The organism is Tautonia sociabilis, from assembly GCF_003977685.1.
GTDB lineage: Bacteria > Planctomycetota > Planctomycetia > Isosphaerales > Isosphaeraceae > Tautonia > Tautonia sociabilis.
Map to the genome: position 1 here is coordinate 57672 of NZ_RYZH01000016.1, position 57482 is coordinate 115153.

The 57482-nt window shown below is 71.5% G+C and carries 46 protein-coding genes and 2 tRNA genes (1 of these 48 only partly in view); 29 read left to right on the plus strand and 19 right to left on the minus strand.

Going from position 1 to position 57482, the window contains the following annotated elements:
• The first annotated feature begins 102 nt into the window (after window positions 1-102).
• Complete coding sequence (gene cas6 / locus TsocGM_RS10045) at window positions 103-963, plus strand: CRISPR system precrRNA processing endoribonuclease RAMP protein Cas6 (protein WP_126725182.1); 861 nt, start codon at window positions 103-105, stop codon at window positions 961-963.
• 346 nt (window positions 964-1309) lie between these two features.
• On the opposite strand, the gene TsocGM_RS10050 is transcribed toward cas6, so the two are convergent.
• Window positions 1310-1383 (minus strand) — tRNA-Arg (locus TsocGM_RS10050).
• A 318-nt stretch (window positions 1384-1701) separates the two neighbouring features.
• Between TsocGM_RS10050 and TsocGM_RS10055 the strand changes: the two genes are divergently transcribed.
• On the plus strand, window positions 1702-4239 hold the full coding sequence (locus TsocGM_RS10055; RefSeq protein WP_158633475.1) for a PSD1 and planctomycete cytochrome C domain-containing protein: 2538 nt from the start codon (window positions 1702-1704) through the stop codon (window positions 4237-4239).
• 157 nt (window positions 4240-4396) lie between these two features.
• The gene (locus tag TsocGM_RS10060) at window positions 4397-5857 is read left to right on the plus strand and encodes a DUF1501 domain-containing protein (RefSeq protein WP_126725184.1); all 1461 of its coding nucleotides are present in this window, start codon (window positions 4397-4399) and stop codon (window positions 5855-5857) included.
• Between the two features lie 155 nt (window positions 5858-6012).
• On the opposite strand, the gene TsocGM_RS10065 is transcribed toward TsocGM_RS10060, so the two are convergent.
• Entirely contained in the window at window positions 6013-7596 is a 1584-nt protein-coding gene (locus TsocGM_RS10065) for a coiled-coil domain-containing protein (protein ID WP_126725185.1), read from the minus strand.
• Window positions 7597-8047: 451 nt separating this feature from the next.
• On the opposite strand from TsocGM_RS10065, the gene TsocGM_RS10070 reads away from it, so the two are divergent.
• The 5 genes from TsocGM_RS10070 to TsocGM_RS10090 all read left to right on the plus strand — a co-directional run bounded on the left by TsocGM_RS10070 (window position 8048) and on the right by TsocGM_RS10090 (window position 16137).
• The gene (locus TsocGM_RS10070) at window positions 8048-9967 is read left to right on the plus strand and encodes a M20/M25/M40 family metallo-hydrolase (protein ID WP_126725186.1); all 1920 of its coding nucleotides are present in this window, start codon (window positions 8048-8050) and stop codon (window positions 9965-9967) included.
• 505 nt (window positions 9968-10472) lie between these two features.
• A complete protein-coding gene (locus TsocGM_RS10075; protein ID WP_126725187.1) occupies window positions 10473-11621 on the plus strand; it encodes a hypothetical protein in 1149 nt (382 codons plus the stop codon).
• Entirely contained in the window at window positions 11618-12739 is a 1122-nt protein-coding gene (locus TsocGM_RS10080; RefSeq protein ID WP_126725188.1) for an ABC transporter ATP-binding protein, read from the plus strand. Before TsocGM_RS10075 ends, TsocGM_RS10080 begins: the two co-directional genes overlap by 4 nt.
• 388 nt (window positions 12740-13127) lie before the next feature.
• Window positions 13128-14813: a hypothetical protein gene (locus TsocGM_RS10085; RefSeq protein WP_126725189.1), complete on the plus strand. Its 1686-nt coding sequence runs from the start codon at window positions 13128-13130 to the stop codon at window positions 14811-14813.
• Between the two features lie 823 nt (window positions 14814-15636).
• Window positions 15637-16137, plus strand: a complete 501-nt coding sequence (locus TsocGM_RS10090) for a hypothetical protein (protein WP_126725190.1) — start codon at window positions 15637-15639, stop codon at window positions 16135-16137.
• 67 nt (window positions 16138-16204) lie between these two features.
• Here the strand turns inward: TsocGM_RS10090 and TsocGM_RS10095 are convergent, their stop codons facing one another.
• The 7 genes from TsocGM_RS10095 to TsocGM_RS10125 all read right to left on the minus strand — a co-directional run bounded on the left by TsocGM_RS10095 (window position 16205) and on the right by TsocGM_RS10125 (window position 26629).
• Window positions 16205-17461, minus strand: a complete 1257-nt coding sequence (locus TsocGM_RS10095; RefSeq protein ID WP_126725191.1) for a hybrid sensor histidine kinase/response regulator — start codon at window positions 17459-17461, stop codon at window positions 16205-16207.
• A gap of 5 nt (window positions 17462-17466) precedes the next feature.
• Complete coding sequence (locus tag TsocGM_RS10100; protein WP_126725192.1) at window positions 17467-18327, minus strand: response regulator; 861 nt, start codon at window positions 18325-18327, stop codon at window positions 17467-17469.
• 400 nt (window positions 18328-18727) lie between these two features.
• Window positions 18728-22072, minus strand: coding sequence for a hypothetical protein (locus TsocGM_RS10105; RefSeq protein ID WP_126725193.1), 3345 nt, complete (start codon window positions 22070-22072; stop codon window positions 18728-18730).
• A 204-nt stretch (window positions 22073-22276) separates the two neighbouring features.
• The gene (locus tag TsocGM_RS10110) at window positions 22277-23164 is read right to left on the minus strand and encodes a M28 family peptidase (RefSeq protein WP_126725194.1); all 888 of its coding nucleotides are present in this window, start codon (window positions 23162-23164) and stop codon (window positions 22277-22279) included.
• A 314-nt stretch (window positions 23165-23478) separates the two neighbouring features.
• On the minus strand, window positions 23479-24063 hold the full coding sequence (locus TsocGM_RS10115; protein WP_126725195.1) for a Maf family protein: 585 nt from the start codon (window positions 24061-24063) through the stop codon (window positions 23479-23481).
• 110 nt (window positions 24064-24173) lie between these two features.
• The gene (locus TsocGM_RS10120; RefSeq protein WP_158633476.1) at window positions 24174-25247 is read right to left on the minus strand and encodes a type IV pilus twitching motility protein PilT; all 1074 of its coding nucleotides are present in this window, start codon (window positions 25245-25247) and stop codon (window positions 24174-24176) included.
• Between the two features lie 89 nt (window positions 25248-25336).
• Window positions 25337-26629: a Gfo/Idh/MocA family protein gene (locus TsocGM_RS10125; protein ID WP_126725197.1), complete on the minus strand. Its 1293-nt coding sequence runs from the start codon at window positions 26627-26629 to the stop codon at window positions 25337-25339.
• Window positions 26630-26920: 291 nt separating this feature from the next.
• On the opposite strand from TsocGM_RS10125, the gene TsocGM_RS10130 reads away from it, so the two are divergent.
• The gene (locus TsocGM_RS10130) at window positions 26921-28054 is read left to right on the plus strand and encodes an XdhC family protein (RefSeq protein ID WP_126725198.1); all 1134 of its coding nucleotides are present in this window, start codon (window positions 26921-26923) and stop codon (window positions 28052-28054) included.
• Window positions 28051-28656 (plus strand): nucleotidyltransferase family protein, encoded by a 606-nt coding sequence (locus tag TsocGM_RS10135; RefSeq protein ID WP_126725199.1) that lies wholly within the window; start codon window positions 28051-28053, stop codon window positions 28654-28656. Before TsocGM_RS10130 ends, TsocGM_RS10135 begins: the two co-directional genes overlap by 4 nt.
• Before the next feature lie 92 nt (window positions 28657-28748).
• Here the strand turns inward: TsocGM_RS10135 and TsocGM_RS10140 are convergent, their stop codons facing one another.
• The 7 genes from TsocGM_RS10140 to TsocGM_RS10170 form a co-directional block, all read right to left on the minus strand.
• Window positions 28749-29300, minus strand: a complete 552-nt coding sequence (locus tag TsocGM_RS10140; RefSeq protein WP_126725200.1) for a hypothetical protein — start codon at window positions 29298-29300, stop codon at window positions 28749-28751.
• A gap of 95 nt (window positions 29301-29395) precedes the next feature.
• Complete coding sequence (locus TsocGM_RS10145; protein ID WP_233578702.1) at window positions 29396-30304, minus strand: cobalamin-binding protein; 909 nt, start codon at window positions 30302-30304, stop codon at window positions 29396-29398.
• A gap of 143 nt (window positions 30305-30447) precedes the next feature.
• The gene (locus tag TsocGM_RS10150; RefSeq protein WP_126725202.1) at window positions 30448-31686 is read right to left on the minus strand and encodes a M16 family metallopeptidase; all 1239 of its coding nucleotides are present in this window, start codon (window positions 31684-31686) and stop codon (window positions 30448-30450) included.
• 85 nt (window positions 31687-31771) lie between these two features.
• The gene (locus tag TsocGM_RS10155; protein ID WP_126725203.1) at window positions 31772-33007 is read right to left on the minus strand and encodes a M16 family metallopeptidase; all 1236 of its coding nucleotides are present in this window, start codon (window positions 33005-33007) and stop codon (window positions 31772-31774) included.
• Between the two features lie 133 nt (window positions 33008-33140).
• The gene (locus TsocGM_RS10160) at window positions 33141-33638 is read right to left on the minus strand and encodes a GNAT family N-acetyltransferase (protein ID WP_126725229.1); all 498 of its coding nucleotides are present in this window, start codon (window positions 33636-33638) and stop codon (window positions 33141-33143) included.
• Window positions 33639-33860: 222 nt separating this feature from the next.
• Window positions 33861-34502, minus strand: coding sequence for a PIG-L family deacetylase (locus TsocGM_RS10165; protein WP_391732097.1), 642 nt, complete (start codon window positions 34500-34502; stop codon window positions 33861-33863).
• Window positions 34503-34643: 141 nt separating this feature from the next.
• On the minus strand, window positions 34644-36203 hold the full coding sequence (locus TsocGM_RS10170) for a phytoene desaturase family protein (RefSeq protein ID WP_126725205.1): 1560 nt from the start codon (window positions 36201-36203) through the stop codon (window positions 34644-34646).
• Window positions 36204-36540: 337 nt separating this feature from the next.
• Between TsocGM_RS10170 and TsocGM_RS10175 the strand changes: the two genes are divergently transcribed.
• The 7 genes from TsocGM_RS10175 to TsocGM_RS10205 all read left to right on the plus strand — a co-directional run bounded on the left by TsocGM_RS10175 (window position 36541) and on the right by TsocGM_RS10205 (window position 43602).
• Entirely contained in the window at window positions 36541-36849 is a 309-nt protein-coding gene (locus TsocGM_RS10175) for a Rieske (2Fe-2S) protein (RefSeq protein WP_126725206.1), read from the plus strand.
• Between the two features lie 56 nt (window positions 36850-36905).
• Entirely contained in the window at window positions 36906-37868 is a 963-nt protein-coding gene (locus TsocGM_RS27600; RefSeq protein ID WP_126725207.1) for a GNAT family N-acetyltransferase, read from the plus strand.
• Between the two features lie 111 nt (window positions 37869-37979).
• Window positions 37980-38306 carry a hypothetical protein gene (locus TsocGM_RS26475; RefSeq protein ID WP_199756750.1) on the plus strand — a complete coding sequence of 109 codons (327 nt, stop codon included), beginning with the start codon at window positions 37980-37982 and terminating at the stop codon, window positions 38304-38306.
• A 715-nt stretch (window positions 38307-39021) separates the two neighbouring features.
• Window positions 39022-40917, plus strand: coding sequence for a cytochrome c peroxidase (locus TsocGM_RS10190; protein WP_233578707.1), 1896 nt, complete (start codon window positions 39022-39024; stop codon window positions 40915-40917).
• Between the two features lie 316 nt (window positions 40918-41233).
• On the plus strand, window positions 41234-42166 hold the full coding sequence (locus tag TsocGM_RS10195) for a MotA/TolQ/ExbB proton channel family protein (protein WP_233578710.1): 933 nt from the start codon (window positions 41234-41236) through the stop codon (window positions 42164-42166).
• Between the two features lie 114 nt (window positions 42167-42280).
• The gene (locus tag TsocGM_RS10200; protein WP_126725208.1) at window positions 42281-42733 is read left to right on the plus strand and encodes an ExbD/TolR family protein; all 453 of its coding nucleotides are present in this window, start codon (window positions 42281-42283) and stop codon (window positions 42731-42733) included.
• A 140-nt stretch (window positions 42734-42873) separates the two neighbouring features.
• A complete protein-coding gene (locus TsocGM_RS10205) occupies window positions 42874-43602 on the plus strand; it encodes a YqaA family protein (protein ID WP_199756751.1) in 729 nt (242 codons plus the stop codon).
• A 526-nt stretch (window positions 43603-44128) separates the two neighbouring features.
• On the opposite strand, the gene TsocGM_RS10210 is transcribed toward TsocGM_RS10205, so the two are convergent.
• The gene (locus TsocGM_RS10210; RefSeq protein WP_126725209.1) at window positions 44129-44434 is read right to left on the minus strand and encodes a type II toxin-antitoxin system prevent-host-death family antitoxin; all 306 of its coding nucleotides are present in this window, start codon (window positions 44432-44434) and stop codon (window positions 44129-44131) included.
• 193 nt (window positions 44435-44627) lie between these two features.
• A tRNA-Ala gene (locus tag TsocGM_RS10215) sits at window positions 44628-44700 on the minus strand.
• Window positions 44701-44804: 104 nt separating this feature from the next.
• On the opposite strand from TsocGM_RS10215, the gene surE reads away from it, so the two are divergent.
• The 12 genes from surE to aroA all read left to right on the plus strand — a co-directional run bounded on the left by surE (window position 44805) and on the right by aroA (window position 57360).
• Window positions 44805-45590, plus strand: a complete 786-nt coding sequence (gene surE / locus TsocGM_RS10220; protein ID WP_199756752.1) for a 5'/3'-nucleotidase SurE — start codon at window positions 44805-44807, stop codon at window positions 45588-45590.
• Between the two features lie 127 nt (window positions 45591-45717).
• Window positions 45718-46320, plus strand: coding sequence for an FKBP-type peptidyl-prolyl cis-trans isomerase (locus tag TsocGM_RS10225; protein ID WP_199756753.1), 603 nt, complete (start codon window positions 45718-45720; stop codon window positions 46318-46320).
• 165 nt (window positions 46321-46485) lie between these two features.
• Window positions 46486-48339, plus strand: a complete 1854-nt coding sequence (locus TsocGM_RS10230) for a phospho-sugar mutase (RefSeq protein ID WP_126725210.1) — start codon at window positions 46486-46488, stop codon at window positions 48337-48339.
• Window positions 48340-48430: 91 nt separating this feature from the next.
• A complete protein-coding gene (locus TsocGM_RS10235) occupies window positions 48431-48667 on the plus strand; it encodes a hypothetical protein (RefSeq protein ID WP_126725211.1) in 237 nt (78 codons plus the stop codon).
• 95 nt (window positions 48668-48762) lie between these two features.
• The gene (locus TsocGM_RS10240; RefSeq protein WP_126725212.1) at window positions 48763-50154 is read left to right on the plus strand and encodes an excinuclease ABC subunit UvrC; all 1392 of its coding nucleotides are present in this window, start codon (window positions 48763-48765) and stop codon (window positions 50152-50154) included.
• 267 nt (window positions 50155-50421) lie between these two features.
• Window positions 50422-50586: a hypothetical protein gene (locus tag TsocGM_RS25970; RefSeq protein ID WP_158633477.1), complete on the plus strand. Its 165-nt coding sequence runs from the start codon at window positions 50422-50424 to the stop codon at window positions 50584-50586.
• A gap of 120 nt (window positions 50587-50706) precedes the next feature.
• Complete coding sequence (locus TsocGM_RS10245) at window positions 50707-51516, plus strand: DUF4058 family protein (protein ID WP_126725213.1); 810 nt, start codon at window positions 50707-50709, stop codon at window positions 51514-51516.
• Window positions 51513-53429 carry an ABC-F family ATP-binding cassette domain-containing protein gene (locus TsocGM_RS10250; RefSeq protein WP_126725214.1) on the plus strand — a complete coding sequence of 639 codons (1917 nt, stop codon included), beginning with the start codon at window positions 51513-51515 and terminating at the stop codon, window positions 53427-53429. The genes TsocGM_RS10245 and TsocGM_RS10250 overlap by 4 nt, the downstream gene beginning before the upstream one ends.
• Before the next feature lie 36 nt (window positions 53430-53465).
• Window positions 53466-54335: a metallophosphoesterase family protein gene (locus TsocGM_RS10255; RefSeq protein WP_126725215.1), complete on the plus strand. Its 870-nt coding sequence runs from the start codon at window positions 53466-53468 to the stop codon at window positions 54333-54335.
• Between the two features lie 646 nt (window positions 54336-54981).
• Window positions 54982-55692, plus strand: coding sequence for a YggS family pyridoxal phosphate-dependent enzyme (locus tag TsocGM_RS10260; protein WP_126725216.1), 711 nt, complete (start codon window positions 54982-54984; stop codon window positions 55690-55692).
• Window positions 55689-55988, plus strand: a complete 300-nt coding sequence (locus TsocGM_RS10265; RefSeq protein ID WP_126725217.1) for a DUF167 domain-containing protein — start codon at window positions 55689-55691, stop codon at window positions 55986-55988. The genes TsocGM_RS10260 and TsocGM_RS10265 overlap by 4 nt, the downstream gene beginning before the upstream one ends.
• 85 nt (window positions 55989-56073) lie before the next feature.
• A complete protein-coding gene (gene aroA, locus TsocGM_RS10270; RefSeq protein ID WP_126725218.1) occupies window positions 56074-57360 on the plus strand; it encodes a 3-phosphoshikimate 1-carboxyvinyltransferase in 1287 nt (428 codons plus the stop codon).
• A gap of 16 nt (window positions 57361-57376) precedes the next feature.
• Here aroA and TsocGM_RS10275 read toward each other — a convergent pair whose 3' ends face one another.
• Window positions 57377-57482: the end of a radical SAM protein gene (locus TsocGM_RS10275; protein WP_126725219.1), read on the minus strand. 1004 nt of this gene lie beyond the right edge of the window; only the last 106 of its 1110 coding nucleotides appear in the window; its start codon lies beyond the right edge, outside the window; its stop codon occupies window positions 57377-57379.

The following is a 57482-nucleotide window of genomic DNA, read 5'->3' on the forward strand; positions in this document are numbered from 1 at the left end:
ACCGGCCCCAGGACGATCGCCGCGAGGGGCCGGAGCCTGTGGCGAGGCTCCCCGGCCAGGCCCGCCCCGGTCGCGAACCCCGATGAAAGTGGAAAGACCGGAATGACGACCGATTCCCCGAGCGATTTCCTGGGGCGGATCCGGGTCCGCGCCTGGCGGCTGCATCTCGACACCCCCGGGGTCCTCGCCACGGTGCCGATGCTCCGCGGGGTCTGGGGCGCCGCTCTCCGAGCCACCGATGAGGGGGCCTACCGTGCCCTCTTCGACGTGGGTGACGGCGAGGTTGCCGCCTATCTGATGCGGCCCGCTCCCGCCGAGGCCACGCCCGCCCCCGCCGTTGAGTTTCTCCGGTTCGGGCCGCCCGAGCCGCTTCTCGACGCGGCGACCTGGGCCGCCTGGCGACGCGCCGAGGGGATGGGGCTGGGCCCCGACCGCCTCCCCTTCCGCATCGTCGAAGCCCGCCCGCTGGCCTGGGACGGCTCCCCCCTGGCCCCCGGCCTCCGCCAGCCCGGCTTCACCCTCGACGGCCTCCCCATGCCCGGCAAGGCCGACGGTCGCGCCGACTCGCCCTGTCGCCTCGCCTTCCCCGCCCCCCTCCGGCTCATCCGCGACGGCCGGCTGATTGAGGCCCCCACTCCCGCCGACCTGACGCTGGCCGCCCTGCGGCGCGTCCGCTCCCTTGCCGGGTCGGATGCCGATCCCCTGTGGTCCTCCCGCCGCGACTGGCTCGACGCGGCCCGATCCGTCCCTCACTCCCCCTGGGTCGGCCGACGGCTCGACCTGGTCCGCTACTCCGGCTCCCAGCGCCGAGAGGTCGAGCTCCGCGGCGTCTCCGGCCACCTCGACCTCCCCGCCGGCCCCGGCCCCCTCGGCCCGCTGCTGGCCGCCTCCACTTGGCTGCACCTGGGCAAGGGGACCGTCATGGGACTCGGCCAGCTCATCATCCTTCCTCTCGACGAGTGACCCCACCGGGATCGCCCCGCGACGCTCCGAGGCAGGCGGCTTGATGTTCCATCCCGGTGGTGTGCGCGCTTTTCGCGCACCCTGGATCACTTCCGAGCGGCGTGGACCATCGCCAGGATGCCGACCCGAACCGGCTCAGGGAGCCCCGGCCAGGCGGCGACGACCTCGGCCAGATCCGGCCCGGCCCCCTCGCCAGCGGTAGCACTAGCGGTAGCAGTCAGGAGACGGACGGGGGCGGATCGTGGCGGTTTCCGGCGGGATTGGCGGCCGGGCGATTCGGCGTTAGGTTGACGCAAGTGCTTGCGAGAGTCGGGCTTTGGCGGGGCGTGGCGGAGACTGGCGGAAGTACACCCGGCAGGACTCGAACCTGCAACCCTCAGTTCCGAAGACTGATGCTCTATCCAATTGAGCTACGGGTGCGTGGCGGTCATCCGGTCGGCGGGACGTCTCGGGGGGGTGGATGGGGAGAGCGAGGAGAGGGATCGCGAGGAGCGATCCGGCAACCAGAGACGTCGTCCCGGACGCCTTAGGAGAGTGTATCCGACAGAAGCCGCGATGAACAGGGGTGACAAGGGGACGAGCCGGGAACCCGAAGGGGCATCGGGGGGAGGGAGGCCGATGACGGAATCGGCCGGGGGAGGGAATGGATCGCATCGCGGGGGAGGTTTTGCTAGGCTTGGAGCAATGTGGGATATTCCCGAGAGCGACCCGGTGCCCATCGATTCGAGGGGATCGTCGATGAGGAAGGCCCTTCGCTTCGTTGTGATGGCGGCGGTTTTCTGCGGGGGCATGGTCCCCGGGGTGGTGCTCAAGGCGGCCGTCGGCTCGGAGGAGACAAGCAGGGAGCGGGCGGGGGCCGATCGGCAGGCGATGGCCCTGTTCGAGGCCCGGGTGCGGCCGATCCTGGTTGATCGCTGTGTGAGGTGTCACGGCGAGGAGCGGCAGAAGGGCGGTCTGAGGCTCGACTCGGCGGCCGCGGTGCGAGCCGGGGGGAGGTCGGGGCCGGCGGTCGTGCCGGGGAGCCTGGAGCAGAGCCTCCTGGTCGAGGCGGTGCGCTACGAGGGGCTGGAGATGCCCCCCGACGGCCCGATGCCCGAGGAGGAGGTCGAGGCGCTGGTGCGCTGGGTCGAGCTGGGGGCTCCGTGGCCGGGGGCCGAGCAGGAGGCTCTCGCCCGGGAGGAGCCCGGCTCGTTCACCGAGGAGGATCGCTCCTACTGGGCCTTCCAGCCGGTCCGACGTCCCGAACCGCCCCCGGTGAACGACGAGGGCTGGGCACGCAACCCGATCGACCGCTTCGTCTTCGATCGCCTCGACCGCGCCGGGATGCGTCCGGCCCCCGAGGCCGACAAGCATACCCTCATCCGAAGGGCCTGCTTCGACCTGCTCGGCCTGCCGCCGACCCCGGAGGAGGTTGACGCCTTCCTCGCCGACGAGGCGCCCGATGCCTTCGATCGGCTCGTCGACCGCCTGCTCGACTCCCCTCGGTACGGCGAGCGCTGGGGCCGTCACTGGCTGGACCTGGTGCGCTTCGCCGAGTCCAACGGCTACCGGGCCGACGAGTTCCGCCCCTTCGCCTGGCGCTATCGCGACTACGTCGTCGACGCCTTCAATCACGACACGCCCTACGACCAATTCATCCGAGAGCAGATCGCCGGTGATGAGCTCGATCCCGACAGCCCGGTCGGTCGGGTGGCCACGGGGTATCTTCGGCTCTGGGTCTACGAGTCGAATCAGCGCGACGTGGAAGGGCAGTGGGACGGCATCCTCGACGACGTGACCGACGTCACCGCCGACGCCTTCCTCGGCCTGGGCCTGGGCTGCGCGAAGTGCCACGACCACAAGTACGACCCGATCCTCCAGCGCGACTACTACCGGCTGCGCTCCTATTTCGCGGCGCTGGTTCCCCGGGACGACCTGCCCGTCTTCCCCGCCGTTCCCGGCACCGGGGAGGCCGAGCGTCGGGCCGCCTGGGAGGCGCTCACGGCCGCCACCCGGGCCGAGATCGCCGCGCTGGAGGCCCGCTACCGAGAGCGGGCCGAGTACGACGCGATCACCAAGTTCCAGCCCGAGATGCAGGCGCTGCTCCAGGTGGACGACCCGGCAGCGCTCTCCCCCCGGGAGCGGCAACTGGCCACGCTGGCCTTCCGCCAGGTGGAGATGGAGTACGACAAGATCCCCACCAAGCTCACGGGCGAGAAGCAGCGCTGGGAGGCCCTGGTCGCCGAGCTGAAGCGGTTCGACCCGATCCGGCCGGCTCGAGCGGACGTGGAGACGATTTCCGACGTGTCCGCCGTCGCGCCGCCGAACCCGATTCCGGGCGATCGGTCGGGGGAGGATATCGCGCCGGGGATCCTGTCGATCCTCGACCCGGAGCCGGCCGAGATCCCCGCGCTGCCGGGCTGGCCGTCCTCCACCGGCCGGCGGTCGGCGCTGGCCTCCTGGCTGACCGATCCGGGGAATCCGCTGGTCCCCCGGGTGATGGTCAACCGCCTCTGGCAGGGCCACTTCGGTCGAGGGATCGTGGAGACGGCCAGCGACTTCGGCCGGCTCGGGGAGCCGCCCACGCACCCCGAGCTGCTCGACTGGCTGGCCGCTAGGTTCGTCTCCGAGGGCTGGAGCCTCAAGGCGATGCACCGCCTGATGATGACCTCCAGCACCTACCGCCAGGCCTCGATCCGAGCCGACGCCACCGCCTGCCTCCGGATCGATCCCGGGAACACGCTGCTGTGGCGGATGCCCGTCCGTCGCCTGGAGGCCGAGCCGATCCGGGACGCCATGCTCGCCGTCAGCGGAGAGCTGGACCTCGACATGGAAGGCCCCAGCGTCCAGCCGGAGGAGCCCCGTCGGGCGATTTACACCCGGTTCCTCCGCAACACCAAGGACCCGCTGCTGGCCGCCTTCGACGTGGCCGACGGCTACCTGAGCACCGCGCGGCGGAACGTCACCACGGCCCCCACCCAGTCCCTGCTGATGATCAACGGAGACTGGACCCTCGCCCGGGCTGGGGCCTTCGCCGACCGGATCCTCCGCTCCCCGGTTCCGGACGACGAGGCCCGCGTCGTTCTCGCCTACCGGCTCGCCTTCTCCCGGGCCCCGAGCCGCGCCGAGCTGGCCGACGCCCTCGCCTTCCTCACCGGCGACCTTCCCCCCGCCGCCTCCTCCTCCTTGTCCTCCTGCGAGCAACCGCCGCCCGAGGCGCCGCCGATCGACCGCTCCTGCTGGGTCGACTTCTGCCATGTGCTCTTGAACGCAAACGAATTTCTCTATGTTGATTGACCAGGAACCCTGATTCGAGCCCCTGGCTTCGAGATCCCGGAATCCGGAGACGAGCCGCGTTCCTGGCTCCGCCGCCCTCCGGATTCCGGCGGTTGTCTTCCGTGCCGTCATCCGTCGTTGGTCATCCCACTCCCCTGCCCGCTCCGGAGGCCGGCTGATGAGCTCGCCGATCGAACCGAGACCGACGCCGATCCCGCACCGGGTTTCCCCCCTGTCTCGTCGCGAGATGCTTCTGCGCGGCGGGGCCGGATTCGGGGCGCTGGGCCTGTCGTACCTGCTGGGAGACGCGATCGCCCGGGCCGGCGAGCCCGAGCTGACGCCCGACCCGGCCTCCTGGATCCGGCCAGGAGGCGGGGCCAAGAGCGTCATCTTCGTCTTCCTCGAAGGCGGCCCGAGCCAGCTGGACACCTTCGACCCCAAGCCGGAGGTCAACCGCCTCGCTGGCCAGCCGCTGCCGAAGCACATCAAGCGGGTCATCACGCCGATGGGGGAGATGGAGTCTCCCCTGCTGCCTTCCCGGCGGACGTGGTCGCGCCGGGGGGAGTCGGGCCTGTGGGTGTCGGACTGGCTGCCGCACATCGGCGAGTGCGCCGATGACCTGGTGGTGGTCCGCTCGTGCGTCTCCGACGGGCTGAACCACGTCAACGGCGTCTGCCAGATGAACACCGGGTCGATCCGGGGGGGCCGGCCGTCACTGGGAAGCTGGGCCACCTACGGGCTGGGCACGGAGAACGAGAACCTGCCCTCCTACGTCGTCATCCAGGACAACGAGCGGGCGCTGGTTGCCGGAGGGCCGCGGAACTGGGGGACCGGCTTCATGCCGGCGGTTTACCAGGGGACCCGGATCGGCGGCGGCCTCGAGCCGATCCCCGACCTGCTGCCTCCCGAAGACCTGTCCGACTCCCGCCAGCGCCGCAAGCTCGACCTGCTCGGCCGCCTCAACCGCCGGCACGCCGACGCCCGAGCCGACCAGTCGGAACTGGAGGCCCGCATCGCCTCCTACGAGCTCGCCTTCCGGATGCAGGCCGAGGCCCCCGAGGCCGTCGATCTTTCCCAGGAGACCGAGGAGACGCGACGGCTCTACGGGCTCGATCGCGCGGAGACCGCCACCTTCGGCCGCAACTGCCTGCTCGCCCGCCGCCTGGTCGAGCGCGGCGTCCGCTTCGTCCAGCTCTACCACGGCGCCGGCAGCAAGTGGGACGCCCACTCCGCCATCGAGAAGAATCACACCGAGAACTGCCGATCGATGGACCTGCCCGTCGCCGGCCTGCTCAAGGACCTCAAGCGTCGGGGCCTGCTGGATCAGACCCTGGTGGTCTGGGGGGGCGAGTTCGGCCGCACCCCGATGTCCGAGAAGGGGGACGGCCGCGACCACAACCCCTACGGCTTCACCATGTGGCTGGCCGGCGGCGGGCTGCAAGGCGGCCGCGTCATCGGCCAGACCGACGAGTTCGGCCTGCACGCCATCGAGGACCGCACCCACGTGCTCGACCTGCACGCGACGATCCTTTACCTGATGGGCCTCGACCCCGACCGCCTTGTCTACCTGCACAAAGGCCGCCCCGAGCGGGCGACGCTCAACGAGGGGGTCGTCTCCCGCCGCATCGTCGTCGGCTGACCGACGACCGACCGACACTCGGCCGGCCGCCGCGTTCTCTCCCCTCGATGCGGAACGGCGGCGGGCCCTCGAAATCGAACCGGGCCCCGCCGGCCGAGTCGAACTCGACCGGCGGGGCCCGCGATGCGAACCCGCGGATCGGATCGAGCGGTGGATCAGAAGGGAGCGGCCCGCCCGGCCTCCTGGCGGTTCCGCTCGAACTCCTCGGTGCCCGGAGGGGGAGCGGACATGCCGCCGGGGTTCAGCAGGTTCCGCAGCGCCCGATCGTTGGTCGCTTCGGGCTCGCCGGGGATCAGCATCCCGAACGAGTAGCCGAGCGACGAGAGCAGCCGCTCGACCGGCAGCGGTCGGATGCCCAGGCTGCGGGCCCGGTCGAGCACCTCGGTCTTCGTCTCGGCGAAGGCCTGCTCGGCCAGGCTCATCTCTCGGACCGACCGGGCGTTGGACGGCGTCCGGATCGGCTGGCGCTCGTCGATCACGTAGTAGCTGATGCCGGCGTTCAGCTCACCCCGCTCCTGGCCGCTGCCCGGAGGAGGCAGGTCATAGTCGATCACCCCGCCGGCCGCCTCGATCAGCCGGATCAGGTCGTCCCGGTCGTCCACGCCGTCCCGGTTCATGTCGATCTTGCCGATCAGGGCGAACCGCTGCGGCTCGGTCGGGCTCCAGGCGGCCGAGTAGACCTGGTCGCCGGCGCGGATGGGGTTGGTCTTGTCGAACTCCTCCTCGATCGACGCCACGCTGTCGCGCTCGTTGACCTGCAGCAGCTTGATCCGGGCCTTGGGCTTGTCGGTGGGCAGCCCCGGAGCGTCGGCGTCGAAGACCGAGAGGATCATCTGGGGCCGGGCCCCCTGACTCCGGGTGATGTTCAGCCGGATCCGTCGGGTGCTGTAGTCGACGAAGGTGACGTACCCGTCGGCCACGTCGAGCACCCCCTCCTCCTTCTCGGCCCGGGTCCGCCAGTCGTTGATCTGAGTGAGCAGCCGCTCGCGTTCGGCCTCATAGGCGTTTTGCTGGTTGGCCAGCCGCTGGGCGAGCTGGTCGTTCTCGGCGCGAAGGGTGGCGACCTGGGTCGTCAGGTTATCGATCGTCTGCCGCTGCTGGTCGAAGAGGGTCTCGTACTTGCGGTGCTCGCTGGCCAGGTCGTCTTGGGCCTGTTGGGCGGCCTGCTGCTGGGTGTTCAGCTCGGCCTGGTTCACGTTGTTGACGTTCTCCAGCTGGCGGCGGAGCCGGACATTGTCGGTGGCCAGGGCGCTGGCCAGCGAGGCCTGATTGGCCGTCAGGGAGGCGAGCGTCGCCAGCGAGCCCTTGAAGGTCGGGTTCTGGGTCGACTCGTCGCGGAAGCTCTGGAGCAGGGTGTCGATGTTCTGGCGGAACCGGGCGACCTCGGGGCCGGTCGCCCCTTCCTGCTGGGCCCGGCCGATCGCCTGCACGGCGGCACCCAGCTCGGTGTTCAGCTTCTCGACCAGCGCGTCCTGGTCCTGCTTGATCTGCTGCTCGATGGCGCTCGGGTCGGAAAGGTTCGAGTACCCAGCCCGATCCCGCAACGAAAGCAGGTTGGCGTTGGCCTGCTGAGCCTTCTGGTTGGCCTGCGAGGCCTCGTTCCTGGCCGCCTCAAGCTGCTCCGACGCCTTGCTGTATTCCGAATACAGGAAGTACGACGTCACGGCCAGGATCACGGTCAGCGAGACGAAGATCGCCACCGCGATCTTCAGTCCCTGCGAGTCGTTGGCTGTCGACATGGAAGAAAACTCCCGCCGGCCGGGCCGGATCCGCGGGGGTGGCCGGTCCAGGCTGTCCGCTGGTGCTTGGGGTCGTCGTGACTTCGATTCGAGGGCGGCGATCGCGGGGATCGGTGCCGGATCGCGAGCAGAGGGGAGCGTCCGAAAGAGCAATCTCTCTCTGATTTTAGGAGCCGCTCCCAGGCCGGTCAAACCGGCCCCGGCCGCCGCTCGGCCCCCCGCGCGGATCGACCCGCAGGTTCGACACAGGCCGATGCCGTCCCCTCCACCCGCCGTCGCGACCTTGGACGCCCCCCACCCCCCGACCGTTCCCCCCCTACCCGCTCCGAGTTCCCGATCCTCCCCGTCCCCCCGGCCGGCGACTGCTTGACGCTTGGGAGCCGATCGTCCGACAATCCGGGTTCCCTCGCGACGACAGACTCCGAGCCACCCGCCCACCCGGAACCGGACGATGCAGCCGCCCCGCCGCCGACGCCTCCCGACCCCGACGTCGCTCCTCCCCCAGGCGCTCTGCCTGGTCCTGGCCTGCGGCCCCCTCCCCGCCGCCTCGACGGCCCAGCAAGCCGCCGAGCCCGCCGTCCAGCGGCTTCGCGCCGACGTCTCCTTCCTCGCCGACGACACCCAGGAGGGCCGCTCCCCCGGCTCCGCCGGCATCGAGCGCTCCGCCCAGTACATCGCCCGCGTCTTCGAGGACCTCGGGCTCGCCACCGCCCCCGGCCTCGACAGCTTCGAGCAGCCCTTCGAGATCACCGGCAACCCCCGTCTCGGCAAGTCCCAGGATCTTGTCGCCCGGGTCGACCGTGAGCCCCCCGCCGAGTTCGACGGCAACCTCCGCCGCGATTTCATGCCCCTGAGCATCGGCGGCTCCCTCCGCGCCGAGGGCCTCCCCATCGCCTTCGCCGGCTTCGGCATCACCACCGACGAGGAGGCCGCGTTCTCCTACGACGACTATGCCGGTCTCGACGTCGCGGGGAAGGCCGTCATCCTCCTCCGCCGCGCCCCCGGCTACGACTCCCCCGGCTCCCCCTTCGCCGCCGACGGCCCCCAGCCCCCCGACGTCGCCACCTTCCGGCACAAGGCCACCAACGCCTTCCGCCACGGCGCGAAGATGGTCCTCCTGGTCAACGACGCCGGCAGCCTCAACGGCGACGAGGACGAGCTCCTCCTGTTCACCGCCGCCGGCACCGAGCGCTACACCACCATCCCCTTCGTCCACGCCCGAAGAGCGTTCGTCGACCAGATCCTCGAAGCCGCCGGCGCCCCCAGCCTCGCCGAACTCGAGCAGACGATCGGCTCCGGGGCCGAGCCGACCCCGGCCGGCTTCGTCCTCGACGGCGTCTCCCTCGACGCCGAGATCAACGTCGAGCAGCCCACCATCGTCGCCCGCAATGTGGTCGGCGTCCTCGAAGGTTCCGGCCCGATGGCCGAGGAAACCGTCGTCGTTGGCGCTCACTACGACCACCTGGGCCGGGGAGGAGCCGGCTCGCTCGCCCCCTTCTCCCGAGACATCCACAACGGCGCCGACGACAACGCCTCCGGCACCGCCATGCTCCTGGAAATGGCCCGACGCCTCGCCCGCCGGCCCGACCCCCTGCCCCGTCGGGTCGTCTTCATCGCCTTCTCGGCCGAGGAACGCGGCCTGCTCGGCTCCCGGCATTATGTCAAGAACGCGCCGCTCTACCCGCTGGAGAAGACCGTCGCCATGGTCAACTTCGACATGGTCGGCCGCCTCGGCGACGACCGGGAGCTGACCGTCTTCGGCGTCGACAGCACCCCTGGCCTCCGAGACCTCGTGGCCGCCGTCGGCCCCTCGTATGGCCTGACGATCAAGCCCAACGCCCAGGTCGCCGGCAACAGCGACCATGCCCCCTTCCACGAGAAGGGGATCCCCGTCGCCTTCCTCTTCACCGGTACGCACCGCGACTACCACCGCCCCAGCGACGACACCGAGCGGATCGACTTCGAGGGCATGGCCCGGATCGCCGACTTCGCCGAGGTCCTGCTGCTCGACTTCGCCCGACGTCCCGAGCGCCCCGCCTTCGTCGCCTCCGCCGATCCCGAGCCTCAGCCCCGCCTGGCTGGCTCCTCCGCCTCGCTCGGCACGATCCCCGACTACGACGACTCGATCCAGGGCGTCCGCCTCAACGGCGTCCGAGAGGGAAGCGCCGCCGAGAAGGCCGGCCTCCAGGGCGGCGACATCATCATCGGCTTCGCCGGCCAGCCCGTCGGCACCATCTACGACTTCATGGAGGGCCTCTCCCGCTCCAAGCCCGGCGACACCGTCCCCATCGAAATCCGACGGGGAGACGACACGATCACCCTCGAGGCCACCCTCGACGCCGCCGCCCCCCGAGAGGGCCACGACGACTGACCGATTTCCCGCTCCTCCGCGGACAGCCGACGCCAGGCCTCGGGCCAAGCGATCTCGGGAGGAGGTTGGCCGGTGGCCGGCTCGGGGAGGACCCTCCCCGGGCCGCTCCCCGACCCCCCGGCGTCGATCGCCCAGCATCCACGTTTCCACGTCGCGCGACGGGTGTCCCTCACGATTCCATTGGTTCGGTGTCATGCCGGATTCCTCGGATCGAGGATCATTCCGGTCCTGGGGAGCCTGGGGGCGCGGCGATCCCCGAGGCTCGGGCCTTCCCATCGGGGGTCGACTCGGCCCCCTCCTCGAGTCGATCCCATCCTCCGCCTTCCTCGAACTCTGGTATGATGCTGCTTTGGTTCGATGTCAGATCGATGGCCCGGGGCCGACCCGTCCCCGATCTCCCCGGCGCCGACCGTCGGCGCCGGGCGTGCGACGGGGCCGCCATCGCCATCGCCATCGCCCTCTCGGATCCCTCATCCCGCTTCCGTCCTCGTCCCGGACCCCTCCCGTGACCGCCCAGGGTCCCCGATTCCTGCTCCCGGCCTTGCTTCTGCTCGTCTCGGGCTGCTCGGACGACCATCCTCTGGTCATCGCGACCCCCTGGGACCGCGCCTCCTGCCTCGCGATCGAGCAGGCCCTCCGCTCCCAGGACACCCCCTTTCCCTCCCGCATCCGATGGCTCCGCACCTCCCCCGGGGCCGACCCCTCCCGGATCGCCTCGGCCGGCCTCGGCGTCGACCTGCTGCTCGGCTGGCCCCCCCAGACGCTCGATGCCCTCGATCGCCTCGGCCTGCTGGCCCCCCTCGACGCCGGTGCCGACTCCGATGCCGACTCCGGCCCCCATCGCGTTCTGCTGCCCCCCCGAGGCCCATCGAACGCCCTTCCCCTGGTCCCGGCGCTCGCGGATGACCCCCGCATCGATCCGATCGCCCGCTGCCGGGTCCTGGCCGTCCTCGACCGAGGGGACTGGGACGACGGCTACGCCGCCCTGATCGACCTCGCCGGCCGACCTCCCGCCGGCCCTTTTCTCGCCGATCCCTCCCCGGCACCCCCGCCCTGCCCCGAGGCGGCGGCGCTCGTCAAGGGCTCGACCCATCCCCTCGCCTCCTCGTTCCTGGCGTTCGCCTCGAGATGGAGCGGCGATCCCTCTCCGATGGCCTCCCCGACTCCCGCCGATGCGACCGACCTTGCCGGGGAGATCCTCGCCGCCGAGCTGATCGGGGCCATCGCGATCGACGCCGGAGCGGAGCTTCGCGACGCCCGATCCGCCGCCGACCGCTCCCCGGACGCCCCCTCCTCGGCCTGGGCCCTCGCCCTCCTCGACGAGCCCCCCCCCTGGCCTCCCGCCTCGATCCTGGAGCTGCGCGACGACCCCGACCGCCTGCCCTTGATGGAGACCCTCGCCGAGGCCCTCGTCCGGGACGACGACGCCCGCTCCTGGCTCCGATCCTCCTGGGAGCGTCCCGCCCGCCCCCTCGACCGGGCCTCGCTCCGAGAGCTGGCCGCCGTCGCGGGGGGCCGACTGCTGGCCGAGCCCCTGTTCCTCCCCTGGCTCCGAGCCGAGTGGACCGCCTGGGCCCGCCAGCGCGCCCGAGCGATCGCCCTCGGCCTGGACGCCCAGCGGCCGGGCCCTCCGGATCGGGAGGAGCCGAGATGAGCCGCCTGCTCTGCGAGGGGCTGGTCAAGCGCCTCGACCGAGTCGCCGCCGTCGACGAGGCCAGCCTCGCCGTCGGCCCCGGATCCTGGCTCGCCGTGCTGGGGCCCCCCGGCTCGGGCAAGTCCACCCTCGCCCGACTGATCGTCGGCCTGGAGACCCCCGACCGCGGCGAGATCTTCCTCGACGACCGCCTCCTCCAGTCGACCCGCCCCGCCGAGCGCCGATTCGGCTTCCTCGCCTCGGCCGAGGCCCTCTGGCCGCACCTGACGATCGCCGAGAACGTCGGCTACGCCCTCCGGGTCCAGGGCGTCCCCCGCCGAGATCGCCGCAAGAAGGTCGAGGAGGCGATGGCCAGCGTCGGGGTCGAGGCGATCGCCGACCGCAAGCCCGCCGAGCTGGACGACCTGCAGCGCCGGCGGGCCGAGCTGGCCCGGGCCCTGGTCGACGACCCCCTCGTCCTCGTGCTCGACGAGCCCACCGGCCCCCTCGACCCCCGCAACCGTCCCCTCTTTCGGGACGACCTCCGCCGCCTCCGAGCCGAGTCCGACCGCACCACCCTGGTCCTCACCCACCACCGAGACGACGCCTTCGCCCTCTCCGACCTGCTCGCCGTCATGGACCTGGGGAAGATCGTCCAGGTCGGCACTCCCGCCGAGGTCTACGCCACCCCGGCCGATGCCTTCGTGGCCCAGTTGCTCGGCCCCGCCAACCTGCTCCAGGGGCAGGTGGCCGGCACCTCGACCGCCGGAGAGCTGTTCGTCCGCACCCCGATCGGCCGGCTCGTCGGCCGCCTAGGCTCCCCCTCCCGGCCCGAGCCGCCGATCGGCACTCCCGTGACGGTCGCCATCCGCCCCGAGTCGATCCGGCTCGGCCCCTCCCTGCCGACCGACGCCAACCGCTTCACCGCCACCGTCGAGCGCCAGTCGTTCCAGGGCGCCCTCCGCGCCCTCGACCTTCGGGGCCCCGGCGACTGGCCCCTGGTCGCCTCGGCGCTCCACCCGCAGGCCCCCGACCTCCGCGAGGGCCAGTCCCTCACCGTCGCCGTCTCCCCCGAGCACGTCGTCGTCCTTCTCGGCCGCTACGCCACCGGCCCAAAGGCCGGGGAGCCTTCCCCGTGACCCCTTCTTCCGCGATCCCCCCGACGAGCTCGACCCGCTCCCCCGATCGGCGCCCCCGCCCCCTCGGATCCCCGCTCCCCCCCGATCGAGGGGAGGGACTGACCCTTGCCGGGAAGAGGGGGCCGGCAAGGCCGGGCGCCCGGCCAATCGCCTCCCTCCGACTCGACGGCCTCCCGGGCCCGGCGGCGTTCCGACCCAGGCCCTCCCGATCCCCTTCGGATCGGAGCGCCGAGGCTCCTGGGAGGAGCGGCACGGGAGGGACCTTCGGGCTCCTGCTCGAAGGGGAGGCCGATCGCCCGGTTCCTCCCCCCCCACCCGAGGGATCGGGGGCGAGCCACCGGGCAGAGCCTCCTCGATCCGACGTCCCCCGATCGCTCCGGAGTTCGCCATGAGCCGCCTCCTCCGAGGGCTTGGCGCCTCCGTCAGCCTCGCCCTGGTCCTCGCTCCGCCGCTGGCCCTGGCGATCGCCACGATCGTCGAGCGAGGCCCCTCCGGGGAACTCTTCGCCTCGGTTGTCCGCTGGGGGCTGACCGTCTCGGACCCGTTCGTGCTCACCTGCCTGTGGAACAGCGTCGCGCTGTCGCTCCTGGTCGTCGCCGGCGCCGCCGGCTCCGGGATCGCCCTGGCCCGGGTCGCCCGGTCCCCCTCCGGCTGGCGGCGATCGCTCGCCCTGACGGCCCTCCGCCTGCCGGCCGGCTGCCATCCGTTGCTCGCGGCGATCGGCCTGGGGCTGCTCGCCCCCGCCCTCTCCCCGATAACGGAGGCCCTCCCCTCCCCGATCGGCCCGCTCGTCGCCCGACACGCCCGATGGCTGGCGCTGGGGCTCTCCCAGTTCGGCTTCGCCTCGGCCTGGATCGCCTGGTGGACCTCCCGGGCCCTCGACCGCCTTCGGCCGGAATGGTTGCAGGAGGCAACCCGAGCCGGCGCCGGTCGCGGGTGGATCTGGCGCACCGGAGCCTGGCCGCTGGTCCGCCCCTCGGTCGCCCGAGCCTCGGCCTCGGTCTTCGCGGTCCTGCTGCTGGAGCCGGGAGGCTCGCTTGTCCTTGGTCTTCGGCGCACGATCGGCTCCCAGATCGTCGCCTCCTGCGGGATGACCTCCCGGGCCGACTGGCCCCGGGCGGCCGCCCTGGCGACCCTCGGCCTCGCCGTCTCGGTGGTCGTCCGCCTGATTCTCGTCCGCTGGGCCGGGCCGGACGAACTCCCTCCCCCGGCCTCCGACTCCGGCAACCACCGCCTCCCCGGCCCGATTGCCCCCTCCGGCCCGATTGCCCCCTCCGGCCCGATCCGATCGGCCCTCTCCCTGCTGGCCTTCTCCGCCTGGCTCCTGCTCGTCCTGGCCCCCGCGATCGCCCTGCTCTCCGCCGTCGGGCGATCCCTCGCCGACGAGGCCACCCTGCCGGCGCTGCTCGATCCCCCCTCCCCGATCCTCGGCGCCCTGGCCGTCGGCGCCGGGGCCGCCCTGGCCGCGATGGCGCTCTCCGGACCGCTCGGCTCGACCCGCCTCTCCCGTCCCGTCGGCACCCTGCTGGACTCGATCCCGCCGATCGCCCTCGGGGTCGGCCTGATCGCGCTCTCGGAGCTCTCCCGGCGCTCGATCCCCGCCTCCCCCTCCTCGCCCATCGTCTCGGCGATCCTCCTGGCCCTCGACCCCTACCGCTCCCCCGCCCTGCTCGTCTCCTGGGCGACCGCCCTCGCCCTGCTCCCCTGGGCGCTCTCCGCCGCTCGACGGGCCCTCCCGATCGACACGGAGGCCCTCCAGGACCGCTCCCTCCTCTCCGGTTCCCGGCGTTCCCGCTGCCGGACCCTCCTGTTCGCCTCGCTTGCCCTCCGTCGCCTCCGTTTCCCAATCCTCGGCCTCCTCCTCACCGCCGCCGGGGCCCTCTCCCCCGCCCTCGTGCTCTCCCCCCTCGGCACCTCTCGGCCCCTCGGCGCCACCATCCTCCTCGACCCCGGACTCGGCTCCTCCCCCCTGCTCTGCCTCGCCGGCCTCGCCCTCCTCCTCCAGCTCCTCGGCACCCTGTTGCTCACCTCCAGCGATCCCCTCGGGACCGACGTTTCCTCCCTCCGCTCCTGAGCGCTCCCCCCCCCCGATTCCCTGACCGCCCCTCCCTGATTCCCCGATCATCTCCCCGAGGGGAGTCGTCTCCTCGGCTCTCCTCCACTCCGCTCAACCCGGCGATCGGCTCCTCCCCCTCGAGGGGGCTCTTTGACAAGCGAACCCGTCTCGTCTCCTCCCCTCGTGCTGAACCGTCTTGATTGCGTGCGATCTCGCGTGTGTTTCTTGCCTGGGTCCAGGACGCGTTTAGCATTGCATCCTGCAGTTTCTTCAGGCCGGCTCGGCCCACGCTCCCCGGCCCTTGGTTTGGGGTCCTCCTCGGTCGCCCGATCGTCCCCGGCTCCCGAGCGGAACGAAGCCAATCTGGCCGTTGGATTCGTTCGGATCTCTTTGGGTTAAAAGGAATTGTGTCTCGGTGTCCGCGGCGTGCCGGAGCGTGCCGGTCGGCGTTCTCGTCCGTTCCCGTCCCGATCGGACCCGAACCGGGATCGGCCGGGCGATCGGTGCGTCGAGGACCGGACGGGGCCGGCGCCCGGTGCGCGGAACGAACCCAACGCGGATCTCCGAAGATGTTCTCTGGTTTCGAGTTCCGTTCGATCTCCCGAGCGCACCGGGGGCGTGACGCCCCGCCATGTTCGGGGCCCGGCCGGGCGATCGGGGGGCGCGTCTGGGATCGGCCCTTCTCCAGGAGCGCGGGGAGACAAACACGGGCCCGAGGATCGGAGCAGTCGTAGCCCCAGGGCCGTCCCGGATCGTAGAATAGGCGTATCGTTGAGCGACCGACTGGGACGCGCCACGCTCGCCCGCCGGCGATGGGGCGGGGGCGAGGGGAGGGGCACGAATGACGTCCGAATCGGATCACGGCCCGGGATGTGAGGGTCAGATTGTTCGAGACGCCCTGGAGCGAGCGATCGCCATCTACCTGGAGCTGGCCTACCCCGAGACCCCCCTGCCCGAGGCCGTGCGGCGTCGCCTCGCCTGGCGAGAGGTTCCCGGGCCGGTTCCCCTCGACTCCCCTCCTTTCGAGCCGTCGGCGTCCGGCCCCGACCGCTCGATGACCTACGCGCTGCGGCTGGGGAACGCCCGCTACCCCCACATGAAGTTGCAGGTCCAGCCCTGGCCGTCTCCGGCCGGGTTCCTCCTGTCGGTCAACACCCACGACCAGGTGGCCGTGTTCGACCCGTCCGCTCCCGAGGCCGAGGCCGTCCGAGCCCTTCAGGCGGTCAACCAGCGGTTCAAGCAGGAGATTGAATCGGCCTGGGAGCACGCGGGGCTGCCCACCTTCCTCGCCTATCTGAAGGACTACATCCAGCGAGAGGAAGGAAGCTCGACCGGGAGCTGACCCGTCGAGGAGCCCGAGGCGGCGGGGGCTGGGGTCCGCCGGGCCTCGACGCGACCGAGCTCCGGCCTCAGCCCTCGCCGTCGGCTTCGGTCGGGGGGGGGACCCCTCGGCTCTCCTTCGCCAGCCGCCTGGGCAGTCGGATCTGGAAGGTGGATCCAACCCCCGGCTCGCTCCGGCAGGAGGCGGTGCCGCCGTGCATCTCGACGAAGGTGCGGACCAGGCTCAGGCCCAGGCCGATGCCGCGCTTACCGAACTGGAAGTCGCCGGAGGAGTGATGCATGGTGTCGAAGCCGGTGAAGAACGGCTCGAAGACCAGGGCGCAGGCGCGGGGCTCGATGCCCACCCCCTCGTCGGCGACCTCGAAGCGCACGAAGTCCTCGCCGTCGGGCTGGGCGGAGAGGCGGATGGTGCCGCCGTCGGGGGTGAACTTGATGGCGTTGATGACCAGGTTCGAGAGGGCGTCGGCGATCTTGTCCCGGTCGAGCTCGGCGGAGCCGAGCCCCGGGGCCAGGTCGAGCTCGATCCGCTGGTGGCGGGCGTCGAGGTACGGGCCCACGTCGTCGACCACGCCTCGGGCCAGCGGTCCCAGCTCGACCGATCGGGCGTCGAGGGTGGGCGCCAGGCGGTCGGCGTGCAGGAGCTTGAGCATGCGTTCGACCGTCGATGCCAGCCTTCTGCCGGCGGCGAGGATGCGGTCGACCCAGTCCCCCTGGGGGTCGTCGGCCCGTCCGGGGTGGGTGAGCTTCCAGAGCTCGGCCATGCCCAGCACGATCGTCACCGGCGTGTTCAGCTCGTGGCTGGCCACCTCGATGAAGTTGGACTTCAGCCGGTTGGCCTCCGCCAGCCGGACGTTGGCCGCGGAGAGCTCCTCGATCAGCCGCTGCTTGTCCACGATCAGGTCGTGGTGCTCGACCGCCTGGCGGATCACGGTTCCCAGTTCGTCGGGCTCCCACGGTTTGGCGACGTAGCGGAAGACGTGTCCCTCGTTGATCGCGTCGATCACGGCCTTCAGGTCGGCGTATCCGGTGATGAGCAGCCGGGTGGCCTCCGGGCGGATGGCGCGGGCTCTCCGGAGGAACTCCACGCCGCTCATCTCCGGCATCCGCTGGTCGGACATGATGACGCTGACGTCTTCGCGTCCGAGCAGCTCCAGGGCCTCGGCCCCCCGGGTGGCCGTCAGGACGCGGTAGTCCAGCCGGAACAGGTCGAACAGCGAGCGGAGGACCTCCGGCTCGTCGTCGACGACCAGCAGGACCGGCTTGTGCCGGCGGCCCGCCGAGGGAGGGGGGGCGGGAGCGGGGCGATGGGGGGCGGCCTCGGCCACGGGACTCAGGCCTCCTGGCCGGCGCGATCGGGGACCGCGTCGGGGGGGAATCGCTTGGTCAGGGTCACCTCGTTGCCCGCCTCGTTGTGCCGCAGCTCGTCCACCATGCCTCGGGAGATCAGCAGGCCGAAGCCCCCCTCGCGCAGGCCGAGCCGGCGGCGGACCTCCATGTGACTGAGAGGGTCGTCCGGCGTGGCCGCGTGGGGGAGCAGCGCGCGGTCGAACCCGGATCCCTGGTCCCGGATGACGATCTCCACGCGGTCCTCGAAGACCCGGTAGGTCAGCTCCACCGGCAGCTCGATCCGCATCCGGTTGCCCCACTCGATGGCGTTCTGGCCGATCTCCAGCACGGCCTGCTGCAGGTGCTGCACCTGGTCGATCCTCAGCGGAGTGGCCCGGTACAGGCCGATCAGGAAGTCGTTGACCTCGCGGAGGAACCGAGGGGCGCTGTCCAGCTCGATGTGGATCTCCCCCCGCAGCCGCTCCCCCCCCAGCGACGCCCTCCAGGCCAGTGCCAGGTCGACCGCCTGGTACAGGTCGCTCGGGCCGTAGGGCTTGGTCAGGTAGGCGTTGGCGCCGACCCGGAAGCCCAGTTGCCGCGGCGCGTCGCCGTGCAGGGCCGTGACCATCACCACGGGCAGGTCGATCGCCCCCGGATCCGCCCGGAGCCGCCGGCAGACCTCGAAGCCGTCGAGGTCCGGCAGCATCAGGTCCAGCAGCACGACGTCCGGCCGGTCGGCGAGGGCCCGCTCCAGCCCGGAGCGGCCGTCGGGCGCCGTCTGGGCGTCGAACTGCCGGAGCCGGAGGAACGACGCGGCCATCTCGGCCTGATCCGGGTCGTCCTCGACGATCAAGGCCCTCTCCATCGTCGACGAGACTCCCGAGGCTGCGGATCACGGGACGGGGGTGCGGGCCGACGGGCCGCGCCGGGGGGAACGACCGACCGGGGGGGATCCGCCCCCGATCCGATCCGGGCCGAGGTCAGGGAAACGATCGGGCCCGGCCCCCGGCCGCCGGCGGGCTCGATCGGAGGGAAGCGGGGGCGGCTTCAGACGGTGATCGGGCCGGGGGGCGTGCGCGCATCACTGCGATCCTCGATGTCCTCTCGCCCGACGGCAGGGGGCCCCGGTCGAGATCCTCGCACGACGCCCGGGGCCGATCCGGGCGGGACTCGGCCCATGAGCGCAGGCTATCGGCCATCGGCGGGAGGATCAAGGGGGCAGGAGCGCTCCGGGGCGGCTCGGCCCCCTTCCTTCCGGGCCTGAGCTAGCGTCGAGGGACCGCCTCGCCGCCGGCCCCAGGCCGTCGGCCGACCTCCGAGGCCTCCGGCACGGCCGTCGCCGGCGGCCTCGGCGTCGCCACCGCCGGGGAGGCCCCCAGGGCCGGTCCCGGGACGGTCCCGGAGGGCTGCTCGGCGCGTTCGATCCGGACGTCGTCGAAGTAGGCCTCGCCGACCGTCGCCGCCAGGCCGAGGGTCACCGTCAGCTCGCCGTCCTCGGGGGCGCGGCGATAAAGCACCACCCGGCGCCATTCGGGTATGCCTTCATAGTCCCGGAACTGCATCAGTTCCCCGCCGATCGAATCCCGGACGATCACCCCTCCCCCGCTGCCCGGGGCCTGCTGGTCCGGCATCTTCACCAGGGCCGAGATTCTCAGGAACTCGTGGCGGCGGACCCGGATCGGGGGCGTCCTGATCCCCACCGCGATCCGGTCCTGCACCGGGGGCAGCTCGTCGACGTTCTGGCCCTCCTCCGTCCGGACCCGGAGCCGGAGCATCGCTCGGCTGCCTCGGGCGTTCTCGGCGGCGTCGGGCTGGATGTCGATCGTCCCCCGGAGTCCCGGGACCTCGTAGCCGACGCTCGTCCAGCCCTCCTCCACGAAGGCCTGCGGGTCGGTTTCCTCGAACTCTCCGGACGGAAGCAGGTTCCGGCCGAAGGGGTAGGAGCGGATCGTGCTTGTCCAGAACAGCTCCAACTGCGGCAGGGTGTTGAAGCTCATCAGGGGGGGAGCCGAAACCGGGGTGAGCAGGACCTTCACGTCCGGGTCGTGGGCGAAGGAGGTCGCCTCGATCAAGTCGTCTCGAGACCGTTTGTAATGCTCATTCATCAGGATGCGGAGCGGCCGGGAGACTCTCCGGGCGTTGGCGAAGGCCTCCTCCGCCTCGCCTCGGGCCAGGCCGGCCCGGGCGGCTTCGAACTGCTCCTCGGCGAGCCGGAGCAATTGGTCGCTTCCCTCCACGTCGAGGCCGTCGAGCACCAGTTGCGAGTGCGTCTCGACGGTCGACCTCAGGAGCAGCTCGGCCTGCTCGATCGCCAGCTCGGCTGCCTTCGGGGCCCAGGAGGCGATGCTCTGGCGGAGCCGATCGACCAGCTCGAGGTCGGGAGTCAGCAGGATCCAGCTCGTCGGCCCGAAGTCGGTCAGCCGGATCTCGACCCCGCCCGGAGCCCGCTCCCGCTCCAGGTGCCGGACGCCCCCCAGGCTGACCTCCCAGGCCGAGACGTTGGTGTGCCCCGGCACGGTGAGCCGCAGCTCCTTGTTGGCCAGCTGGGGCGGGATCCACTGGCCGTCGAAACCGAAGTTGGCGGCCAGCAGGAGGGTCCCCCGGCGGTCGGGGGTCGGGAAGCCGACGCAGAGCGTCTCCCAGGCCTCCGACGGCTCGTCGAGCTTGCGCGGGGTGTTCCGGTTGTAATTCCGATCGATCGGCCGGCCGGTCTCCTCGTCGGGAGGAAGAGTGAGCTTATACCGATGAATCGTGCCGATGCCCCGGGCGAGGATCTCCTGGAACAAGTCGATCTCGGCGTTGAGCAATTGCAGCTCGATGAGCCGGGCGCGGCCGGAGGCCCGGGTCAGCTCGGCGTCGGCCCGGTAGCCGATCCCCCGGTAGCCAGCCGCCAGCGCCGCGACCGTCGCCAGCCGGATGTGAACCGGCTGCAACTGCGGCCTTCCCCACGGGGGAGGCGGATCGTCGCCGTAGATCGCCCGCTGCAGCTCCGGAGGCGCCGAGGCCGGGATCCAGGTCCAGAACAGAGCCTCAGGGTTGGCCAGGCCGGTCAGGTCGCGTCGTGCGATCAAATAGTGATAATAATGACGTAATTGCTGCTGTGATCCCCAGGGCGTGCCGTGCACTCCCATCAGGTCCAGCCCCAGCCGGCTGGCGTACAGGGCGTAATCGCCCGCCACGTCGCCGGTGGCCAGCGGAGAGGAGGGGCCTCCCGCGTCCTCCAGCGCCTCGGCCGCCTGCCGGATCCGGGAGAGGGTCTCCCGGCGACGATCGGGGAGGTCGTCGCCGCCAAGCTGCTCGCCGAGGTGCCAGAAGACGACCGCGTCCTTCCTCGGGTACGACGCCGCCGCCGAGGCCGCTCTCGAGGCGTCGGCCGGGCCGAGCAGCGGATCGCCCAGCATCGGCATGAGCAGGAACCCGGCGTCGGCCGCGCGCTCGACCTCCCGGCTCGAGGTCCCCGGGCGGATGGCGAACACGTCGAACCCGAACCGCCGCAATTCCTCGACCGAGGCCCCGGGGGCGTCGATGATCGTCGGCACCCAGGGGAAGTAGGCCCGCTGGGGCTCGTCGAGCAGCTCCAGGCGATTCCGGTGGAACCGGGCCCGGCCGCCGGCGATCAGTCCCTCCCCCTCGGCGGCTCTGGGCTCAGGAACGCCCACCTCCCCGTCGGCAAGGGGACCGGCCCCAAGGTCCGAGGCGAAGTCGACCCGGCCGCCGGCAGCCCGACCGCCTTCGATCAGGTCGGCCGGCACCGGCTCGATCCGGAGCGAGTCGACCAGCACCTCCGACTCTCCGGCGCCGCCGTACAGGTTCAGCACCAGGCGGTCGAGGTAGGCCCCGTCGAGCTGAACACGCTGGTTGGTCTTGATCCGAAGGATCCGAGCCTGACGCTCGACGGCCTCCGGCAGGTCGGTCAACTCCAGCCGTCGCCAGCGGCCCGGCTCCTCGTAGATCGTCCCCTGGATGTTGACGAAGAACGGCTGCCCGGTTTCCGGGTCCAGGTCGTTCGGCAGCACCACCCGGCCGAGCAACTGCACGCCGGGGCGGTCGGATCGGACGTAGACCGACGCTCGCAGCTCCCTGGAGATCGGCACCCGGGGCAGCGGGTAGCTGACGTAGACGCCGCTGCCCAGGCCGGCGACGAACCGGAACCGCTCTCCGCGATCCCCCTCGAAGGCCGCATCGGCGGCGCGTTCGTGGGCCTGCATCCGGATCGGGGCGTCGGCCGTCTCCTGCCGCCAGGAGACGCGATCCCCCTCGAACCCCTCGACCAGGGCGGCCATCTCCTGCCGGGTCGGCTCCAGGGCGGGCCGATCCGGGGCGGGGTCGGGCAGCGGCTCGGGATCGGAGCGCTCCTCGGCGGCCGGCGACGGCCGGGGAAGATCGGGAAGCCCCAGGCTCGGAGGCTCGGGGACCTCGAACTCCTGGCCGGAGGCGAGGCCGGGGGCGAGGACCGCCGCCAGGACGACGGCGCCCACTCGGATCCTCGACGACTCGGAGCGGAGTGCCCCCCGGCCGAAGGACCAGAGCCCCTCGCTCCGGTTCTCCCCGGCTCCGCGGGTCTGATCGAGATCCGACTTGCTCGCGATACCCCGTCGGAAACCGCTCATGGCTCCGGGCCTCCCTGCCCCGCTGACGCTCGGGCCCGCGCCCGATCCGGTTCCCCGGGCGCAGGCGGTTCCGGGCGGATCGTAGCCTCGGGGCCGCTGTCGGGGAACCCCGATTTTCCCCCTCCGCTCGAACGCTCGAACGCTCGAACGAACGATCGCTCGATCACGGGATCGAGCGCCGAGCCGGGCGGGGAAGTGTCCTTGTCAGGTGGTCTGTTGACTCGAGTCCGCCCACCGTTCGATCCAGGCCAGAACAACGCGGCCGACCTCGGCGATCGACCCGGCCGAGCACGCCTCGGGCACGTCGCCGAGCGTGTGCCACTGAGGGAACTCGATGTCGACCAGCGCGATCGCCGGGATTCCCGCCGCCAGCAGCGGCAGGTGGTCGTCCTCCACGTACCGGCCGATCGCCTCCGAGAACCGGGACGCCCCGAGCCCTCGGGCGATGTCCCAGACCTCTTCCGTCAGCCACCAGGCGTAATCGAGGCCGAATCCTTCGCGGCGCAGCACCATCTCTCGGCCGGCGATCATGTCGAGCACCAGGGCGGCCCCGTACCGCGGTCCCCCGGCCTCCTCGTCCTCGCGGGCCCGGCGGGCGAACTCGAGGGAGCCGAGGCAGTAGGCTCCCTCCTCGTCGAAGACCAGCTCCTCGGCGTCGAACATGGCGAGGTCGACGCCAAGGCCGATCCCCACATCGGGCAGGAGCCTGGCCAGCTCCATGAGGGCGGCCACGCCGGAGGCTCCGTCGTTGGCGCCGACGAACGGACCGAGGCGTCGAACCGGGTCGCGCTCGAGGTCGGCCCTCGGCCGAGTGTCGCCGTGGGCTCCGATCAGGATCCGGTCGGCCTCCCCCGGCCGCCAGGAGGCCACCACGTTGGCCATCGGCACCGGCTCCCCAGTCAGGGGATGATCTCCTGAGAATTCCTGGATCCTGACGGTGCCTCCGCACCTCCGGAAATGTTCGGCGACCAGCTCGCGCTGCCTCTGGTTGGCGGCCGAACCGCTCGGCCGGGGCCCGAGGGCGCAGAGCCGGATCAGGTCGGCCATCGCCCGGCCGCCGTCGAACCGGTCGTCCCGCTTGGGAAGATTCATGTCGGGCTCATCAGGAATGCGGGCTTCGAGATCGGGAGGAATCCGGATCGGGACGGTCGGTCGCCGGGGCGCTCAGGGGCCGTCCCGGCGGAGCCGCACTCCCTTCAGGTCCGTCTCCCCAGCCCTGATCGTCGGTCAGGATCAGCGGCACGTTCGGCCGGCGCTCCGATCCGAGGACCGGGGACGAGGCGGTCCCGATCGCGAGGCCCAGCGCGATCGAGGCGGTCAGCCGGGGGAGTCGGGGCCTGGGTCGGCTCCGGTTCGGCGAGCAGGGGGAGACGGCGGCGAATCGCCGGGGAGGGGGCGTCCCCGGGTCATCGTCGGGGAGCGTCCGAGAGCGTTGGGTGGTCGCGGAGGAGTTGCTCGAGCCGTTCCATCGGCAGGCCGACGACGTTCGACCAGCTTCCGGAGACGACGGTGACGAACGGGTCGTCGTCCTGGACGCCGTAGGCGCCGGCCTTCCCCTCCCAGCGGCCGGAGTCGAGGTGGGCGAGGCGCTCGGCGTCGGTCATGCGACGGACGTGCACGATGCTCGTCTCCACGGCGCCGGCCCATTCGAGGAGGTCGGCTCGGTAGAGGCAGAGGCCGGTGAGGATGGCCACCTCGCGGCCTTCCTGGGCCAGGAGCATGCGTTCGGCGTGGTCGCGGTCGACGGGCTTGTTCAGCAGGAGGCCATCGAGGGCGCAGGTGGTGTCGGCCGCGAGAATGAGGCCGGAGCCCCGGCGCGAGGCCACCGCGTGCGCCTTGCGCCAGGCCAGCTCGGCGACGTAGGAAGCGGCGTCGACCGGGCCGTCGGGCTCGGGCTCCTCGACGCCCGAGGGGTCGACCTCGATGGCGAAGCCAGCCTCCTCCAACAACTGCCGGCGCCGGGGTGAGGCGCTGGCGAGGATCAATCGCATGAACAACAGCTCCCTGGGGGAGGGGTCGGGGAGGGATCCCGAGGGTGGGGATCCCGGGGAGGTTCACGGCCGAGCCCGGGGCTTCTGTCGGGGGGCGGTCGCCCTCCGGGTCAGGCGGCCGGCCGGCGGTTGGCCTGGAGATCGGCGCCAAGGGCCTCGGGGTCGGTGGCGAGGCGGAGGGCCTCGGTGCCGCTGACGAGGCCGGCGCGGTAGAGGGCGAGCAACTGGCGGTCGAACTCCTGCATGCCGCCCTGCTGACCGGCCATCAGGCGGGCGATGTCGTCCAGGCGGTTGGCCAGGTAGAGCTCCCGGGTGTGGTGCAGGCCGCGGAGGACCTCGACGACCGGGCGCCGGCCGCCGGCCTTCGCCGCGGCGAGCCGGAGGGCCACGATCGCCTCCAGCGCGGCCGCCAGTCGGGGCTTCAGCGGGGGCTTCCGCTCGGGGGCGACCGGGTCGAGCAGTTGCTCCAGCGCCCGGATGGCCGACGACGCCCGTACCGCCGCCACGATGTGACGGCCGGATTCGACCGCCGCCAGGGCCGATCGCAGGGCGGCCTCGGAGCGGTCGAGCTCTCCGACGACGATCAGGTCGGGATCCAGTTCCAGGGCCCGGTCGATGGCTCGAGCGGTGCCGTCAGGGCCGGGATCGGGGGCGAGTCTCGTGAACATCGCCTTGTCTGGCTCGTGGAGGAATTCGCCCGGGTGCTCGATCGTCACCACGGCCGAAGGCCGAGCGCGGTTGACCGCGTCGACCAGCGCGGCCATCGTCGTCGACCGCCCGCTGCCCGAGGCGCCGACGATCAGCGTCAGGCCTCGGCGGGCGAGGGCGATCTCCCGGAGAACGGCGGGCAGGCCGAGGTCTTCCAGCGTCTTCGGCCGGCCGGGGATGATCCGCAGGCAGGCCCCGGGGGACCCCTCGCTGCGGTACAGGGAGGCCCGGACGCGGGCGAGGCCGTCGACCTCGAAGGCGAACCGGGAGCCGAGGTCGAGCGCCGCGTCAAGATCCCCGAGCGACGGCGGGGCGACCGATCGGAGAAAGGCGAGCATCGCGTCGTCGCCGAGCGCGCCCCCTTCCACCCCGCGCAACTGGCCGTCGATCCGGACCTTCGGCGGCGAGCCGCCCTGGAGGTGGACGTCGGAGGCTCCCTGGCCGACCGCGAACCTCAGGAATTCCTGGATGTTCATGGCTGAGATCCCTGAGCCGCCGCGCCGCCCCGCCCTCCCCCGTCGCCGAGATCGGGGTCGGGCCAAAGCGGCGGCGGGCGGGCGGACGGTCAGACCTCGTCGGGGATGGCGAACGGGGAGCGGTACTCGCGTCGGGTGAGGGCCTGGGCCTCGGTGTCGCCGACGACCTGCTCGGTCTCGGGGTCGATCGTCACGCAGCCTCGGCCGGTTCGGTAGGCGATGTTCGCCAGGTGCGCCAGCGAGGCCGAGCGGTGCCCCTGCTCGATGTCCGCGTTCGGCAGGCGGCCGCTGGCGACGCAGTCGAGGAAGTTCTCGAAGTGGTGGCGGTCGGAGAACGGCTCCGACTCGACCGGGACCGGGTCGTTCCCCTCGAACAGCCGCCAGCCGGCTCGGCCGATCTCGATCCGGCCCTTGGTGCCGTAGAAGGTCACGCCGTTCTCGAAGCCGATCTCGACGTAGGGGGACCAGTCGCGCTGCTCGAAGATGAGGATGGCGGGGGAATCGGCGAAGGTGTACGAGGCGAAGACGGTGTCGGGCGTCTCCCATGTTTTGTTGAGCATCTTCGTCGCCGTGCAGGCCACCGTCCGGGGCATGCCGACGCCGAGGCCCCAGCGGGCGATGTCCAGGTCGTGCACGCCGTCGTTGCCCACGTCTCCGGTGCCGTAGTCCCACATCCAGTGCCAGGTGTAGTGGAAGCGGTTGGGGTTGAACGGCCGCTTGGGAGCGGGGCCGATCCAGAGGTCGTAGTCGACCCCCTCGGGCGGGGCGGAGTCGGGCTGGACCGTGAGGTCGGGGCGCTTCTGGCTGTTCCAGGCACGGGCCTGGAGCACCGCTCCGATCCGGCCGGAGGGGATGACCTCCTCGATCACGTGCCGGTAATGCGGCGTGCTGCGGCTCTGCGTGCCCACCTGGACGACCCGGCCGTACTTCCGGGCCGCCTCGACCATCTTCCGGCCCTCCCAGAGGGTGTGCGAGGCCGGCTTCTCGACGTAAACGTGCTTGCCCGCCTGGCAGGCGAACACTGTGGCCGGCGCGTGCCAGTGGTCGGGAGTGGCGACGATCAGGGCGTCGACGTCCGGGTTGTCGAGCACTCGGCGGAAGTCGGTCTCGGCCTTGGGCTCGACGCCCTGGCGCTCGGCGATGGCGGGGATCGCCTGCGAGAAGAGGCGGGAGTCGACGTCGACCAGGTGCGTTACCCTCGCGCCGGGAAGCCCGGCGAACCCCTGGGCCAGCCCGTCTCCCCGGCCCCGGATCCCCATGACCGCGACGTTGACCAGGTCCGCCGGGGCCGCCTTGCCCGGTCGGGGGGAGAGGACCGTCCACCCGGCGGCGATCGCGGTCGCCGAGGTGCCCAGGAACGCTCGACGATTCGGCTCGGTCATGGCTGCGGCTCCTCGTGCTTGGCGTCGGCAGGGACGGAGGAGGCCTCTCGCGGAGCGGTGGAGTCGCCGAGCAGACGAGATCGTTCGCCCGAATCGACTCCGGTTCGTCTTCTGCGCCTCGGCGCGAGTCCCGACCCCCGATCGGCGGATGATGTCCCCGCATCCTAACCCCTCCGATCCCCCGGCTCCAGCAGGCGACCGCCTTGCCGAGCCTCCCCGACGCCGACTAGCCTGAAAGGGTCACCTGACCGGACCCCGCCCACCCGGCCCCGCGACCGGCACTGTTGAGCCATGCGAGACGTGCTCTCCTCGATCACCGAACTGCTCGATGCCGGCCTCGACGCGCTGCTTTGCCAGGTAGTCGAGACCAAGGGCTCGACTCCCCAGAAGGCCGGCGCCCTGATGCTCGTCAACCCCGACGGCGGCCAGGTCGGCACGCTCGGCGGCGGCTGCGTGGAGAACGAGGTGAAGCAGAAGGCGATCCGACGGCTCGGCCAGCCGGGCGCCGAGAAACACTCGTTCGTCCTGGACCACGACTACGCCTGGGCCGACGGCCTGATCTGCGGCGGCAAGATGGTCATCCTTACCGAGGCCTTCCGAGGGCCGGAGGCCTCCTCATACTTCCGGGCCTACCGAGACCTGATCGACGCCGGGCTCGGCTTGATCGAGGCCGTCGCCGTCGACCCCGACCGCTGCGGCGCCCCGGGACTCGGCTCCCGGTGGCTGTTCGGGCCGGAGGGGCGGCTCGTCTCGTCGCTTCCGGGAGGATCCCCGCCGCCGGGGGTGCTCGAGCTGATCGAGCCGGTCCACCGCAGGCCGAGGCTCGCGTCGAGGAACGGGGTGGCGATCCTGCCAGTCTTGCCTCGGATCCGGCTGCTGATCGTCGGCGCCGGGCACGTTGGGCAGGCGGTTTCCCGGCTGGCGAGCGAGGCGGACTTCGACGTCTGGGTGGTCGACGACCGCTCCCGGTACGCCAACGCCGAGCGGTTCCCCGAGGCCCGCCGGATCGTCGTCGGGCCGATCGAGGAGGTCCTGCCCGCGCTGGAGGTCACGCCGCACACCTTCGCCCTGGTCGTCACCCGAGGGCACGGGCACGACCAGGAGGCGCTTTACCACCTGGCCCCCACCCCGGCGGCCTATGTCGGGCTGATCGGCAGCCGGCGCAAGATCCGGCTGATCTTCGACGGCCTGAGGGGGCTGGGGGTCGCCGAGCGCCACCTGGCCCGGGTGACGGCGCCGATCGGGGTGCCGATCGGCTCGCAGTCGGTGCCGGAGATCGCCGTGAGTGTGGTGGCGCAGCTCATCGCCCGCCGCAACCTCGGGCCCGAGGCCGTGCCGACGAACGACTTCTCCCGGCCGGTCGACGCTCCCGACGAGCCCGGTTCCCAGGCCGAGGCGGATCCCGCCGGGGCGGTCGGCTCGTGATCGCCGCGATCGTCCCCGCCGCCGGCCGGAGCGAGCGGATGGGCAGGCCGAAGCTGACCCTGCCGGTCGCCGGGGGAGGGACGGTGATCGATCGCGTGATCGCCGCCCTGCGCCGGGGGGGCGTCGCGGCCGTCGTGGTGGTCGGCCCTCCGCTCGACGCCCCCGGCTCGGCCGAGCTGTTCCAGCAGGCCGCCGACGCGGGAGCCCTCGCCATCCCCGTGCCGTCGCCGACGGAGGACATGAGGAGCACCGTCGAGGTCGGCCTCGATTTCCTCGACCGCTCCTCCCTCGGCGCCCGAACGGTGCTCATCGCGCCGGGGGATAGCGTCGGCCTGTCGGCGGGGCTGATCGCCTCGGTCGTCTCCCGAGCGAAGGAGGAGCCCGAGTCGATCGTCGTCCCCGTCTTCGAGGGCCAGCGCGGCCACCCGCTGGCGCTGCCGGCCGAGGTGGCTCGGTCCATCCGGGAGCTTCCCCCCGGCGTCGGCATCAACGCGCTGCGTGATCGGTTCGCCGATCGCGTGGTCCTGCTCGACGTGCCCGATCCCGGAACCACCGCCGACCTCGACACGCCGGACGACTACCGCCGCTGGTCCCCCGAGTGATGAGCCGAGTTCTCAGGGGGACCAGGCCGGGGCGATCTCGGCCCGGAGCGTCTCTCAGGCGACCGGCCCGAAGAACGACACCCCAACGGGCCTCAGGAACTCGGATCCGGGCCGATGCCCGAGTCGAGCCCCCACCAGCGCCCGGGGGTGATGACCTGGAGGACCAGGCCGATTCCGAGGGAGACGGCCAGCAGCAACGTCCCGGTCACCACCGTCACCACGAAGCCTCCCGCCGCGCCGAGGACCCCGGGGACGGTCGGCTCTTCCCAGGGCCCCGGCTCGGCCAGCCCGATGGCCTTGGCCAGGCTGACGCCGATCATCCCGGCCACGAATTGAAGCATTGGCACGACCTGGGAGAGGGCGACGGCCGAGCCGCCGACGATCAGCGCCAGGCCCACCCGGAACGATCGCAGGATCGCCCAGCCCCCGACCCCCGCCAGCAGGACCACGGCCGCCCCCATGCCGATCGTGCCGTCCCGGTCGGTGATCCAGGAGCCGAACATCAGCGGCACCGGCAGGTTCACCAGCAGGACCGCCAGCCAGCCGACGAGCATCCGGCGGCCCGGCCGTCGTCCGGGGCCCTTCGGCCGGGGGCTGGGGCCGGTCGGGGAGGCCGGGGCCTGGTAGGGATTCTCGCCGTCCACGATCGCTCCTCCGCTCGATCGCCTCGCCGTCAGGAGGATCCATCGATTCGATCCGGTCGGGTCGGGTCGGGTCGGAACATCGGGCCGATCGATCGTCAGACGACCAGGTGCAGCCGTTCCCATCCCGAAGGGGGCGCCAGGTCGCCGCACTGCTCGGGGTCGATCGCCGCGGCGGCGATGCGGAGGCTCTCGTCCAGTCTCGGCCCCGGTCGGGCGAAGAAGGAGGAGCCGTCGGCGAGGGTGACCATGCCGGATCGGACGGCGGGCAACTCGTCCCAGAAGGGAATCCGCCGGATCGCGTCGACCTCCGACCGCGCCCGATCCAGGTCGAAGCCGCAGGGGGCGAGCAGCAGCACCTCGGGCCGGGCGGCGGCCACGTCGTGCCAGGAGATCCGCCGGGAGGCCTCGCCGGGTCGGGCCAGCATCTCCCGGCCGCCGGCCAGGCCGACCAGCTCCGGGTTCCAGTGGCCGGACGAGAAGGGTGGGTCGGTCCATTCCAGGAGCACCACGCGGGGCATGGGGCGGCCCTCCCGGCGCCGGGCGATCTCCCGGGCGGTCGCCTCGAACCGGCGGAGGAGCGCCTCCGCCTCGGCCTCCGCCCCCAGCAGGCGGCCGACTCGCTCGAAGACCTCGAAGACGCCGAGCAGCCCGGTCGGGTTGACGCTCTCGACCCTCGGCCGGCCGGGCAGGCTGGCGGCCACGTCTCGGACCTTCGCCTCGTTGACGGCGCAGACGTCGCACTGGGTTTGCGTCAGGATCAGGTCCGGCCGGGCCGCCGCCAGCGCCTCTCGGTCCAGCTCGTAGAGGCTCCCCCCCTGCTGGGCGACCATCGCATCGATCTGGGCGCTCGTCCCTCCCGAAGGGATGCGGCTGGATGTCAACCGAGGCAGGAGGGCGGCCTCCGGCGGGAAGTCGCACTCGTGCGTCACCCCGACGAGCCAGCTCCCCCGGCCGAGGGCGCAGACCAGTTCCGTGAGCGACGGGAGCAGGCTGACGACCCTCATGCGTGGGCTCCAGAGTGCTCGGCGGAAGAGGAGGATGCTCCGCGTCTGAGGAATTCCGTCGTCGGAGAGGCCTCGGCCTCTCGCATCCGACATCCGCCGTTGGCTGCCAGGGGAAGCGGGTGGCCGGCCGAGGCGTCTGCGCCTCAGACCGGGGGCCTCACCTCCACGTTCGGCCCGACGGCGACGACCGTCATCGGCAGGAGCGGGTACGCCTCCAGCACGCGGCGGGCGTCGTCGAGGGTGACGGCCGAGTAGGCCGCGATCTCCTTCTCGACGGGGATGTGGGCCCGGCGATAGGTCCAGTCGGATCCCAGCGGCATGAGCCGTCCCATGGGCCGCTCGCCGCGGAGGACCAGGCGGGAGAGGACCTTGTTCTTGGCGCGCTCCAGTTCGTCGTCGGTCGGGCCGTCGTCGGAGAAGTCTCGGTAGACCTCGGCGATGCGGTCGAGGTTGGCCTGGGCCGAGGGAGGGTCGCAGCTCAGGAAGGTGTAGAAGGCGCCGGCCGACTGGTAGTCCTGGAAGCTCAGGTCGGCGCCGTCGGCCAGGCCAGGGTCGATCAGCTCCCAGTAGAGCCGGGATCCGGTGTGGTCGCCGATCATGGTGGCGACGAGGCTGGCGGCGTGGCGGTCGGGGCTCTCCAGGCCGGGGGCGTCGGCCACGGCGACGATCGTCTCCTGGTGGTCTTCCTCGCGGAGCACGGCCCTCGGCTGCCCGACCCCCCGGTGCGCGGGCAGGGCCCGAGGGACGCCGCTGCCGGTCCAGGATCCGCAGAGGCGGGAGGCCAGGTCGAGGACGAGCCCCCACTCGGCGTTGCCGGCCACGGCGAGCACCACGTTCGGCGGGCCGTAGTGGCGGGTGAAGTAGTCGCGCATCTGCTCGACGGTCAGCGCGCTGATCGTCTCCTCGGTCCCCAGCACGCTTCCCCCCAGCGGGTGGCCGCTGAAGTGGGCCGCCTTGGCGGCCTCGTAGGCGACCATCATCGGGTTGTCATCGTACATCTTGATTTCTTCGATGATCACCTGCTTCTCGGTCTCGAAGTCCTCCGCGTCGAGCCGGGGGCGGAGGATGTCGGCCAGCACGTCGAGCGCCGCGGGCAGGTACTCGGGCAGGCAGGAGACGTGGTAGATCGTGTCCTCTTCCGAGGTCTGCGCGTTGTGCCGGGCGCCGATGCGGTCGAAGTCGCGGTTGACCGCCAGGGCGTCTCGGCGGGGGGTCCCTTTGAAGACCATGTGCTCCAGGAAGTGGGAGACGCCGGCCAGCTCCGGCGGCTCGTCCCGGCTGCCGGTGCGGACAAAGAACCCGGCGGCCACCGAGCGGGCGCGCTCGTTGCGCTCGAGGATCACCTGAAGCCCGTTGGGCAGCGTCTCATGGTGGAAGGTCACGGCGATCTCCGATGGGAAGGCAGCCAGGAGCGGGGGCGAGGGGCAAGGCAGGGCGGGACGGGCCGGGCCGGGCCGGGCCGGGCGCTCAGCCGAGTTGCAGTGGCTCGGGACCGAGCGTCAGGATCGTCATCGCGTCGAGGTCGAAGCCCGAGGCGAAGTCGCCCACCTCCTCGGGGGTCAGCGCGTCGAGCGCGGCGGCCACCTCGTCCAGCGGCCGGACCCGGCCCAGGTGGTACCAGTCCGACGCCAGCGAGCCGGAGCGGCTCATGCTCGACTCCTGCTGCATGATCAGCGCGCTTTTCAGGCCCGCCCGCATCATGTCCAGCTCCTCTTGGTTGACGCCGCCGGAGACGAGCCGCCGGATCTCCTCCAGCGTCACGTCCAGCGTCTGCTGGGCGCGGTCCGGCGCGGTGCCGGCGTAGCAGACGACGGCGGCTCGGTCCCGGAACGCCTCGTACGAGGCGAAGACCGAGTAGCACAGCCCCCGCTTCTCCCGGACCTCCGTGAACAGCCGGGCCGAGGTGTAGCCCCCCAGGATCGCCGCCGCGGCTCGGGCCCGGTAGTAGTCCGGGTGGCTGACGGGCACGGTCGGGAAGGCCAGGGCGATCTGCGTCTGCTGCGTCTCCTGCTCGATGTGGGAGCGGCTCGGGCCGCTGGGACGCTCGACGATCTCCGTTGGCGCGCCCGGCTCCCAGTCGCCGAAGAGGCGGGCGACCTCGTCCTTGACCGCCTTCCAGTCGAAGGCGCCGGCGACGCCGAGGATCGCCCCGTCCGGGCGATAGGCCCGGCGGAAGTGGGCGCGGAGGTCGTCCGGAGTCGCCGCCGTCACGCCCTCGACCGTGCCGATTGCCGATCGGCCCCACGGGTCGGCGAAATGCCTCCGGCGCAGCTCGGTGAGCGCCTTCGAGCCGGGGTCGTCTTCCAGGCTGCGCAGCGACTGGAGGCAGAGGGCCCGGATCGGCTCGACCTCCTGCTCGTCCAGCGTCGGCCGGCGGACGACGTCGGCGAAGATCCCCAGCGCCGGCAGCAGGTTCTTCCCCAGCGCGGCGGCCGAGACGCTGGTGTGGACCGTCTGCGCCCCCTCGGAGTGCGCCACCCCCAGCTCATCGAGGACCGACAGCAGCGACCGGCTGTCTCGGTCGCCGGCCCCCCGGATGATCCACTCGCCGACCATCGCCGCGGCGCCGGGCCGATCCGCCGGCTCGAAGGCGGCGCCGGCGGGAATCAGGAAGCTGAAGGCGGCCGACTGGACATCAGGCATCGGCTCGGCCAGCAGGACGAGGCCGTTGGGGAACTGGTGCTGGAACAGCTCGGCGGTCATCGGGTCCCTCTCGGTTCGGGCCGGGTCGCGATCGGGGCCGGCGCGGCCCGGTCGATCTCGGGCGACTCGGGGGAGGCGCGACCGTGCGCCCCAGGTTCGGAGCTTGGCGTCGGGAAGGCCGGGGCCGATCGTCTCACCCGCCCACCGCCTTGTACAGCGTCTTGACGCGACGGAAGCCGATCGAGCGGTAAAGCCGGACGGCGTGGACGTTGTCCGCCGTCACCTCGAGGAAGGCCCGGCTCAGCCCCCGCTCCCGGAATCCCATCAGCGACCGGGCCACCAGCCTCCGGCCGAGGCCCTGCCCCCGGTACTCGGGCAGGACGCCGACGTTCTGGATCGCCCCGAAGCCATCGCGGTCGATCACCCCCTGGATCGTCGCCACATAGCCGCCCGGCGCGGCGATCAGCCAGGTGGCCGCCGGCAGGAACCCCGACTTGCGCCGGATCTCCCGCATCAGCCGACGGCAACCGGCCCGGTCCCCCAGGCAGGGGAAGACATGAGCGTCGATCTCGTCCCGGAAGCAGAAGTACTTGACCTCCGCGTGGGCCTCCAGGAGCGAGTCCTCCCACGGCTTCCAGGTGTACGGCGCCGGCAGCGCCGGGGGCACGACGCCCGACAGGTCGATCTCCATCCGGTACCGCTTGTAGTAGGTCAGCACGCTGCATCACCACCGAACGACTGGACCGGGAGCCGACCCGGCCGGCGCGTCAGGCCGGGCCGTCCGATCGGCGACCGCCGTGCCGCAAGCGGATTGTTCTCTTTGACTCTATCAAGCCCCGAGCCTGGAAGGGAATACCATGCCGGATCGCTCTGGCTCGGCGCCTCGGCGCGGTTCCCGGCCGCCTCGGGCCGGTCAGAGCAGCAGGTCCCCCAGCCCGGCCAGGCCGATCGGCTCCCGGCTGGCGAACGGCTCGGCGTGGCGGACCCCGACCACGTGCCCCCAGAACCGAGTCCGGTCCGCCACGCTGTCGATCACCCCGGGGCGGCCCTCCGGCTGGTTGTCCACCAGTTGCGATCGGTAGCAGCGCAGGGCCGCCAGCTTCTCCTCGTGCTGGTCGCTGACGTCGACCACGAAGCTCGGCCGCTCGACGATCTTCAGATGGACGCTGAAGTAATACAGGATCCGGCTCGGGTGGAACGGCTCCCCCGGGATGTCCGACTTGGAGAGCTTGCTCCAGAACCGGGCGTCCTCCACCAGCTTGGTCGCGGCCGAGTGGTCCGGGTGGGCGTCCTCCCAGAACGGCGCGAAGAGCAACCGAGGCCGGACCTTGCGGAAGACGGCGGCCAGCGCCCGGCGGTGCTCCAGCGTCGGCTCCAGGCTGCGATTGGGCAGGCCCAGGTTCTCTCGCCAGGGGTTGCCCAGCAGCGCGTTCGCCTCGGCCGTCTCCCGCCGACGGGTGGCGACCGAGCCCAGCGGCGTCGGCTCTCCGCTGGTCAGGTCCAGGATGCCGACCGTCCATCCTCGGCGGATCAGGCGGAGGATCGTCCCCCCCATGCCCAGCTCGGCGTCGTCGGGGTGGGGAGAGACAACCAGGGCATCGAGCGATCGGGGCGTGTCCACGGCGGTCTTCCGGCTCCGGAGCTGGGATGAGGATCGGGGGCAAGGGTACCGGGCAAGTTACCCGGCCGACCGGCCTCAGCGAAACGGGGCGAGCACGCCGCCGCCGTCCACCGGGATCGCCGCCGCCGCCGCCGCGGCCGGCTCCCGGCGCATCCGCTCCCAGGACTGACCGGTGATGCGTTCCACCACCCGGATCGCCGAGAGCACCACCGCCATCGTTCCCTGGCCCGGGAAGACCGAGTCCCCCACGATCCAGAGCCCCGGGCCGAGCACGTCGGAGCCGACGGCCAGGAAGTTGCTGTTCCGCCGGGACACGGGGGGCCCTCCCACGGCTCCCAGCAACCGCCGGGTGTAGCGGGCGAAGCTCCGGGGGGAGCCGAACTCGGCGTGGACGAGGGCCTCGGGGGCCCGGGGGAGGGCCCGGCCGAGGGCGTCAAGCAAGCGGGTCCGATACGCCGACTTCTCCGCCGCGTGGTCCTGGTGCGAGAGCCCCTCCCACGCCACGGGGCAGACGTGGGTGGACATCGTCGCCACGCGGACCTCGGGAGGGCCGTAGCCCGGGTCGCCGGGGGGGGAGAGGGAGATGAGCACGTTGTTGCCATCGTGCATCGGCGCCCTGTAGTCGCGGAGCACCTGGTAGAACAGCGGACCGTCCTCAGGGACCGCCTCGGCCCGAATCGCCACGTAGCCGGTCACGGCGCTCCACACGGCCCGGCTCCGCCGCTCCCGCCGAGCGAGCTGGCCGTCGAGCGTGCGCCCAAGCAGCCGAGCGGCCAGCTCGATCGGCAGGTTGAACGCGACCTCGCGAGCCGCCAGCCGCTTCCGGCGCCGGGTGACGACGAGGAATCCGCCGTGGCCATCCGGCTCGACCCGGTCGACGATCGTCCCCCGCAGCAGGGTGCCCCCCAGTTCCTCGAACCGGGAGCCGATTCCCTCGGCGATCCCCCGCATCCCGCCCACCGGCCGGCTCATGCCCATCCGGTAGGCCTGCAGGCAGGCCGAGGCATTGGCGAAGGGAACCGTCTCCGGCCCGGCCTGGGCGGTGTCTTGCAGGAGCATGGCGACGAGCGAGCGGAAGGGAACGTCGTCGGCCAGGCCGAGCAGGCGGAGCACGTCGAGCACCGAAAGCGGCCAGGTGCTCGCCGCCAGCAGTCCGCCGGGGCCGAGCACGCGAAGGTCGTACGCCAGGTCGCCGACCGAGCGCACCGGCAGTCTCGGAACGCGATTGGCCGCGCGGAAGAGCGCTGAGCCGACGGCCTCCTGGAGCCTCCAAAACCCGATCCGCGCCCAATCCCGGCCCGGAAAGACGCGCCGGATGTTCTGCTCAAACTGTGCGGAGTCGGAAACAAGATCCAACGTTCGGTCGGGCAGACAGAGGCGAACGGAGGGGGACTGGGCGGCCTCAACGGGCAGGCCGATCGTCCGCAAAAGCCCCCCGACCGGTTCGTCGGGCCCCAGGCCCATGAGGGCCGTCGCGCCGACGTCGAAGGTCCACGGCCCGCGGTCGAACCAGCCGGCGCAGCCGCCGAGCTTCGTGTGCGCCTCCAGCAGGGTGACCTTCAGGCCCCTGGCCCGTGCCAGCGCGGCGGTCGCCAGCCCCCCCCAGCCGCCCCCGATCACAATGAGATCGTCCATCTCCCCTCCGCACCCACCCCAAGACGCCCTCGGCTTGCGATCGGCCCGAGGCCTTCAGGGGAGAGTGTAGGCGCCGGGGAGCCGGCCGGGGATCGGAACGCGACCCGGGCCGGTGCGATCGCCGGTTGCCCGACGGCTGGGGCCGCGCGGGCATCCAGGTCCAGCGACCGGTCGCGTCGGCAAGTCGCTCCCTGCTGCTGATCCCTCTGCCTCCGATTGTCGCAGGGCAAGTTCCCCCCTGCCAATTCCCCCGCTCTCGCCTTGCGATTCCCTCCAGGTTCCTATACTAGCAGTTGGCTCGGATTCGGAGCCGACGTCTCGCCTGGGGAGGGTTAAGATGCCGGGGTTCGTCGCGCTGGCCCGCCTGTCGGAGTTGCCGCCGGGGGGGGCGATGGAAGTCGAGCACCAGGGGAGGATCGTGGCCCTCTTCCGCCTGGACGACGGCGTTTTCGCCATCGACGGCATCTGCGCCCACCAGGGAGGCCCGCTCGCCGAGGGCCTCTGCCAGGGAGGGGTGGTCACCTGCCCCTGGCATGGCTGGCAATTCGACGTCCGAACCGGCCAGAGCACCACCCACAAGCGCATCCGGCAGGAAACCTTCGAGGTCCGCATCGACGGCGATGAGATCCTCGTTGCGATCCCCTGAGGCCCCCCTCCTGCCCCCGACGACCGCCCCCCGATCCGAGCCGCCAGGGACGCGCCGTGACCACCCTTCGCACCGCCCGAAACGACGACGTCCCGGCGCTGGCCGACCTCTGGAACCGAGGGACGCCCAGCTACGGCGTCGCCCGCCCGCTCTCGGCCCGGGAGTTCGGCGACGCGGCCCTGGGCCGGCTGGACTACGACCCCCTCGGCCTGCTCATCGCCGAGCGCGACGGCCGCCCCGTCGGCTTCGCCCACTCCGGCTTCGGGCCGGTCTCCCCGGCAGGGCCCTCCCACCGCCTCGACCGCTCGATGGGGACCGTCGCCATGCTCGTGATCGAGCCGGAGGCCGGCCCCGAGGTCGGCGTCGCCCTGGTCGATCGCGCCCGGCGCGACCTCCGCGACCGGGGGGCCCAGGTCGTCTACGCCGGCGGCCGGGCGCCGCTGAATCCCTTCTACTGGGGCCTCTACGGCGGCAGCGAGTTCTCCGGCGTCCTCGGCGCCCACGAGTCGTTCCACCGAGCCGTCCGAGACCGCGGCTTCCGCCCCTCCGCCCGCTCAGTCCTGCTGGAGCTGGACCTCCTGGGCCTGTCCGACCCGCCGTTCGACCCCCGGACCCTGCTGCTCCGGCGCCGATACCGGGTGGAGGTCGAGCCCGACGCCTCCTTCGAGCGCTGGTGGGACGCCCTCGCCCTGGGTTCGACATTCGCCACCTCCTTCCGCGTCTCCGACCCGCTTGGGCACCGGGTCGCCCGCGCGACCACCTGGGACATGGACGGCTTCGAGCGGCAGGACGGCCGCCTCCGGGCCGGGCTCATCGACGTCGTCGTCGACCCCTCCCGGCGCCGACAGGGGCTGGGACGCTACCTGATCCGAGAAGTGATCCGCCACCACGCCTCCCGAGGCATCCACGCCCTGGCGGTCCAAACCGACGAGCAGAACGAGCCGGCCCTGGCCCTCTACCGGTCGCTCGGCTTCGAGCCGGTGGAGGAGGCGATCCTCTACCGATCCGACCCCTTCTGACGGACTCCGGCCCGGCGACCGGGCCAAAGCTCGGCCCGGCGCTGGCGCTGGCGCCGGCGCCGGCATCGCGCGACTCCCCCCGATCGACCCATTCCCCAGGAGCCTTCCTCGATGGCACGACGCCCCCCCCGCTCCCGCTCGCTCCGCGACCTCCGCGCCGAGGCCGAGGCCGCCGAGGCCCGAGCCCGGGAGGCCGCCTCCCGGGCCCCGGTGACTCCTTCGTCCCCCCGGCCCCTGGAGGATTCCCGCCGCAAGCCTCTCTCCCAGCCCCGGATGCGCGTCGTCTGGGCCGTCTGCGACCTCGGCGGCCGGCCCGTCGCCACCTTCCCCTACCCCCAGAAAGCCGCCGCCGAGGCCCACGCCGCCCAGCTCAAGGCCCGAGGCAAGGGGGACTTCTTCGTCCGATCCGTCAAGGAACCCATGGATCCAGCCGACTGACCCCGATCGGATCGAGGGTGCCTCGCATTCCGCCCCTCTCGACGGTGGCCGCTCATCGAGGATCGGAAGCACACCGTGCTCGGGTTCCACCGTGCGGAGCACACCGTGCTTGGGTTCCACCGTGCGGAGCACACCGTGCTTGGGTTCCACCGTTCAGAGAACAGGACGAATCCGAGAGCAGAACCGATCCGAGCACCGGGCGGATCCGAGAGCAAGGCGGATCCGAGAACCGGGAGCCAGGCCAGGACGAACGTCCCTGGCGCACTGCCGAGCCGGTCCCGGCCGACTCTCCGCGCAAGGCTCAGCAAGGAGACGCTCCCCGGTCCGGCGGGCCAGGAGCCGGCGACGGCGGTCGGGAGGGCCGGGGAATCGCGATCCCGGACTCTCCGACGCCCGCCCTCGGCTCGAGGCCTGATTCGCTTGTCGCCTCCGGTCGCCGGCGCGTATGCTGAGGGGACGAATCGGTTGGCGGCCTCCCCGAGCCGGGTCCCCGGGCCCGCTCCCGGATTCGGTCGCGCTCGACTCGCGAACGACCCGGGCCGGATCGCCCCGGAACCTCGCCGAAAGAGGGAGGAGAGCCGCCATCGCGTCCGGCTCGAGGGGGTTGGCGAGATCCATCCCCCGAGCGACCGGACCTTGGCCGATCCCTCGAACCGCCCCCCGCCCGCCTTCTCGCCCGCCCGACGCGGGCCGTCGACCCGGAGGAGCGCGACCCGTGACCGAGACGTCTCGCCCGATCTCCCGATTCGCCCCGCTGCCGCCGGTCGCCCTGCTGCTACTGGGCCTCGCCCTGCCGATGGCCTCGGCGATGCTCCCAGCCTCCCCCGGCGACGAGGCCGCTCCTGACCGATCGGCAGAGGCCGCGGAGCCCCACCGCTCTCCCGTCGCCCTGGCCCTCTCGGCCGACGGGACCCGACTGCTGACCGCCAACCAGACGGCCAACTCCGTCTCGCTCGTCGACCCGAAGGCCGGCATGGTCCTCGACGAGATCCCGACCGGCGAGAAGCCCTGCGCCGTCGCCCTCTCGGCCGACGGCCGCCGAGGGGCCGTCGCTCACTGGTTCGGCTACGACCTGGCGATCCTGGCCGTCGGCGACGAGGGGCTTCAGGTCGTCTCCCGAGTCGCCGTCGGCCCCGAGCCGAGGGGAGTGGCGATGACCCCCGACGGCTCGACCGCTTATGTCACCGTCGGCGTGGCCAACGAGGTCGTCCGGGTCGACCTCGACCGGGCCGAGATCACCGGCCGGGTCGCCGTCGGCCGGGAGCCGAGGGGCCTGGCCCTCAGCCCCGACGGAGATCGCCTGCTCGTCGGCAACAACCGGTCGGCCGAGATGACGATCGTGCGCACGGCGGATCTGACCGTCGAGCGGACCATCCCCATCCGAGGGGGGGCCAACTTCCGCCAGGTGGCGATCGACCCGACGGGGGAATTCGGGTACGTCGCCAACATGGAGAACCGAGGCCTGGCGACCACCGACCGCAACATCGACCTCGGCTGGGTCCTCGGCCAGCGGCTGACCCGGGTCCCCCTGGCCAGCGCCGAGGACGACTACGCCACCCAGTCGCTCGACCCCCAGGGCCAGGCCGTCGGCGACGTGCACGGCCTGGCCCTCAGCCCCGACGGCCGCTTCATCGCCATCGCGGCCGGCGGCACGCACGAGGTGCTGCTGCTCCGCACCGACCGGGGACGCCTCCCCTGGCGCACCGGAGGAGCCCGGGACCTGATCCACTTCTCCCTGCTGGGCGGAGACGGCCGATTCCGCCGGGTCCCGGTCGGCGGCCGGCCGACCGAGCTGGCCTTCTCCCCCGACGGGACCACCCTCTACGCCGCCAACTACTTCGAGAACGCCGTCCAGGTCATCGACGCCGAGGCCGGCACCCTGGTCGGCGCGATCGACCTCGGCGGCCCTCAGGAGCTCTCCCTCGCCCGCCGCGGCGAGATGCTCTTCCACGACGCCACCCGGTCCTTCAACCAGTGGTATAGCTGCAACACCTGCCACAGCGAGGGCCATCTCAACGGCGAGCAGTGGGACACCATGAACGACGGCTGGCACCACTTCTCCAACATCTCGTCGATCGAGAGCAAGAAGGACGTCCCCACCTTGCGGGGAGTCACCCGGACCGGCCCCTGGACCTGGCACGGCTGGCAGTCGAGCCTCGAAGACGCCATGGTCGAGTCGTTCACCAAGAGCATGCAGGGCAAGCCCCCCACCAACGAGGAGGTCCAGGCGGTGATCGCCTTCCTCGAAACGCTCGAACGCCCGCGCAACCCGTTCGTCGGCCCCGACGGCTCGATCTCCGAGGCGGCCGAGCGCGGCCGGGTCGTCTTCTCCTCTCCCAAGGCCGCCTGCGACACCTGCCACTCCGGCCCCGAGTTCACCGACGGCGAGATCCATCTGGTCGGCCTCGAAGACCGCCGGGACGTCTACAAGGGCTACAACCCCCCCACCCTCGTCGGCGTCTACGACCACGACCCCTACCTCCACGACGGCCGAGCCCGGACCCTCCGCGACGTCCTCACCGGCGATCACGCCCCCGATCTCGTCACCGGCCTCGGCGAGCTGACCGAGCAAGAGCTCTCCGACCTGATCGAGTACCTCAAAACCCTCTGAGCCTCCCTGTTCCCCCCCCGCTTCGGGACGGTCGGCAACGACGGCACGATCGGGGACGCCATTGGTCAAGCTCCTCCCGGACATCGGGAGCGGGGGGCCAGCTCGGCTCCCGGCGCATCCCGGACCTGGTTTGGGTGTACGTGCGGATTCCATGCGGCGGCCAGAGCGGATCACCTTCGCCCCGATCAAGAAAAACCGCCCGAATTGACAGCCGGAAGGGGTCCGTTAGAATCGTCCGGTCCTGGGCCAGCGGAGCGACCAGGAGGCGGCCCGAGGGACGGGGCGGGTCGATCGCGACCGACCGGGAGGGTGCCCGATGCCGATGGGAGCAGGCCGAAGGAACGTCCTCGGGCCTCGGCTCGTCCTGGTCCTGGCCCTGCTCGAGGCGGCCACTCCCCGGGCGATCGGCCGTCCGCAGGGACCGCTCGATGGGCTCGATCCCCCCCCTCTCCCCGCCGTCGAGGTCGAGGCCGCCGAGGCCGACGCCGAGCCTGAGGCCGAGGCCGAGGAGGAGGGCCGGATCGGGGGGATCCCCGGGGTTGGGACCGAGAGCGTCGCGGCGCTGGTCCGAGACGCCAACCCGATGCTCATCCCGCTGGTCCTTTGCTCGGTGGCGACGCTCGGCCTCGCCTTCGAGCGGATGATCGCCCTCCGCCGAGGACGAGTGATCCCCAGGGAGTTCGTCGAGCGGTTTCTGGACCGCCTCTCGACCGGCAAGCTCGACCGCGACCGCGCCGCCGAGCTGTGCCGGGCCCACGAGAGCCCCATCGCCCGGATCTTCGGCCACGCCATCCGATACTGGGGTCAGCCGGCGACCGCGATCCGGCAGGCGGTGGACGCCGACTCCCGGGCCGAGGTCGCCGACCTGAAGCGGAACATCCGGGCACTCAACGGCACGGCCACGCTCGCCCCGCTGCTCGGCCTGCTGGGCACGGTCGTCGGTCTGATCGAGGCGTTTGACGCCCTCGGCACTCCTTCCGACGCGGGAGAGGCCCGAGGCCAGGCGCTGGCGCAGGGCATCAGCCTGGCCCTGGTCGCCACGGCGTTCGGCCTGGCCATCGCGATCGTCTCGGTGGTGGCCTACTACGTCTTGCTCGGCCGGGTCGACGGCCTCGTCCGGGAGATGGACGAGCAGGTCCGCCGCGTCATCGAGCTGGTTTCGGCCGAGAGCTGGTCCGGCGCCGACCGCCGGGCCTCCCCCGGCCTCACCGCCGCCGAACGCGCCCGACCCGAGTCCCGTCCCGTCTGACCCGGACCCGGACCCGAACCCGGACCCGGACCGCCCCGAGTCCCGTCCCGTCCGGGTTCATTCCATCCCGTCCCGTCCCGAGCGATCCAGTCCCCGACGAAGCCGAGGCCGACGATGCTGGGAGACGGCGATCAGGTTGACGAGATGCCGTTCATCACCATGACGCCCATGGTCGACGTCATGCTCTGCCTCTTGATCTTCTTCATGGTCGCCTCCCGCCTGTACGATTGGGAGGAGCAGCAGTTTCACGTCCGAGTCCCGGAGGTCGGCGACGCCTCTCCGCTGACGGCCAGGCCCCAGGACCTGACGCTGACGATCCTCGAGCCCGGCCTCGTCGCCGTCGGCGCCGAGCGTTACGACCTGGAGGCCCTCCGTACCTTGCTCGAATCGGCCCGGGACGCCTATGAGGACCAGGGGGTCCAGATCCGGGGAGACGCCGCGCTGAGCTTCCAGGATCTCGCCGACGTCCTCTCCACCTGCGAGGCCGCCCGCATCCGGCACGTCTCGCTGCTGGTCCGCCCCCGAGACGAGGCCGATTCCTCCTCGCCGTCCGGCGGGCCCGGATGACCGCCGACCCCGGAAGCTTCCGGATCGATCCGGCTCCTTCCCTTCCTCCCGGTCCTCGAGTCGAGACGACGCCGCTCGATCCCCTCGGAATCGACCCGTCCCCTCCCCTCCCCTCCCCCCGCCAGGAGCCCCCGATCCTCATGGCATCGCACGAGATCGAGATCACCGCGCCGGTCACTGCCGGAGGCCCGCCCCCGGTCCCCCGATGGGCCCTGCACCGGAGGATGTACAACTGGGTTCTCCACTGGGCCGAGACGCCGTATGCCCTGCCCGCCCTGGTGGTCATGTCGTTCGTCGAGAGCAGCGTCTTCCCCATTCCCCCCGACGTGCTGCTGATTCCCCTGGTGCTGGCGGCCACGACCCGATGGTGGCGGCTGGCGGCCTGGTGCACGGCGGCCTCGGTGATCGGCGGCCTGTTCGGCTACCTGATCGGCTTCGTCGCCTGGGAGACCGTGGGGGTCTGGATCGTCGAGCACCTGGCGCACGTCGAGCTCGTGCCGGTCAACGGCCGGCCCGACATCGCGATGCCGCCCTACCTACTCCAGGTGATCGGCGAGGACCGGCTTGGCGGCTCCTACCTGTTCCAGGTCTACGACCACTGGAACGCCTGGATCGTCTTCATCTTCGGGCTCACTCCCCTGCCCTACAAGCTGGTGACGATCACCGCCGGGGTGGCGCAGGTGGACCTCGCCATCTTCACGATCGCCTCGATCGCCTCGCGAGGGCTGCGGTTCTTCGTCGTCGCCTGGATCATCCGGACCTGGGGCCCGCCGGCCCGGGAGTTCGTCGAGCGGTACTTCAACCTGCTCGCCGTCGCCTTCGTCCTGCTGCTGATCGGCGGCTTCGCCGTCGTGAAGTTCGTCCTCTGATCGGGCCAAGGGCCCCCTCCCCAATCGAGGAGGGGTCGGGCCGGTGATGGGGGCCGGGGCATCCAGCCCCGGCCGTCGCGGAGGAGGCAGCCGCCAGTGGAAGAACTCGGCCGGCATCGGGACGGGGAACCCCCGGGGGGCGAGGGTGATTTCCTCGACCCGTCCTCGACGGCTGATCGAGAGGATGGCGAACGACGAGTCGGTCTCGGCGTCCGCGATCGAGACGAACCAGCGCCTTCCGCCGTATCCGAGTCGGGCGTGGTAGCGGACGTGCCCCTCCCACGCCTCGGCCCCCGGGATCGCTCGGAACTCCCGATCGGCGATCCGGATCGCCTCGGATCGCGAAATGGGCCGGATCGCGTTGAGCACCAGCGCGCAGACGCCCACCACGGCCAGCAGGCCGCCGACGGTCAGCCGCCGGTTGCGGAGCGGTCCCCGCCCGGCGAGAGGTCGCATGGCGCGTCGCCCAATCGGTTCCGATCTCGCGGTCGTCCGGCCTGGCCCGCCGGCTGGCGGGCCATCGGGTTCAGGGGTCCTCGCGGCCGGCGTCGAACGCCTTCTCCAGGTCCTCGATCGCCAACGAGCCGATCTCGTTGCCCAGCAGCGCGCTGAGCTGCAACCCGACCAGCGTCTCGCTCGGGTGCGAGCGCTCGCCGACGAGCTGCAGGAAGGGCTCGGCACCGACGAGGACGGCCCGAGGCTTGCCGTGGACGGTCAACACGTAGCGGACATCGGGATGCTGGAGCTCGTTGAGAATGGTCGGCAGATTCTGGTGCAATTCCCGACTGCCGATGATACGGACGGGGGAATCGGCCTTCTTCTGGCCTGCCATGAAACCCGGCCTCCACCGAGGTGATCAAACACGAAGACGAGCCCGGGTCGGTACTGGAACCAGCGATGCCGGAATCCCGAGCAAGAACGACCGAGAAACTCGGTGAATCCTCGACTCTAAAGCGACGGCTGAGGGACGACGGGCCTCAGCAAAGGGGCAGCCGGAAGGAGTTCCGGAAAGAAAGAGAAGAAAGTGGAGGATAGGGGACTTGAACCCCTGACCTCTTGCATGCCATGCAAGCGCTCTCCCAACTGAGCTAATCCCCCGTGCGTGTGTTGGTAAGGTATCAGGTCGGCCGACCAAAGTCAACGGCCGGGCGTCTCCGGAATTCGACCGGCGCCGAACCCATTCGGGATCAGGGGCTTGTGGAATGGCGACGATGGGGCAAGGGGAAGCGGCGCGCCAGGCGGGGACGCGGGTGCTGACCAACGACGACGGCATCGACGCCCCTGGCCTGGAGGCCCTGCGCCGGGCGGCCGAGGGGCTGGGGGGCCCGGTCCGAGTGGTCGCCCCGAGCGCGCCGTGGTCGAGCATGGGGCACGCCGTCACCGGAGGGGCGGCGATCCGGGTCGAGCATCTCGGCCCCGACCGGATCGCCGTCGCCGGCACTCCGGCCGACTGCGTCCGGCTGGCGCTGCATCACTTGGCCCCGGAGCCGTCCTGGGTCTTCTCGGGCATCAACCGAGGCGGCAACCTCGGGGCCGACGTCCATCACTCCGGCACGGTGGCCGCCGCCCGGGAGGCCGTCCTGCATGGCGTTCCCGCCATCGCCCTCTCGCATTACATCCGCCGAGACCGCCCGCTCGACTGGGATCGGGCCGCGCGATGGGCGCGCCGCGTCTTGGAGTTCCTGACCGCCCTGCCCTGGCAGCCCGGCACCCTCTGGAGCGTCAACCTGCCCCACCTGCTGCCCGACGAGCCCGACCCCGACCTCGTCTTCTGCCCGCTCGACCCCTCGCCGCTCCCCTTGCGGTTCGCCCTTGCTGGCGACGAGGCCACCTACAGCGGCGACTATCACGGCCGCCTTCGGGTTCCCGGCGCCGATGTCGATGTCTGCTTCGGCGGTCGGGTCGCCATCACCCGGATCCGGATCCTCCCCGACCCGTCCGAGGCCGCCGCCGGACCGACTCGGGTGATCCCGATGCCTGGGCCCTGAGCGGACCGCGGACCCGGTACGTCGCGGCGGCGATCCCCGGCGGATAGAATAGGGCGGACCTCATCCCCATTCCCTCACGGTCCCCTTCTCCGGGACCCGAGACGAACCGAGACGGGAGCAGCACACGATGACGATGGCCCTTCGTCGATGGCGCGGCTGGGCCCTCGGGGCGTCGCTGGCGGCCCTGAGCGGCTGCGGGCAGCCGCCCCCGATGGTCTCGATGAGCCCCCCCGGCTCCGGCGTCGATCCCCTGGCGATCGACGTCACCAGCGACGATCTCAAGGCCCAGGCCCTGGGAGAGACGCCTCCTCCCCGGCGCTCCTCCGACGCCGACCATGCCGACCATGCCGACGCCCCGGTTCGCGAGGCGACCCCTCCCGGCGAGGAGATCCTCCTGGACAACGGCCTGCGCTATACCACGCTGAAGCCCGCCGATGATCCCCACGCCCCGACGGCCCATCTGGGAGACACCATCTCCGTGATCTACAAGGGGACGCTCGACGACGGCACCGTCTTCGACTCCAACGTCGGTAAGGACCCGATCCAGTTCCAGCTGGCCGAGGGGGCGCTCATCCGGGGGTGGACCGAGGGGATCCCCGGCATGAAGGTGGGCGAGAAGCGCAAGCTGGTCGTCCCGTCCGACCTGGGCTACGGCCAGCGCGGCTCTCCTCCCACCATCCCCCCCGGCGCCACGCTGACCTTTGAGGTCGAGCTGGTCGGCGTCCAATGAGCCCCGCCGGTTCCCCTCCGCCGGTCGACGCGTCCGGGGGCCGGCGGAGGGCTTGATGGCGTCCGTCGGGCTGGGATAGCCTGGCCCCGTTGACCTCAGGCCCGGCCCGCGGCCGGCCGGCGCCCGACTGACTCCTCGACCGATCGCAGACGACAGGGCCCCCTCATGGCTACGGCAGCGGACGACTTCCAGGACCGGCTCGCGCAGGCGGTCGCCGACGGCGTGCTCACCGAGGCTTCGGCGGCCACCATCCGCCGATGGCTGACCGAGCCCCCTTTCGCCCCCTATCGCGACCTCCTGGCCGACGAGATCCGGCTCGGCCGCTGGCGGGAGCTGGACGACGCCTTCTTCACCGTCCTCGAATTCGGCACCGGCGGCCGCCGGGGCAAGATGTACCCGGTCGGCACCAATGTCCTCAACGAGCGCACCATCGCCGAGAGCGCCCGGGGGCTGGCCGACTACATCACCTCGAAAAAGGGGGACGGCTCCGACCGCTCCTGCGTCATCGCCCGGGACGCCCGCCGCAACTCCAAGCAGTTCGCCGAGTGCTGCGCCCGGGTGCTGGCCGCCGCCGGGTTCACGGTTTACCTGTTCCCGGAGATGCGCTCCACCCCCTTGCTGTCGTTCGCCGTCCGCCACCTCGGCTGCGACGCCGGCATCATGATCACCGCCTCGCACAACCCCCCCTCCGACAACGGCTTCAAGTGCTACTCCTCGACCGGGGGCCAGGTCATCCCCCCCGATGACACGGGGATCATCGCCTGCGTCGAGGCCGTCTCCTCCCGCGAGATCCCCCAGATCGACCTGAAGACGGGGATCGACGACGGCCGGATCATCCTCGTCGGCGAGGAGGTCGACACGGCCTTCATCGCCACCGTCGTCTCCCAGTCCGTCTCCCGAAACCGGGATGTCTCGATCGTCTACACCCCGATGCACGGCGTCGGAGACACCGCCTGCGGCGCGGCCCTCCGCGCGGCCGGCTTCTCGAAGCTCAACGTCCTCCCGTCCCAGCGCGATCCCGACCCCGACTTCACCAACGTCCCCGGCCAGGTGGCCAACCCCGAGGTCCCCAGCACCCTGCAGCCGGCCATCGAAGAGGCCCGCCGCACCGGGGCCGATCTGGTCATCGCCAGCGACCCCGACGCCGACCGCATCGGCGTCGCCCTGCCGCTCGGTCCCGACCCCGCCGGCGCCTGGGACACCCTCACCGGCAACCAGATCGGCGCACTCTTGACCGCCTTCGTCATCGACGAGGTCCAGCGCTCCGGCCTCCTCCGGCCCGAGCACTACCTCGTCACCACCCTCGTCAGCACCCCGATGGGCCGCGCCCTGGCCGAGCGGGCCGGCATCCGGGTCGAGGACAACCTGCTCGTCGGCTTCAAGTGGATCGGCCAGCGGATCGACCAGGTCGGCCCCGAGGGCTTCCTCTTCGGCTTCGAGGAATCCCACGGCTACCTCCGCGGCACCCACGTCCGAGACAAGGACGCCGCCGTCGCCGCCCTGCTCTTCGCCGAGCTGGTCGCCACCCTCAAGGCCCGTCGCCAGACGGTCTTCTCCTACCTCGACCGCCTCTACCGAGACCTCGGCCACTACGGCGAATCCCTCATCAACAAGGTCTACGAGGGCCGCCCCGGGCTGGAGAAGATCCGGTTGCTGATGGCCTCCCTCCGCTCCGACCCCCCCACCGAGATCGGCGGCCTAGCCGTCACCCGGATCGACGACTACGGCCGGCACGAGTCCCGAGTCCCCGGCGCGAACGCCCCGCCCACCCCCCTTCCCGAACCCTCCGGCGACCTGCTCATCTTCCATCTCGACGCCCCGGGCACCCGGTTCGCCGCCCGTCCCTCCGGCACCGAGCCCAAGATCAAGTTCTACCTGTTCGCCCGCACCGACACCTCCTCCCTCGCCGAGGACCAGCCCCTCGACGACGCCAAGGCCGCCACCACCCGACGCCTGGAGCTGATGGCCGAGGACATCCACCGATACATCCGCTCCAAGATCCCTGAGGACGGAGCCTGAGCGGCGCCCTGCCCTCCCTGCTCCCGGCCCTCGGGGCGGGCCGGGGCGAGCTGTCAGCGGGCGGACCCCACCGCGAAACGAGTCCCCCAAGATGCTCTCCCGACGACTCTCCCAGCCGATCGCCCTGATGGCCCTTGGCGAAGGCGTGATGGCCGTGCGCCACCCCCGCCGCCTCGCCCCGCTTTGGGAAGGCGGCCCGTCGCCGTTCGGCGCAGGCGAGGCCTGGCGCGCCCGGCATCCCGGCAGCACCCGGGCGATCGGAGCCGCCGAGGCCGCCGCCGGCCTCGGGCTGGCCGCCCGACCGTTGCCCGGCCCTCGGTCTGATTGAGGAGCAACCCGACGCCCTCCCAGGAATCCTCGCCCTCCGGCCCCCCTCCGTTCCAATCCGCCCGGGGCCGAGGGGCGTCGCGGAGCGACCCCGCCATGTCCGACCCCTCGCCTCCCCCCCCGACCGGCCCCGGCCCCGACGCCCTCGAGCCGGGGAACGACACGCGCCGCCCGGAGCGCTCCCCCCTCCAGGCCAGGGTCCGCGCCCTGCCCCGCTCCCCCGGCGTCTACCTGTTCAAGGACGCCCAGGGCCGGGTCATCTACGTCGGCAAGGCCAAGAACCTCCGCTCCCGAGTCGCTTCCTACTTCCTCAAAGCCGCCGAGGACGACCCCCGCATCCGGGACTGGATTGGAGAGGTGGTCGACCTCGACCACCTCGATGCCGACTCCGAGGTCGACGCCCTGCTCATGGAAGCCCGGCTCATCAAGGACATCCAGCCCAGGCACAACGCCGACCTCAAGGACGACACGTCCTTCCCCTACCTCCAGATCACCACCGGGGAGGACTTCCCCCGCGTCCACTTTACCCGGGAGCCGAAGGACCGAGGCGTCAAGCTCTACGGCCCCTTCCCCCGAGCCAAGGGCCTGCGCGGGGCCATTCACGTCCTCCAGCGCATCTTCAAGTTCCGCACCTGCTCGCTCGACATCGACGCCGACGACCCCCGCTGGCGCTGGTTCCGCCCCTGCCTGCTGCACTCGATCAACCAGTGCACCGCCCCCTGCAACCTCCGCATCGACCCGGAGGCCTACAAGAAGGACATCCGCCGCCTGAAGCTCTTTCTCGAAGGCAAGAAGGACGTCGTCCTCCGCGAGATGGAGGACGAGATGAAGGAGGCCAGCAAGGCTCTCCAGTTCGAGAAGGCCGCCCGCCTCCGAGACGAATTGAAAGCCCTCCAGAACCTCAACCTCCGCGGCAACCTCGACGAGCACGCCCAACCCGAGGTCTTCTACCAGGACCCCAAGAAAGGCCTCCGAGGGTTGCGGAAGGTGCTGAACCTCCCGAGCACTCCCCGCACCATCCTCGGCGTCGACATTGCCCACCTCGGCGGCACCGAGACGGTCGGCTCGCTCGTCACCTTCATCGACGGCCTTCCCTTCAAGCCCGGCTACCGCCGCTACCGCATCAAGAGCGTGACCGGCATCGACGACTACGCCTCCATCCGAGAGGTCGTCTCCCGACGCATCCAGGGCCTGCGAGAACGCGACGAGCCCTTCCCCGACATCTTCCTCATCGACGGCGGCAAAGGACAGCTCAACGCCGCCCTCGACGCCTTCAAGGCCCTCGGCGTCGATGTCCCCACCGTCATCTCCCTCGCCAAGCAGGAGGAGGAAATCTACGTCCCCGGCACGCCCGACCCGATCGTCCTTTCCCGCCGCTCCTTTTCGCTGAGACTGCTGCAATACGTCCGGGACGAGGCCCATCGCTTCGCGCAACATTATCATCACCTGCTGCGAACCAAACGAACCCTCGGCGACGACTCCGCCTGACCGACGATCCTCCAGCACCCGGCTCGGCTCGTTCCGGAGGCCCGTCTCCTGCAAGCGCGGCCCACATCCCTTCGAGGGCTCCCCGCCGGCTCCCTCCTCGCCGGAGCGCTGCCGACCGCATCGATGCTCCTCCCCCTCCAGCTCGTTCAGGGCCGGGAGCGGGAGGGACGCGCTCCGTCGAGCCCGCCCGACCCTCGACCGCCCGACCCTCGAGGGGCCGGCGCCCGCCCCGACCCGGTCAGAGAGGGCCACTCCGACGAGGAACGTATGGCCGCACTCCGCCGCGAGCTCTCCTTCGCCAACGCCCGTTTCGCGATGCGGGGCGAAGGGCTGCCATCGGGCACCGTTCCGCTCCAAGATCGGACAATCCTGGGGCTCCACCGGGACCGCCTCGAACTCCAGCGACGGCTGGCCGAGTGGACACGCGAGTGAGTCCGGCCGCGATCGCCGTCGTCCAATCCGCGGGGGCCCGCTAGAATAGGACCGAGCGGCCCCGGCCCGCCCGAGCCCGGCACCCCGGCCTGTCCGCCCCCCCGATCGAGAGCGGCCCCCATGCCCTCGTCGTTTCCCGGCATGAACCCGTACCTGGAACAGGACGACGCCTGGCACGACGTCCACGAGCGGTTCCGGCCCGCCGTCGCCGAGGAACTGGGGGCCCAGCTCGTCCCGACCTCCATTGTCAAGATTGACGAGCATGTCTCCGTCCACGGGGCACCCGAAGAGCCTCGCCATTTCGCCGGGAGGGCGGACCTGACGGTCGGGCCCGGCAAGGGCTTCGCGGAGGCGAGGGCCGGGGTCGGGGTCCTCGAGGCCCCGGCCCTGATCGACTTGCCCGAGGTCGAGACGGAGCGGCTGGCCTTCGTCGAGATTCGGGACCGCCGCAACCGGGAGCTGATCACGATCATCGAGCTGCTCAGCCCGTCGAACAAGCGAGCCGGCCCCGACCGGGACCAGTACCTGGCGAAGCGGGGACGGTTGCAGGCGGGGACGGTCCACGATGTCGAGATCGACCTGCTCCGAGGCGGGCAGCCGATGCCTGCGGAACACCGACCGCCGTGCGCCGATTCGGTGACGGTGAGCCGGGCCGAGCGCCGGCCGAAGGCGGAGTTCTGGCCCATCGGACTCCGCGAGCCGCTGCCGACGATCCCGGTCCCTGTCCGGGCCCCCGACCCGGACGCCCGGCTCGACCTCCAGCGGATCCTGCATCGGATCTACGACGCCGCCGGCTATCAATACGACATCGACGATGGTCATCCCGACCCTCCCCTCTCCCCCGAGGATGCCGCCTGGGCCGCCTCGCTGATCCCCCCTCCCCCGGCCGACGCCGAACCGAACCCGAACGCCCCACCGGACCGCCCATGATCCTCGCCTCCGCCTCCGGCCTCGGCCGACAGTACACCGGCGACCCGATCTTCACCGACCTCGCCTTCGAGATCCGGGCCGGCGAGCGCATCGGCCTCGTCGGCCCCAACGGCGCCGGCAAGACGACGCTGATGCGCCTGCTCGCCGGCCTCGACCAGCCCGACATGGGCCGGCTCTCCATCCGCCCCGGCGTCCGCGTCAGCCTGCTGCGGCAGCAGCCGGACTTCGAGCCGTCGAAGACGCTCTTCGAGGTCGCCCGATCCGGCCTCGCCTCGCTGCTGGAACTCCAGACCGAGCTGGAGGAGGCCGCCCGGGAGATGGCCGAGGCCGAGGACAACGCCGACCGCGAACGGGCCTCCCGGCGCTTCGCCGACCTGCAAGACCGCATCGAGCACCAGGACGCCTACGCCATCGAGCACCGCGTCGAGGAAGTCATCGCCGGCCTCGGCTTCAAGCCAAGCGAGTACCACCGCCCCGCCGGCACCTTCTCTGGAGGGCAGCAGTCGCGACTGATGCTGGCGCGATTGCTTTTGGAAAGCCCCGACCTGATGCTCCTGGACGAGCCGACCAACCACCTCGACGTGGCCACCGTCTCCTGGCTCGAAGCCTACCTGTCGCGGCAGCCGACGGGCATGGTCATCGTCAGCCACGACCGCTACTTCCTCGACGCGACCGTCACCAAGATCTGGGAGCTGTTCCAGGGCCGCGTCGACGCCTACCCCGGCAACTACACCCAGTACTGGAAGCTCCGAGCGGAGCGGGCGAAGGTCCTCGAACGCAAGGCCGAGAAGCAGGCCGAGCAGGCCGCCCACCTCCAGAAGTTCATCGACAAGTTCTCCGCCGGCACCCGGGCCACCCAGGCCAAGGACAAGGCCAAGAAGCTCGAACGGGTCATGTCCGAGTCGATCGAGCTGATGCGCGACATCTCCGGCCCGCCGATGGGCTTCGAGGAGGTCCAGCGCTCCGGCGATATCGTCATCGAGGCCAAGGATCTGAGCAAGTCTTACGAAAAACAATTGTTCTCGCGATTGAATCTGCAAGTTCTCCGAGGCCAGTGCGTCGGCATCATGGGCCCCAACGGCGCCGGCAAGTCGACGCTCATCAAGACCCTCATCGGCCGCGTCAAGCCGGACGAGGGCGAGGTGAAGATCGGCCACAAGGTCACGATCGGCTACTACGACCAGGGGCTCGAATCGCTGCCGGCCGACACGACGGTGCTCAAGGCGGTCTGGCCGGACGACGACCCGACCTGGCTGATGCAGGACGTCCGCGATCTGCTTGGCCGGTTCGGCCTTTCCGGCGACCTGGCCTTGCAGCCGGTGGGCAAGCTCTCGGGAGGAGAGAAGGGCAAGGCCGCCCTCGCCCGGCTGGCCGCCACCGGGGCGAACCTGCTGGTGATGGACGAGCCGACCAATCACCTCGACATCTGGTCGTGCGATGCGCTGGAGCGCTCCATCCGAGCGTTCGAGGGGACCGTTCTCGTCGTCAGCCACGACCGCTATTTCCTCAACCAGGTGGCCGACCGCCTCATCGTCGTCGACGGCGGCCGCGCCCGGGTGATCGAGGGGGACTACGAGGTCTACCGCCGGATGGTCGAGCAGGAGGCGGAGGCGTCGGCCGCGAAAGAGCGGGCGAGGGCCGATCGCGCCGGGGCGCCCCGGCCCTCCTCGGCCGGAGGCCAGCCGAAGGCGAAGAAGAAGAAGAAGTACCCGTATCGGAAGGCGACGGACATCGAGCGCGAGATCGCCGAGGTCGAGGCCGAGATGGGGGAGCTGGAGCGCGTGCTCGGGCTTCCCGAGACGTGGAAGGACGCCGACCGCGCCCGGGAGTGCCAGGAGCGGTACGACGAGCTGGCCGAGTCGATCACGGCGCTGTACGAGCACTGGGAGGAGGCCCTGGAGTATAATGCCTGAGCCTTCTCCCCGGCCCGATCGCCCCGAGTCGACCCGATGCCCGACCCGAATCGCGTGCTCGCCCTCGTCCGCCGGTCGGCGATGCTGACCCGAGCCACCCCCGGCCGCGAGGGCGCCATCGTCTCCTTGCCGGCCGAGGCGGTCGACGACGTGCTGGTCGTCGGCGACCTGCACGGCAATGTGACCGCCTTCCGCAAGGTGCTCGCCCTGGCCGACCTGAAGGGCAAGCCTCGCCGGCACCTGGTGCTCCAGGAGCTGGTCCACGGCGACTACTCCTACCCGGACGACGGCGGCGACAAGTCGCACCAGTTGCTCGACCTGGTCTGCGCCCTGAAGTGCGAGTACCCGGATCGGGTCCACCTGATCCTGGGGAACCACGAGCTCTCCGAGCTGACCGGCCGAGCGATCGGCAAGAACGGGGTCGCCCTGAACGCCCTGTTCCGCAAGGGGGTCGAGACCGCCTACGGCGCGATGGCCGAGGCGATCATCGCGGCGTACCACGAGCTGTTCCGGTCCCTGCCGCTGGCGGTCCGCTGCCCGAACCGGGTGTTCCTCTGCCACACGCTGCCCGACGGCTCGACGCTCGACGAGCTGGACCTGGAGCCCCTCCGCACCGGGGTCTTCACCCCGGAGTCGATGGGTCGGGGAGGGGCGGTCTACGCGCTGACCTGGGGCCGGGACGACCGTCCCGAGACGGCCGACCGCTTCGCCGGGATGGTGGACGCCGACTGGTTCATCACCGGGCACCAGCCCTGCGACGAGTCGTTCCGGGTAGCGAACCACCGCCTGCTGATCATCGACGGCACGGGACCCTATCCCGCCTGCTGCCTCTTCCCGGCCAACGAGCCGGTGACGATCGAGGCCTTGAGGGACCGCGTGCGGGTGATCGACCTGGCCGAGGGGTGAGGAGCCGCCCCGCAGCAACGGCCCGGCCGCCCCGAGACCGGGGCGGCCAGGCCGATGGAGTAAGCCGGCCGGGGTTCCACTTCGCGGACCACCTCTCCCATAGCCCGCGGAGGGAGACCCCGGCCGGCTCAGCCGGTGCGCCAACCCCCAGATCTCCAGGGGGGCCGGCATCGTGTAAGAGAGGGCGAGCGGGGGGGTCGTGCGAGGCAACCCGCTCGCCCTTTGGCGGTTGGCCCGCGGAAACGGGCCGTCGCCAGGGGGGTGGGATGATTCCGTTTCAAAGAGGATGACCGACGAACGCGGGCCATTCGTTTTGGCGTGCATCGCGGTCGCAAAGGAAGAGAAGCAAGGGCAGTGCCAAAGGTCCGATCCGGACTCCGAACGCGCTCGGTCATCCTCGGAGGGGATCGCGATAGGCCATGCGGCGCAGAATCTTAGGGCGCTCATTTTTTCTTGGGGCGTTTTCGACGATCGGGAACGACGATCGGCTCCCGCCACGCGATCCTCACCGAGGACGCAAATCCAATGGGCACGATCGCCACTGCTTTCAGCACTCCGGGAGGCGGGGTCGAGCGCTCGGTGAGCCGAGCTCCGGCTCCAACGGCGATCGGCTTGTCGGGGGCCTGGGTTCCGGTACACTGACACCATGATCGATCTCCATGATCGCCTCCGAGCCAACCTCGACGGGGTCCGCTCCCGGATCGCCGAGGCCGCCCGCCGCGCCGGCCGGGAGCCGGGGGAGGTGCGGCTGGTCGCTGTGACCAAGAAGAACCCGGTCGAGCGGATCCGGCCGCTGATCGAGGCGGGGCAGCTCGACCTCGGGGAGAACTTCCCGCAGGAGCTGTGGCGGAAAGCCGAGGAGCTCTCCGGCCGGCCGGAGCGGATCCGGTGGCACCTGATCGGCCACCTCCAGACGAACAAGGCCAGGAGGACCGCTCCCCTGGTGCGGCTGATCCACTCGGTCGACTCGTTGAAGCTGCTCCGGCTGCTGGACGACCTGGCCGCCGACCTTCCCGAGCCGCCGGCGGTCTGCCTGCAGGCGAACTGCTCGGGAGAGCAGGCGAAGCACGGTTGGGCTCCCGGGGCGCTGCTGGAGGAGGCGGAGGCCATCGCCTCGTGCTCCCGGATCCCGATCGTCGGGTTGATGACCATGGCTGGGTTCGGCACGACGGACGAGGAGGCCAGGCCGGCGTTCGCCCTGCTCCGGGACCTGAGGGAGCGCCTCAGGGCCCGCACCGGGATGGCGCTGCCGGAGCTGTCGATGGGGATGTCGGGCGACTTCGAGGCGGCCATCGAGGAAGGGGCGACGCTGGTTCGGGTCGGCTCGGCGCTGTTCGAGGGGCTCGACTCGCCGTGATCGAGCTGACCCCCCATGCCCAGGGCACGGTGATCGCCGTGGCCGCCCAGCCGGGGGCGAAGCGGGCCGGCGTGCTGGGGGAGCGGAACGGGGCGCTGCGGCTGGCCGTGGCCGCCCCTCCCGACCAGGGGAAGGCGAACGCGGCCCTGGCGGACCTGCTGGCCGAGACGATCGGCTGCCGGGCGTCGGCCGTCCGGCTCCTGAGCGGTCCGACCCGCCGGCAGAAGCGGTTCCTGGTTGAGGGGCTTGGCCCGGACGAGGTCCGGGAGCGGCTTCGGCGGGCGCTTCCGGAGTGATCGGGGGCTGCCCGGATCGGGCCGGATCCCGGTACACTGGGAGGCTCGACCGCCGTTGGACCCCCGCCCGAGCCGAGCCGATCCGATGCCCGAGTACCCCGCCGAGCTGACCGTCTCTCCCCTGTCCCGACCCCCCCAGGCCAGGGTCCGAGTCCCCGGGTCCAAGAGCCTGACCAACCGGGCCCTGGTCGTCGCCGGTTTGGCCCGGGGCACGAGCACGCTGACCGGAGCGCTCGAGAGCGACGACACGAGGGTCATGGTCGACGGCCTCCGCCGCCTGGGCCTGGCGGTCGACCATGACCGGGAGGCCCGCACCATCGTTGTCGAGGGCCGGGGGCGGCACTTCCCGAGCCAGGAGGCGGAGCTGTTCGTCGGCAACTCGGGGACGACCCTGCGGTTCCTGACGGCGATGGTCTGCGTGGGCCGGGGGACCTTCCGGCTGGACGGCGTGCCCCGGATGCGGGAGCGGCCGGTGGCCGACCTGCTGCTGGCGCTCAACCGGCTGGGGGCCGACGCCCGGAGCGAGCTGGGCACCGGCTGCCCGCCGGTGGTCGTGCACGCCGACGGCCTGGACGGCGGCTACGCCGAGGTTCGCGGGGATGTCTCCAGCCAGTTTCTCAGTGGGTTGCTCATGGCCCTGCCCTGTGCGAAGGGGCCGACGACGGTCGAGGTGATGGGAACGCTCGTCTCGAAGCCTTACATCGCGATGACACTGGAGGTGATGGCCGCCTTCGGTCGGAACATCAGCAACCGAGACTTCCGCCGGTTCAACGTCGAGCCGGCGCCGTACTCGGCCCGTACCTATATGATCGAGCCAGACGCCTCGGCCGCCTCCTATTTCTTCGCCGCCGCGGCGATCACCGGCGGATCGGTCACGGTGGAGGGGCTCGGGACCGGCAGCATTCAGGGGGACGTGGGCTTCTGCGACCTGCTGGAGCACATGGGCTGCTCGGTCGATCGGACAGCGGGGGCGATCACCGTGACGGGGGGTCGGCCGCTGGTGGGGATCGACGTGGACATGAACGCGATCAGCGACACCGTGATGACCCTCGCCGCCGTGGCCCTCTTCGCCGACGGGCCGACCCGGATCCGGAACGTGGCCCACATCCGGCACAAGGAGACCGACCGGATCGCCGCCCTGGCCACCGAGCTGAGGAAGCTGGGGGCCCAGGTCGACGAGCACCCCGACGGCCTGGTCATCCACCCCCCCCGGGCGATCTCCCCGGCCCGGATCGCCACGTACGATGATCACCGCATGGCCATGTCCTTCGCCACGGTCGGCCTGAAGGCCGAGGGGGTCACGATCCTCGACCCCGGCTGCGTCGCCAAGACCTACCCCGGCTTCTGGGACGACCTGGACGCCCTGCGCTGATCGATCCTCCGTCCCCTCATCCCGGAGGGAGGCCCGTCCCAGAACCGGCTCCCGCGGGCGTCCCGAATCGGGAGGAGGAGCCGGCCCGAGCCGGCCGGGGGCGATCGGCGGCGGCGGGAGGA

Excerpts from the sequence above, each read along its gene's own strand:
- cas6 (WP_126725182.1), top strand. The coding sequence starts at position 103 with ATGACGACCGATTCCCCGAGCGATTTCCTGGGGCGGATCCGGGTCCGC.
- TsocGM_RS10055 (WP_158633475.1), top strand. The coding sequence starts at position 1,702 with ATGAGGAAGGCCCTTCGCTTCGTTGTGATGGCGGCGGTTTTCTGCGGG.
- TsocGM_RS10060 (WP_126725184.1), top strand. The coding sequence starts at position 4,397 with ATGAGCTCGCCGATCGAACCGAGACCGACGCCGATCCCGCACCGGGTT.
- TsocGM_RS10065 (WP_126725185.1), bottom strand. The coding sequence starts at position 7,596 with ATGTCGACAGCCAACGACTCGCAGGGACTGAAGATCGCGGTGGCGATC.
- TsocGM_RS10070 (WP_126725186.1), top strand. The coding sequence starts at position 8,048 with ATGCAGCCGCCCCGCCGCCGACGCCTCCCGACCCCGACGTCGCTCCTC.
- TsocGM_RS10080 (WP_126725188.1), top strand. The coding sequence starts at position 11,618 with ATGAGCCGCCTGCTCTGCGAGGGGCTGGTCAAGCGCCTCGACCGAGTC.
- TsocGM_RS10085 (WP_126725189.1), top strand. The coding sequence starts at position 13,128 with ATGAGCCGCCTCCTCCGAGGGCTTGGCGCCTCCGTCAGCCTCGCCCTG.
- TsocGM_RS10090 (WP_126725190.1), top strand. The coding sequence starts at position 15,637 with ATGACGTCCGAATCGGATCACGGCCCGGGATGTGAGGGTCAGATTGTT.
- TsocGM_RS10100 (WP_126725192.1), bottom strand. The coding sequence starts at position 18,327 with ATGGAGAGGGCCTTGATCGTCGAGGACGACCCGGATCAGGCCGAGATG.
- TsocGM_RS10105 (WP_126725193.1), bottom strand. The coding sequence starts at position 22,072 with ATGAGCGGTTTCCGACGGGGTATCGCGAGCAAGTCGGATCTCGATCAG.
- TsocGM_RS10110 (WP_126725194.1), bottom strand. The coding sequence starts at position 23,164 with ATGAATCTTCCCAAGCGGGACGACCGGTTCGACGGCGGCCGGGCGATG.
- TsocGM_RS10115 (WP_126725195.1), bottom strand. The coding sequence starts at position 24,063 with ATGCGATTGATCCTCGCCAGCGCCTCACCCCGGCGCCGGCAGTTGTTG.
- TsocGM_RS10120 (WP_158633476.1), bottom strand. The coding sequence starts at position 25,247 with ATGAACATCCAGGAATTCCTGAGGTTCGCGGTCGGCCAGGGAGCCTCC.
- TsocGM_RS10125 (WP_126725197.1), bottom strand. The coding sequence starts at position 26,629 with ATGACCGAGCCGAATCGTCGAGCGTTCCTGGGCACCTCGGCGACCGCG.
- TsocGM_RS10130 (WP_126725198.1), top strand. The coding sequence starts at position 26,921 with ATGCGAGACGTGCTCTCCTCGATCACCGAACTGCTCGATGCCGGCCTC.
- TsocGM_RS10145 (WP_233578702.1), bottom strand. The coding sequence starts at position 30,304 with ATGAGGGTCGTCAGCCTGCTCCCGTCGCTCACGGAACTGGTCTGCGCC.
- TsocGM_RS10155 (WP_126725203.1), bottom strand. The coding sequence starts at position 33,007 with ATGACCGCCGAGCTGTTCCAGCACCAGTTCCCCAACGGCCTCGTCCTG.
- TsocGM_RS10160 (WP_126725229.1), bottom strand. The coding sequence starts at position 33,638 with ATGGAGATCGACCTGTCGGGCGTCGTGCCCCCGGCGCTGCCGGCGCCG.
- TsocGM_RS10165 (WP_391732097.1), bottom strand. The coding sequence starts at position 34,502 with ATGGGGGGGACGATCCTCCGCCTGATCCGCCGAGGATGGACGGTCGGC.
- TsocGM_RS10170 (WP_126725205.1), bottom strand. The coding sequence starts at position 36,203 with ATGGACGATCTCATTGTGATCGGGGGCGGCTGGGGGGGGCTGGCGACC.
- TsocGM_RS10175 (WP_126725206.1), top strand. The coding sequence starts at position 36,541 with ATGCCGGGGTTCGTCGCGCTGGCCCGCCTGTCGGAGTTGCCGCCGGGG.
- TsocGM_RS26475 (WP_199756750.1), top strand. The coding sequence starts at position 37,980 with ATGGCACGACGCCCCCCCCGCTCCCGCTCGCTCCGCGACCTCCGCGCC.
- TsocGM_RS10195 (WP_233578710.1), top strand. The coding sequence starts at position 41,234 with ATGCCGATGGGAGCAGGCCGAAGGAACGTCCTCGGGCCTCGGCTCGTC.
- TsocGM_RS10200 (WP_126725208.1), top strand. The coding sequence starts at position 42,281 with ATGCTGGGAGACGGCGATCAGGTTGACGAGATGCCGTTCATCACCATG.
- TsocGM_RS10205 (WP_199756751.1), top strand. The coding sequence starts at position 42,874 with ATGGCATCGCACGAGATCGAGATCACCGCGCCGGTCACTGCCGGAGGC.
- TsocGM_RS10210 (WP_126725209.1), bottom strand. The coding sequence starts at position 44,434 with ATGGCAGGCCAGAAGAAGGCCGATTCCCCCGTCCGTATCATCGGCAGT.
- surE (WP_199756752.1), top strand. The coding sequence starts at position 44,805 with ATGGCGACGATGGGGCAAGGGGAAGCGGCGCGCCAGGCGGGGACGCGG.
- TsocGM_RS10225 (WP_199756753.1), top strand. The coding sequence starts at position 45,718 with ATGACGATGGCCCTTCGTCGATGGCGCGGCTGGGCCCTCGGGGCGTCG.
- TsocGM_RS10230 (WP_126725210.1), top strand. The coding sequence starts at position 46,486 with ATGGCTACGGCAGCGGACGACTTCCAGGACCGGCTCGCGCAGGCGGTC.
- TsocGM_RS10235 (WP_126725211.1), top strand. The coding sequence starts at position 48,431 with ATGCTCTCCCGACGACTCTCCCAGCCGATCGCCCTGATGGCCCTTGGC.
- TsocGM_RS10240 (WP_126725212.1), top strand. The coding sequence starts at position 48,763 with ATGTCCGACCCCTCGCCTCCCCCCCCGACCGGCCCCGGCCCCGACGCC.
- TsocGM_RS25970 (WP_158633477.1), top strand. The coding sequence starts at position 50,422 with ATGGCCGCACTCCGCCGCGAGCTCTCCTTCGCCAACGCCCGTTTCGCG.
- TsocGM_RS10245 (WP_126725213.1), top strand. The coding sequence starts at position 50,707 with ATGCCCTCGTCGTTTCCCGGCATGAACCCGTACCTGGAACAGGACGAC.
- TsocGM_RS10250 (WP_126725214.1), top strand. The coding sequence starts at position 51,513 with ATGATCCTCGCCTCCGCCTCCGGCCTCGGCCGACAGTACACCGGCGAC.
- TsocGM_RS10255 (WP_126725215.1), top strand. The coding sequence starts at position 53,466 with ATGCCCGACCCGAATCGCGTGCTCGCCCTCGTCCGCCGGTCGGCGATG.
- TsocGM_RS10260 (WP_126725216.1), top strand. The coding sequence starts at position 54,982 with ATGATCGATCTCCATGATCGCCTCCGAGCCAACCTCGACGGGGTCCGC.
- aroA (WP_126725218.1), top strand. The coding sequence starts at position 56,074 with ATGCCCGAGTACCCCGCCGAGCTGACCGTCTCTCCCCTGTCCCGACCC.